The organism is Phormidium sp. FACHB-592, from assembly GCF_014695795.1.
Classification (GTDB): domain Bacteria; phylum Cyanobacteriota; class Cyanobacteriia; order Leptolyngbyales; family Leptolyngbyaceae; genus Stenomitos.
The window spans coordinates 1-57,671 of record NZ_JACJOZ010000011.1 but is presented as its reverse complement, the minus strand read 5'-3'; the positions used below and the strand labels follow the sequence as shown (position 1 = coordinate 57,671).

49 protein-coding genes (1 of these 49 running past the window's edge) are annotated in these 57,671 nt (G+C 50.5%); 25 read left to right on the top strand and 24 right to left on the bottom strand.

Features of this window, described 5'->3' with window-relative positions:
- From H6F86_RS01690 to murD, 4 genes are all read left to right on the top strand, one after another.
- Window positions 1-2,467 carry the 3' portion of a protein phosphatase 2C domain-containing protein gene (locus H6F86_RS01690; protein WP_190446370.1) on the top strand. It extends 35 nt beyond the left edge of the window, so only the last 2,467 of its 2,502 coding nucleotides appear in the window; its start codon lies beyond the left edge, outside the window; its stop codon occupies window positions 2,465-2,467.
- A 98-nt stretch (window positions 2,468-2,565) separates the two neighbouring features.
- Window positions 2,566-4,725 carry a glycine--tRNA ligase subunit beta gene (gene glyS / locus H6F86_RS01685; RefSeq protein ID WP_190446369.1) on the top strand — a complete coding sequence of 720 codons (2,160 nt, stop codon included), beginning with the start codon at window positions 2,566-2,568 and terminating at the stop codon, window positions 4,723-4,725.
- A gap of 282 nt (window positions 4,726-5,007) precedes the next feature.
- On the top strand, window positions 5,008-5,373 hold the full coding sequence (locus H6F86_RS01680; protein WP_190446368.1) for a BON domain-containing protein: 366 nt from the start codon (window positions 5,008-5,010) through the stop codon (window positions 5,371-5,373).
- A 191-nt stretch (window positions 5,374-5,564) separates the two neighbouring features.
- Window positions 5,565-6,947 (top strand): UDP-N-acetylmuramoyl-L-alanine--D-glutamate ligase, encoded by a 1,383-nt coding sequence (gene murD / locus H6F86_RS01675; protein ID WP_190446427.1) that lies wholly within the window; start codon window positions 5,565-5,567, stop codon window positions 6,945-6,947.
- A 79-nt stretch (window positions 6,948-7,026) separates the two neighbouring features.
- Here the strand turns inward: murD and queA are convergent, their stop codons facing one another.
- The gene (gene queA, locus H6F86_RS01670) at window positions 7,027-8,154 is read right to left on the bottom strand and encodes a tRNA preQ1(34) S-adenosylmethionine ribosyltransferase-isomerase QueA (protein WP_190446367.1); all 1,128 of its coding nucleotides are present in this window, start codon (window positions 8,152-8,154) and stop codon (window positions 7,027-7,029) included.
- A gap of 316 nt (window positions 8,155-8,470) precedes the next feature.
- Between queA and H6F86_RS01665 the strand changes: the two genes are divergently transcribed.
- Entirely contained in the window at window positions 8,471-8,860 is a 390-nt protein-coding gene (locus H6F86_RS01665; protein WP_190446426.1) for a hypothetical protein, read from the top strand.
- A 64-nt stretch (window positions 8,861-8,924) separates the two neighbouring features.
- Here the strand turns inward: H6F86_RS01665 and H6F86_RS01660 are convergent, their stop codons facing one another.
- Window positions 8,925-9,425, bottom strand: coding sequence for a YraN family protein (locus H6F86_RS01660; protein WP_190446366.1), 501 nt, complete (start codon window positions 9,423-9,425; stop codon window positions 8,925-8,927).
- 413 nt (window positions 9,426-9,838) lie between these two features.
- On the opposite strand from H6F86_RS01660, the gene H6F86_RS01655 reads away from it, so the two are divergent.
- Window positions 9,839-10,258 (top strand): pentapeptide repeat-containing protein, encoded by a 420-nt coding sequence (locus H6F86_RS01655; protein ID WP_206755998.1) that lies wholly within the window; start codon window positions 9,839-9,841, stop codon window positions 10,256-10,258.
- 176 nt (window positions 10,259-10,434) lie between these two features.
- Here the strand turns inward: H6F86_RS01655 and H6F86_RS01650 are convergent, their stop codons facing one another.
- Complete coding sequence (locus H6F86_RS01650; protein WP_347240063.1) at window positions 10,435-11,316, bottom strand: cyanophycinase; 882 nt, start codon at window positions 11,314-11,316, stop codon at window positions 10,435-10,437.
- Between the two features lie 387 nt (window positions 11,317-11,703).
- Complete coding sequence (locus tag H6F86_RS01645; RefSeq protein ID WP_190446364.1) at window positions 11,704-11,916, bottom strand: hypothetical protein; 213 nt, start codon at window positions 11,914-11,916, stop codon at window positions 11,704-11,706.
- Window positions 11,917-12,124: 208 nt separating this feature from the next.
- On the opposite strand from H6F86_RS01645, the gene H6F86_RS01640 reads away from it, so the two are divergent.
- Window positions 12,125-14,035, top strand: coding sequence for an acetate--CoA ligase family protein (locus H6F86_RS01640; protein WP_190446363.1), 1,911 nt, complete (start codon window positions 12,125-12,127; stop codon window positions 14,033-14,035).
- A gap of 243 nt (window positions 14,036-14,278) precedes the next feature.
- The gene (locus tag H6F86_RS01635) at window positions 14,279-15,616 is read left to right on the top strand and encodes a homoserine dehydrogenase (protein WP_190446362.1); all 1,338 of its coding nucleotides are present in this window, start codon (window positions 14,279-14,281) and stop codon (window positions 15,614-15,616) included.
- A gap of 51 nt (window positions 15,617-15,667) precedes the next feature.
- Here the strand turns inward: H6F86_RS01635 and H6F86_RS01630 are convergent, their stop codons facing one another.
- Window positions 15,668-16,069 (bottom strand): hypothetical protein, encoded by a 402-nt coding sequence (locus tag H6F86_RS01630; protein WP_190446361.1) that lies wholly within the window; start codon window positions 16,067-16,069, stop codon window positions 15,668-15,670.
- A gap of 267 nt (window positions 16,070-16,336) precedes the next feature.
- On the opposite strand from H6F86_RS01630, the gene H6F86_RS01625 reads away from it, so the two are divergent.
- Window positions 16,337-16,879, top strand: a complete 543-nt coding sequence (locus H6F86_RS01625) for a Uma2 family endonuclease (protein WP_347240066.1) — start codon at window positions 16,337-16,339, stop codon at window positions 16,877-16,879.
- Here H6F86_RS01625 and H6F86_RS01620 read toward each other — a convergent pair.
- Together H6F86_RS01620 and H6F86_RS01615 are read right to left on the bottom strand one after the other, a co-directional pair.
- Window positions 16,825-18,285: a heterodisulfide reductase-related iron-sulfur binding cluster gene (locus tag H6F86_RS01620; RefSeq protein ID WP_190446360.1), complete on the bottom strand. Its 1,461-nt coding sequence runs from the start codon at window positions 18,283-18,285 to the stop codon at window positions 16,825-16,827. The two genes, H6F86_RS01625 and H6F86_RS01620, sit on opposite strands and share 55 nt — an antisense overlap.
- Before the next feature lie 3 nt (window positions 18,286-18,288).
- Window positions 18,289-19,713: an FAD-binding oxidoreductase gene (locus H6F86_RS01615; RefSeq protein ID WP_242033313.1), complete on the bottom strand. Its 1,425-nt coding sequence runs from the start codon at window positions 19,711-19,713 to the stop codon at window positions 18,289-18,291.
- Between the two features lie 275 nt (window positions 19,714-19,988).
- Between H6F86_RS01615 and H6F86_RS01610 the strand changes: the two genes are divergently transcribed.
- Complete coding sequence (locus tag H6F86_RS01610) at window positions 19,989-21,086, top strand: response regulator (RefSeq protein WP_190446359.1); 1,098 nt, start codon at window positions 19,989-19,991, stop codon at window positions 21,084-21,086.
- A gap of 333 nt (window positions 21,087-21,419) precedes the next feature.
- On the opposite strand, the gene H6F86_RS01605 is transcribed toward H6F86_RS01610, so the two are convergent.
- A complete protein-coding gene (locus H6F86_RS01605) occupies window positions 21,420-21,764 on the bottom strand; it encodes a hypothetical protein (protein ID WP_190446358.1) in 345 nt (114 codons plus the stop codon).
- 14 nt (window positions 21,765-21,778) lie between these two features.
- Between H6F86_RS01605 and H6F86_RS01600 the strand changes: the two genes are divergently transcribed.
- Both H6F86_RS01600 and dnaK read left to right on the top strand, forming a co-directional pair.
- Complete coding sequence (locus H6F86_RS01600) at window positions 21,779-22,321, top strand: Hsp20/alpha crystallin family protein (protein ID WP_190446357.1); 543 nt, start codon at window positions 21,779-21,781, stop codon at window positions 22,319-22,321.
- A 293-nt stretch (window positions 22,322-22,614) separates the two neighbouring features.
- A complete protein-coding gene (gene dnaK, locus H6F86_RS01595) occupies window positions 22,615-24,528 on the top strand; it encodes a molecular chaperone DnaK (RefSeq protein ID WP_190446356.1) in 1,914 nt (637 codons plus the stop codon).
- A gap of 154 nt (window positions 24,529-24,682) precedes the next feature.
- Here dnaK and H6F86_RS01590 read toward each other — a convergent pair whose 3' ends face one another.
- Together H6F86_RS01590 and fghA are read right to left on the bottom strand one after the other, a co-directional pair.
- Window positions 24,683-25,093 carry an ester cyclase gene (locus tag H6F86_RS01590; RefSeq protein WP_190446355.1) on the bottom strand — a complete coding sequence of 137 codons (411 nt, stop codon included), beginning with the start codon at window positions 25,091-25,093 and terminating at the stop codon, window positions 24,683-24,685.
- Between the two features lie 84 nt (window positions 25,094-25,177).
- Entirely contained in the window at window positions 25,178-26,029 is an 852-nt protein-coding gene (gene fghA, locus H6F86_RS01585; RefSeq protein WP_190446354.1) for an S-formylglutathione hydrolase, read from the bottom strand.
- A 153-nt stretch (window positions 26,030-26,182) separates the two neighbouring features.
- Between fghA and H6F86_RS01580 the strand changes: the two genes are divergently transcribed.
- From H6F86_RS01580 to H6F86_RS01555, 6 genes are all read left to right on the top strand, one after another.
- Window positions 26,183-26,680 (top strand): HNH endonuclease, encoded by a 498-nt coding sequence (locus tag H6F86_RS01580; protein WP_190446353.1) that lies wholly within the window; start codon window positions 26,183-26,185, stop codon window positions 26,678-26,680.
- A 292-nt stretch (window positions 26,681-26,972) separates the two neighbouring features.
- Window positions 26,973-28,289 carry a bifunctional oligoribonuclease/PAP phosphatase NrnA gene (locus H6F86_RS01575; protein ID WP_206755997.1) on the top strand — a complete coding sequence of 439 codons (1,317 nt, stop codon included), beginning with the start codon at window positions 26,973-26,975 and terminating at the stop codon, window positions 28,287-28,289.
- A 155-nt stretch (window positions 28,290-28,444) separates the two neighbouring features.
- Window positions 28,445-28,942: a phosphohistidine phosphatase SixA gene (gene sixA, locus H6F86_RS01570; protein WP_190446352.1), complete on the top strand. Its 498-nt coding sequence runs from the start codon at window positions 28,445-28,447 to the stop codon at window positions 28,940-28,942.
- A gap of 96 nt (window positions 28,943-29,038) precedes the next feature.
- Window positions 29,039-29,506: a MarR family winged helix-turn-helix transcriptional regulator gene (locus H6F86_RS01565; protein ID WP_190446351.1), complete on the top strand. Its 468-nt coding sequence runs from the start codon at window positions 29,039-29,041 to the stop codon at window positions 29,504-29,506.
- 302 nt (window positions 29,507-29,808) lie between these two features.
- The gene (locus tag H6F86_RS01560) at window positions 29,809-31,092 is read left to right on the top strand and encodes an MFS transporter (RefSeq protein WP_190446350.1); all 1,284 of its coding nucleotides are present in this window, start codon (window positions 29,809-29,811) and stop codon (window positions 31,090-31,092) included.
- Window positions 31,093-31,229: 137 nt separating this feature from the next.
- Entirely contained in the window at window positions 31,230-32,822 is a 1,593-nt protein-coding gene (locus H6F86_RS01555) for a HAMP domain-containing histidine kinase (protein WP_190446349.1), read from the top strand.
- 222 nt (window positions 32,823-33,044) lie between these two features.
- Here H6F86_RS01555 and H6F86_RS01550 read toward each other — a convergent pair whose 3' ends face one another.
- The 4 genes from H6F86_RS01550 to menH form a co-directional block, all read right to left on the bottom strand.
- A complete protein-coding gene (locus H6F86_RS01550; RefSeq protein WP_190446348.1) occupies window positions 33,045-33,227 on the bottom strand; it encodes a CsbD family protein in 183 nt (60 codons plus the stop codon).
- Between the two features lie 518 nt (window positions 33,228-33,745).
- The gene (locus H6F86_RS01545; RefSeq protein WP_190446347.1) at window positions 33,746-34,417 is read right to left on the bottom strand and encodes a hypothetical protein; all 672 of its coding nucleotides are present in this window, start codon (window positions 34,415-34,417) and stop codon (window positions 33,746-33,748) included.
- Window positions 34,418-34,695: 278 nt separating this feature from the next.
- Complete coding sequence (locus H6F86_RS01540; protein ID WP_190446422.1) at window positions 34,696-35,238, bottom strand: cyclic nucleotide-binding domain-containing protein; 543 nt, start codon at window positions 35,236-35,238, stop codon at window positions 34,696-34,698.
- A gap of 180 nt (window positions 35,239-35,418) precedes the next feature.
- Entirely contained in the window at window positions 35,419-36,204 is a 786-nt protein-coding gene (gene menH / locus H6F86_RS01535; RefSeq protein WP_190446346.1) for a 2-succinyl-6-hydroxy-2,4-cyclohexadiene-1-carboxylate synthase, read from the bottom strand.
- A gap of 38 nt (window positions 36,205-36,242) precedes the next feature.
- Between menH and H6F86_RS01530 the strand changes: the two genes are divergently transcribed.
- Window positions 36,243-37,628: a cytochrome P450 gene (locus H6F86_RS01530; RefSeq protein WP_190446345.1), complete on the top strand. Its 1,386-nt coding sequence runs from the start codon at window positions 36,243-36,245 to the stop codon at window positions 37,626-37,628.
- A 42-nt stretch (window positions 37,629-37,670) separates the two neighbouring features.
- Here the strand turns inward: H6F86_RS01530 and H6F86_RS01525 are convergent, their stop codons facing one another.
- The 5 genes from H6F86_RS01525 to H6F86_RS01505 all read right to left on the bottom strand — a co-directional run bounded on the left by H6F86_RS01525 (window position 37,671) and on the right by H6F86_RS01505 (window position 44,775).
- The gene (locus H6F86_RS01525) at window positions 37,671-38,093 is read right to left on the bottom strand and encodes an FHA domain-containing protein (RefSeq protein WP_190446344.1); all 423 of its coding nucleotides are present in this window, start codon (window positions 38,091-38,093) and stop codon (window positions 37,671-37,673) included.
- Between the two features lie 400 nt (window positions 38,094-38,493).
- Window positions 38,494-39,015, bottom strand: coding sequence for an FHA domain-containing protein (locus H6F86_RS01520; protein ID WP_190446343.1), 522 nt, complete (start codon window positions 39,013-39,015; stop codon window positions 38,494-38,496).
- 86 nt (window positions 39,016-39,101) lie between these two features.
- Window positions 39,102-41,807, bottom strand: a complete 2,706-nt coding sequence (locus H6F86_RS01515) for a heavy metal translocating P-type ATPase (protein ID WP_347240065.1) — start codon at window positions 41,805-41,807, stop codon at window positions 39,102-39,104.
- Between the two features lie 189 nt (window positions 41,808-41,996).
- Entirely contained in the window at window positions 41,997-42,653 is a 657-nt protein-coding gene (locus H6F86_RS01510; RefSeq protein WP_190446342.1) for a hypothetical protein, read from the bottom strand.
- A 607-nt stretch (window positions 42,654-43,260) separates the two neighbouring features.
- On the bottom strand, window positions 43,261-44,775 hold the full coding sequence (locus H6F86_RS01505; protein ID WP_190446341.1) for a type II CAAX endopeptidase family protein: 1,515 nt from the start codon (window positions 44,773-44,775) through the stop codon (window positions 43,261-43,263).
- A gap of 305 nt (window positions 44,776-45,080) precedes the next feature.
- On the opposite strand from H6F86_RS01505, the gene H6F86_RS01500 reads away from it, so the two are divergent.
- Both H6F86_RS01500 and H6F86_RS01495 read left to right on the top strand, forming a co-directional pair.
- Window positions 45,081-46,433: a histidine phosphatase family protein gene (locus tag H6F86_RS01500; RefSeq protein WP_190446420.1), complete on the top strand. Its 1,353-nt coding sequence runs from the start codon at window positions 45,081-45,083 to the stop codon at window positions 46,431-46,433.
- A gap of 163 nt (window positions 46,434-46,596) precedes the next feature.
- Window positions 46,597-47,943: a dihydroorotase gene (locus H6F86_RS01495; protein ID WP_190446340.1), complete on the top strand. Its 1,347-nt coding sequence runs from the start codon at window positions 46,597-46,599 to the stop codon at window positions 47,941-47,943.
- A 65-nt stretch (window positions 47,944-48,008) separates the two neighbouring features.
- On the opposite strand, the gene lepB is transcribed toward H6F86_RS01495, so the two are convergent.
- Window positions 48,009-48,599, bottom strand: coding sequence for a signal peptidase I (gene lepB, locus H6F86_RS01490; RefSeq protein WP_190446339.1), 591 nt, complete (start codon window positions 48,597-48,599; stop codon window positions 48,009-48,011).
- Between the two features lie 218 nt (window positions 48,600-48,817).
- Between lepB and H6F86_RS01485 the strand changes: the two genes are divergently transcribed.
- Window positions 48,818-50,164: a dihydroorotase gene (locus H6F86_RS01485; RefSeq protein ID WP_190446338.1), complete on the top strand. Its 1,347-nt coding sequence runs from the start codon at window positions 48,818-48,820 to the stop codon at window positions 50,162-50,164.
- Between the two features lie 242 nt (window positions 50,165-50,406).
- Window positions 50,407-51,168 carry a GAF domain-containing protein gene (locus tag H6F86_RS01480; RefSeq protein WP_190446337.1) on the top strand — a complete coding sequence of 254 codons (762 nt, stop codon included), beginning with the start codon at window positions 50,407-50,409 and terminating at the stop codon, window positions 51,166-51,168.
- A 170-nt stretch (window positions 51,169-51,338) separates the two neighbouring features.
- Here H6F86_RS01480 and H6F86_RS01475 read toward each other — a convergent pair whose 3' ends face one another.
- The gene (locus H6F86_RS01475; RefSeq protein WP_190446336.1) at window positions 51,339-54,239 is read right to left on the bottom strand and encodes a tetratricopeptide repeat protein; all 2,901 of its coding nucleotides are present in this window, start codon (window positions 54,237-54,239) and stop codon (window positions 51,339-51,341) included.
- 168 nt (window positions 54,240-54,407) lie between these two features.
- Window positions 54,408-54,530 (bottom strand): hypothetical protein, encoded by a 123-nt coding sequence (locus H6F86_RS32685; protein ID WP_277881630.1) that lies wholly within the window; start codon window positions 54,528-54,530, stop codon window positions 54,408-54,410.
- Between the two features lie 124 nt (window positions 54,531-54,654).
- On the opposite strand from H6F86_RS32685, the gene H6F86_RS01470 reads away from it, so the two are divergent.
- On the top strand, window positions 54,655-55,026 hold the full coding sequence (locus tag H6F86_RS01470) for a hypothetical protein (RefSeq protein ID WP_190446335.1): 372 nt from the start codon (window positions 54,655-54,657) through the stop codon (window positions 55,024-55,026).
- On the opposite strand, the gene H6F86_RS01465 is transcribed toward H6F86_RS01470, so the two are convergent.
- Window positions 55,019-55,204, bottom strand: a complete 186-nt coding sequence (locus H6F86_RS01465; protein ID WP_190446334.1) for a hypothetical protein — start codon at window positions 55,202-55,204, stop codon at window positions 55,019-55,021. The two genes, H6F86_RS01470 and H6F86_RS01465, sit on opposite strands and share 8 nt — an antisense overlap.
- Window positions 55,205-55,395: 191 nt before the next feature.
- On the opposite strand from H6F86_RS01465, the gene H6F86_RS01460 reads away from it, so the two are divergent.
- Complete coding sequence (locus tag H6F86_RS01460) at window positions 55,396-56,580, top strand: DUF2235 domain-containing protein (protein WP_190446333.1); 1,185 nt, start codon at window positions 55,396-55,398, stop codon at window positions 56,578-56,580.
- Window positions 56,581-56,832: 252 nt separating this feature from the next.
- Here H6F86_RS01460 and H6F86_RS01455 read toward each other — a convergent pair whose 3' ends face one another.
- On the bottom strand, window positions 56,833-57,459 hold the full coding sequence (locus H6F86_RS01455) for an HPF/RaiA family ribosome-associated protein (RefSeq protein WP_190446332.1): 627 nt from the start codon (window positions 57,457-57,459) through the stop codon (window positions 56,833-56,835).
- Between the last annotated feature and the right edge of the window lie 212 nt (window positions 57,460-57,671).

The window sequence follows — 57,671 nt, the reverse complement described above, 5'->3', positions numbered from 1 at the left end:
TCACGCCTGTCAGGCTCCAAATGCGGAGCGCCAACGGTCTTGCCAACAGTGCCATACTTTTCTGCCCAAGCGTTATTTGTGGGCGATCGGTAAAGGCATAGAGTCCTGTCGATTGGGTGAACTGTTGGCGGAACGCTACAGCGTCAAACAGCCTCGTATTGTGCTGGATACAAAACCTGGGCTATTACCAGAGGCACCGACTGAAATTTCACCTGACCTCGAACCCTACCTGCGGTTAGTGTCGTATCAACTGCATGTGCCGCAGGTTTATGGGGTAGTGACCTTACCGCAAAAACGCAATAGTGACATTTGGCTGCTGGAGCAAGCGCCACTTTACCCAGAGGGGGTTATGAGTGCGTCGTCAGAGCCGCTTGAAGGACAACTGATGCCCGAGCTAACGGCTGTTTGGCAGCAGGCTAGCGCCCTGCGTCAGCTTCACTGGCTCTGGCAAATCGCACAGCTTTGGGAACCGCTAGAAGGCGAAGGCGTGGCAGCGTCGCTGTTGCAGCCAACACTGCTACGAGTAGAGGGATCGTTAGTACGGCTCTTATCATTGCAACCTGAGGGTCGAACACCAGCCACATTAGCGGCATTAGGGCAACTCTGGCAGCGGTGGCAACCTACGGCAAAACCAGACATTGCGGCATTCGTGGGCAAGCTCTGCCAGTTGATGCAGCAGGGAGACATACGGAATGCAGAACAGCTTGTAGCACTGCTCGATCGCGCCCTAGCTGACCGAGGGCGATCGCAGTCTCGTCATCTGAACATCGCCACTGTGACCGACCAAGGACCCAGCCGACAACGCAATGAGGATGCTTGTTATCCGTCCAGTGGAACGCTTTGGACAGATGTTGATCCAACGCAAACGCAGCCGTTAGTAGTGGTTTGCGATGGTATTGGTGGGCATGAAGGTGGCAATGTTGCCTCTAACCTGGCGATCGACACCGTACAACACCAGTTACAGTCTGTACTACAAGGCAGCACAACAGCACCGACAGTCTTAATGGTGCAATTGGAGCGGGTCGCACTGCAAGCCAACGATATCATCAGCCAGCGCAACGACAGCGAACAGCGGCAAGAACGACAGCGCATGGGCACAACATTGGTGGCAGCCCTGGCTCGTGACCACGAACTGTATCTCACCCACGTTGGCGATAGCCGTATCTACCGTATAAGCCGTTCTGGCTGCCATCAAGTCACACTGGATGATGATTTGGCATCGCGGGAGGTACGGTTGGGCTATGCGTTGTACCGTCAAGCGCTCCAGCAGCCGGGATCTGGATCGTTAGTGCAGGCGTTGGGGATGAATGCCTCAACTCTGCTGCACCCGACTGTGCAGCGCTTTGTGCTGGATGAGGACTGCGTGTTTTTGTTGTGCTCTGATGGCTTGAGTGACTATGATCGCGTCGATGAATACTGGCAGAGCGAATTGCTACCGCTGCTAGACGGCAAGGTCAATGTCGCTACAGCAAGTCAGCGCTTGCTAGCGATCGCCAATCATGTGAATGGACATGACAACGTCACGATTGGGCTGTTGCACTGCCAGGTCAGCCCTAGCAAACTTGCTGGTACCAACGCGCCGCTCAATCTAGCTATGGATGTGCCTGACTTAGGTGCCAATGGGGACGGAAACATAGACCCCTCCATAAATACAACAACAGGTAGAACACAGAAGGTTTCTGCTGCTGCCCAAACGCAAGCCAGAACGCAAATTTTACCAACCCGCAAGCCAAGAACCAACCCCTTTTTAGCCTTGCTGTCTTTGTTAGTGGTGCTGGGGATAGGAGGCGCGATCGCTTATGCTGCTTTTCCAGGCTTGCGACTGTGGGCAGAGGTGCTACTGGGATCACGATCGCGCCCCTCACCAGAGCCGATCGCTACAACACCAACGCCTACAAGTTCACCAGAAAGTCCAGCACCTAACATAGAGACGCTAACAGTTGGGGCACTGATTCAGGTACAGCGCAATACAGTTGAAGCAACACCCACGGCTGAGGCAACACCCACGGCTGAGACAACACCCACGACTGCCGAAACACTTACACTTACAGCGACCGAAACACCGCTGACGCTGTGGAGCCAGCCAGGACAATCGACATTACCAAAGAGTGCCAGTGTGCGCTTAGGAACGCTTCCCGTTGGAGCTGTGCTGCAAATCTCAAGCCGCCAGGCAGTACCAGATCGCGGCTATTGGCTCAAGCTCAAAGTTTGCTCTTTGCCTTCCCCCCCCGCATCCGCTTCTGCACCTACATCCGTTTCACCTGCGCCTACCAGTGTAAATACGCCAGCTACAGCCCCAGTTGCCGCCACACTCAAGCCAGGGGTCAGCGGCTGGATTGAGCAAGACACGATCGCGCCGCTTGTGACCTCAAACCTTGGTCTCAAAGCCTCGCAGCTAGGAGCATGCGCCACATTGGCACCTGGAGCAACAGCATCGCCCCTGCCAACGGTGCAGCCGACAAAGTAGTAAGCGGTCAAGTCGTGTCGGTCAACAAACCGCCCAGCCGTCTCCTAGCACGGTAAACTGATGAAATTAAAAGCTGTCTGGTGCTAGGTTCGGGAGTTATGGCAACGTTTTTGCTTGAGGTTGGAACTGAAGAATTGCCCGCCAGTTTTGTAGATGAAGCGCTAGCGCAGTGGCGATCACGCCTGCCGCAAACGCTGCAAGACCATTACCTGACTCCAACGGCGATCGAGTTTTATGGCACCCCGCGACGGCTGGCAGTGCTGATTAAAGGGTTGCCCTTACAGCAGCCCGATCAAGAAGAAGAAGTCAAAGGTCCCCCGGCGCAAGCTGCTTTCAAAGACGGTCAGCCCACGAAAGCTGCTATCGGTTTCGCCCAGAAGCAGGGCGTGCCGCTCTCATCCCTGGAAATTCGCCCCACGGAAAAAGGGGAGTTTACCTTTGTGCGTAAAACGATCGCCGGGCAACCCACCGCCGACATTTTGCAACAGCTTGTACCCGCATGGATTACCGCACTTCAGGGCAAGCGGTTTATGGTTTGGGGCGATGGCGACCTACGGTTTTCGCGCCCAATCCGTTGGCTAGTGGCACTGCTAGATGATGCCGTATTGCCGATCGCCCTAGTCAGTGGTTCCGAAACTTGCACCAGCGATCGACAGTCCTGGGGGCATCGCGTGCTCCATCCCCAACCGATCGCCCTCTCCCATGCTGATACCTATGTAGCTGCCCTTGCGTCTGCGTTTGTTACGGTAGACCTAGCCCAACGGCAAGAAACAATTCAACACCAGGTACAAGCTGCCGCTGCCGAAATTGGTGGGACTGCCGTTATCACTCCTGGGCTGCTGCGCGAAGTCACCAATCTAGTGGAGTGGCCCAGCGCTGTCGTTGGCACCTTCGAGCCAGACTTTCTAGAGTTGCCGCCCGAAGTTATCACGACCGAGATGGAGAGCCATCAGCGCTACTTCCCAGTGCTTAAGCAAGCAGGAGCCAGCGAGTTGCTGCCCTACTTCATCACCATTTCTAATGGCGATCCCGCCAAAGCTGACATCATTGCGGCTGGCAATGAGCGCGTCATCCGTGCCCGTCTGTCGGATGGGAAATTCTTTTTTGATGCCGATCGCGCCATTCCCCTCGAAAACTATCTGCCAAAGCTTGAAACCGTTACCTTTCAGGAAAGCTTGGGATCGGTACGGGCAAAGGTCGATCGCCTTAGCAAAAACGCTGCTTTAATTACCGACCAGCTTCGCTTGCAGCAGGATACGCAACAACAGCAAGATATCCAGCGTGCAGCCTTGCTCTGTAAAGCGGATTTGGTAACGCAAATGGTGGGCGAATTCCCCGAACTGCAAGGCGTGATGGGGCAAAAATACGCGATCGCCAGTGGTGAGACAGAAGCGGTTGCCACTGCCATCTTCGAGCATTACCTGCCCAAAGGTGCTGGAGACACACTGCCTCAAACCCTGACAGGACAAGTCGTTGGGCTTGCCGATCGCGTTGATACATTAGTCAGCATTTTTGGGCTGGGTTTGGTGCCAACTGGTTCCTCTGATCCCTTTGCGCTGCGCCGTGCCGCTAACGCGATCGTCAAAATTATTTGGGATGCCAAGCTGCCCCTCAATTTGTACACTCTGGTCGAAGCCGTCACTGAGGCATTCAAGACCTCGTTTGCTGCAGTCATGAAGCCAAGTCTGGACGAGCTGAGGCAGCAGTTGCGAGATTTCTTGCTTCAGCGCACCCGCACATTGCTACAAGAAGACGAACACATAGACTATGACTTAGTAAGTGCAGTGCTGGGCGAAAACGATGCTGAATACACGGAGCGGGCGCTGCAAGATTTGCTGGACGTGCGCGATCGTGCCCTCTTCCTACAAGCTCGTCGGCAAGATGGCACCCTGGCAACGATCTACGAAGTGGTCAACCGAGCCTCTCGCCTCGCTGCCCAAAGCGACCTAGCAACCCATCACCTTGACCCCACTGCCGTCATTCAGCCAAAGCTATTTCAAAAGCAGTCTGAGCAAGCATTTTACGATGCCTTGTGCCAACTACACACCGCTATGGCAGCGCAACCGCAAGACTACCAAACCCTGGTCGCAACCCTTAGCAAGACCACACCCACGCTGAGTCGCTTCTTTGACGGTGCTGATAGCGTTCTGGTGATGGATAGTGACCCAGCCATCAAGCAAAATCGGCTGTACTTGCTGGGTGTACTCCGCAATCATGCAAGAGTCCTGGCAGACTTTGGGGCGATCGTCAAAAGCTGAAGACAGCCCTATCACTGCCAACTTTTGTGCCCCGTCTTGACAGGTTCTCCCTCGAAATTCCGTCTCTCACCTTGATTAAGCGACTGGTCATTCGTCTATTTAGAGAAAATCCTTTCTTCAGCAAGACACACTCATAGTGGGCTTAGAGCGGGATCGCTATAGATCACTCGCTGGGTAGGGGCGTATCAACGCTGTACACCGACAGAATGTGTGTGTTCTCAACTTAAATTGGTATCAATTAGTTACCTGCGGTTGAGAAGGAATTCTTTTGGGAGGAAAACTATGGGTTGGTTACAACGAATTTTTGGTAAGGAAAAGCCTGCGGGCGCTCAAGTCAATCCAGCTCCGGCTCCTGTAACGCCAGAGGTGCCAGCAGCAGAACAAACCGCAACTGGTACGATCGCACCTGAGCGCGTGGGGTTAAACGGCGAATATGACCAGAGCGGTCTTGCCAAGCGGGTTGCCCTCGCCTTTGATGAAGATTCTACGCTAGACGACGTGGAAACACTCTGGGTCGCGCAACTTGGTACAAATGTTGTGTTGAAGGGGAAAGTGCCCAGTCAGGATGTCCTTAACAAAGCAGTCCAGATTGCCAGAAGCGTGAGTGGCGCAACTGATGTCACTACGGCTGAAGTAACTGTGGGCTAACGATCGTTCGTAGCAGTTAACGATCGCACTGCTCATGGTAAGTATGAATGTATCGTTAGCTCGTACGTTAGTAAAGGTGAGCGATCGCGAGTGATGTGTTGCTATCGATCGCTTGCCTTCACTCCTAACCGGCGGCTTGCTGCCCGTTAAGCGGTACCATGAGGGATGCAAACGCAGGAACACCGCAAGCTATGCCCAAAGCCTATGTGATCGGTCTGGGAAAATCGGGACTCGCAGCCGCCCGACTACTCAAGCGTGAGGGGTGGCAGGTAGCGGTCAGTGATTCCGGCAGTTCCGATGGGTTACAGCAGCAGCAGCAGGTATTGACCGCTGAAGGCATCACGGTACAGTTGGGCGAATCTCTCACTCCGGCACGTGTGGAAGTATTGCACACAGAATCTGTCCAGCGGCTTGTCGTTAGTCCTGGTGTGCCCTGGGATCTATTAGGGCTGATACGCGCTAGAGAGCTAGGCATTGAAACGATCGGCGAAACAGAGCTAGCGTGGCAACATCTGAAGCCTTGCCCCTGGATTGGCATTACAGGCACTAATGGCAAAACAACCACAACCGCACTCATTGCCGCTATTTTTCAAACCGCAGGATTAGCTGCTCCGGCTTTTGGCAATATTGGGCTTGCCGCCTGTGAAGTGGCGCTCAGTGACAAAAAGCCAGACTGGGCGATCGCCGAACTCAGTAGCTATCAGATCGAATCATCGCCATCGATCGCACCCCGCATCGGTGTATGGACAACCTTCACACCCGACCATCTAAGTCGCCACAAAACGCTGGAACGCTACTGCGCTATTAAAGCCCAGTTACTCAACCAGTCTCACCATCAGGTCTTCAACGGCGATGATCCGTACTTGCGGAACTTAGGTAAACAAGCGTCTTATCCAGTGCGCGAAACTGCCTGCTGGACAAGCGTTAACAGCAAGGCTGCATTAATTGGCAACTCCCCTCACAGCGTCTACATTGAAGACGCCTGGGTACGAACGGCTACCGAACTAATTTTGCCGATCAGTCTGCTACGAATGCCGGGAGCGCACAATCGACAGAACCTTTTGATGGCAGTCGCCGCCGCAAAACTGGCAGGCATTGATAAAAGCGCGATCGCCCATGCTATTGCCAACTTCTCTGGCGTACCCCATCGCCTGGAACATATTCGCACCTGGCACGGCATTGACTTTATCAATGACAGCAAAGCGACTAATTACGATGCCGCCGAAGTGGGACTCTCTGCCGTCAAGCACCCCACTATCCTCATTGCAGGCGGCGAAGCAAAACAGGGCGACGATGCTGCCTGGATCGCTGCCATTCAAGCCAACGCGACTGCGGTACTTTTGATTGGTAACGCTGCCCCTGACTTTGCCGAACGCTTACAGCAGGCAAATTACTCCAGCGTTGAGATCGTGGAAACAATGGAACGAGCCGTCGAGCGATCAGCCGCACTTGCCAAACAGCACCAGACACCCGTTGTACTCCTCTCTCCCGCCTGCGCGAGCTTTGACCAGTACCCAAACTTTGAACAACGCGGTGAACACTTCCGTCAGCTTTGTCATGCGTTGCCAGAGTGAAAGAGTGAAGAGGTGAAAGAGTGAAAGGGTGAAGAGTCAGTGGAACTCAAAACTCAAAACTCTCCCTAATCCCCATCCCCTATTCCCTACTCCCTACTCCTGCCTCTGGCAAAATTAACATTGCATCCCCAAAGGAGTAAAAGCGATACTGCTCTGCGATCGCCACCTGGTACAGATCCAACAACCGCTGTCGTCCAATCAGGGCGCTAACCAGCATCAGCAAGCTCGACTTGGGTAGGTGAAAATTTGTCATTAACCCATCAACGACTCGCCATTTGTAACCGGGGTAAATGAACAAATTAGTCTTGCCGCAAAAGGTCTGTATCGTGCCGCTTTGTGCTGCTGCTTCGAGCGATCGCACAACGGTTGTCCCAACTGCAATGATGCGTCCACCGCTTGCTTTGGTTTCCTGAATCTTCGCTACTGTTTCTGGCGGCACGTCTACCCATTCGGCGTGCATTGTATGGTCAGTGATTGCCGCTGCCTCCACTGGACGAAAGGTGCCTACGCCAACGTGCAACGTCACAAAAGCCTGCTTAATACCGTGTGCTTGCAAGCGTTCTAGTAAAGCAGGCGTAAAGTGTAACCCTGCGGTCGGTGCCGCGATCGCACCAGGGCGATCGGCATAGACCGTCTGATACTGCTCTGGCTGTGCCTCAGACTCAGTGATGTAGGGTGGTAGCGGTACTTGCCCAAGCCGCTCAATCCACTCGTCGAGCGTGGTTTCCGGTGGCACGTTAAATTGCAAAAGGCGTCCACCCGTAGCCGCATCAATCGACAGAACCGTGGCACTTAAGCTGCCTGCCTCTTGCTGTTGGTCTGCTGGCTCCTGCCCCCTAAACACGATCGTCGCACCCGGTTTGAGCCGCCGACCCGGTTTTACCAGTGCCAACCAGCGATCGCTCGTACCGTGCACAGTGCCCTCGGATGGGTCGACAGCCTGTGGCTCTAGCAGCAGCACCTCTACAGGCATCCCGCTTGTTTTGTGCCCGTGCAGCCGAGCTGGAATCACGCGAGTGTTATTCAACACCAACAAATCGCCCGATCGCAACCAATCTGGCAACGTCTGCACGATCGTATGGCAGTGCTGCACGGTATCCTGTACCACCAGCAACCGTGACTGATCACGAGGAATGCACGGCGTTTGAGCAATCAATCCTTCAGGCAACGTATAGTCGTAAGCAGTCAGCAGGCGGTCAGAACTCATTACAAGCAGGTTAGTTTTAGTAGAAGTAGTCAGCAGCAACGCTTAATACACTCACATCTCGGCTACACCCGCAAAGTCTGCTTACGTAGACTGGGAGATGGTTTGGTGTAATCCACCTACGTAGATTTTTTAGTTTGTAGACGTGGTTTTAACCGTTAGTTGAGCCTTCAGCCTTAATCCTTTAGCCCTAACTCCCTACCCCTCCTCCTTTCGGATTGGGTGATAACACGCTCCACTTCGGGGGGTTCTCCCCTGGTATTTACTGATACGTTTAGCGACTATAGATGGTGTAAGCGGTTGCTGGTCAAAAACTGTGGTGGACTATCTGTATTATCTTGCAAATGCGTCCCTTACATTAAGGGTTGTAGAGTATCTACACTGCTCGAGTCGGCTTCCAGTCAGCTTTATGACCGTGATCCACCAAATTGACGGGTGGATTGTAAAGGTGAAAATGAGCCGTTGCCTGGAGCCTCATGAGCATGGCGACTTCCGAGCTTTGATGCATGAACTGGGCATTCCATGTGACCCAGGTATTCGTGTCCAAATGGCACTGTGGGGTTTGGAAACGGGGCAGTCACCAGTTGAGGTGATGCATCGTTATCAGGTTGCAGTCGTCTCGCATGGCACACCAGAGCGTGAGGAGATTGAAGCGTTTCGTCAGCAGTTTGTGCAGGGGTTAGGCTACTGCCCAGAAACGTTGGCGTAATGCGTAGAGAAGCGGACGTATCGTTAGAGATTGTACTGTCTTGATACGTCCTATTTGATACATCCTAATCGAGAGTGAAGGCAGCAGGAATATAGTCTTGAAGCGTCAGGCTATAATCAGCGATTGCCCTCCTCGCTTGGCTTACATCATCTGACAGCACGGTTGGTTGAGGCTGATACTGACAGCAGACCAGCGCCACATCAAATTGACAAGGTAATTCTGCCCAGTCGGGATGATCTGCTAAAAAGAGTTGTGCTGTTTTCCAAAGCTTTGACCGCTTCTGAGCGGTGATTGCCAGCGCACCATCACTGTCCCAGTTGCCTCGACTGCGGGTTTTAACCTCCACAAACGCCAAGGAGATCGGCTGTGTTGGTAGTTGTGCTGAGGGCTGACCAACGACTAAATCGAGTTCGCCCCATCGACAGTGCCAGCGTTTCTGTAACAGAAGCCAGCCACGATCGCATAGCCATTGAGCTACCAGGGCTTCTCCTAAGGAGCCAATATCTGGAGCCTCTTCTTTGGTATGACGCTTGCGGCTTGTTTGAAGCTTTGGCTTTTGGGGCATGAGCAGCGGCACAGAACGAGATAGTAAGTCTTTCTTCAATATTTTAATATCGACAATCCCGGCGCTAAACTCACGTTGCTGAAGCGCTCTACTGTTTCGGTTTAATGCTGCCAGACTAGAAGCGCAACGGATTCAGGTAGGATCGAAGGAGTAGCGATCGTATTCACTCACCCAGTAACGAAGCGTCTGCTTAGGGCGGTGAGCAAAGATGAAGGCGCTACTGCGATCGCAGTTGGGTTCGGTAGTAAGCAGCAACAATGAGCATCAAACGATTGGGCACGGCAATCGGTCAGCACTTTAAACGATGGCTTGCAGCACTGGTTAAGCAACAGATATGGCAGCAGCGACGGACAATTACGGTAAGCCTCATCTGTTGGAGCGCGATCGTGACTAGTCTTTGGCTCGTTAGCCCTATGGCTGCGTTGGCAGATGACTACAACCGAGATTTTCTGGTCGGCGCTGATTTTTCTGGCAAAGATTTAACCGACTCTAGCTTTACGAAAGCAAATCTCCGGGGCAGTAACTTTAGCCATAGCGACCTGCATGGCGTGAGTTTTTTTGGTGCCAACTTGGAGGACGTAAACTTTGAGGGTGCCGACCTGCGAAACGCTACCTTAGATGCCGCACGGTTTACAGGCGCTAACCTAACCAATGCCAATTTAGAGGGGGCGTTTGCCTTCAATGCCAAATTTGGCGGGGCGATCGTAGACGGTGCTGACTTCACTGATGTTGATGTGCGGCAGGATGCTCAAACTCTCCTATGCCAATCAGCAAAAGGGAAAAACCCCGTCACTGGACGCAATACGCGCGACACGCTGAACTGCAAAACGTAGGATGGATTGCCTTAGCCTCTGTATTGATACCTTGACCAAAAACTTGTAATAAGGCAAAGCTTAGCCAAGTAGCTTTCGCGCTTGGGTGGCGCTATGACTGACGGCATTTGGTGTTCTTGGTCAAACCAGATGCCGTCAGAATCACTTACTTGGACGATCGCATTTCAGCTAGCAGCTTATTTAAGCTCCATCGGCGAGCGCGTTTCTAGATCAAACTTGTACCCGTGGGGAAGAATGTGCAGCGTTGCATTGCATAAAGCCAAGGGTTCGTCGCGCAAGAGTTCTTCCACATTATTGTGGGTAAGGTTTGCCACATCCACAATGGTGATCGCGCCTGCACCAATCACTTCCAGCTCTTTACCATTGATCGCGATCGCGGTGTTTTCATCAATGCCAAAACCCAGATTAACAGGCTGCTGGGCGATCGCAGATAGCAACCGTCCTAAGCGACCACGCTGGGCAAAATGCTGATCGATTACAACACCCGGTAAGAAGCCCATACCCCGATCCATGCTGACCACTTCCATCCGTGGGTTCGTTTCAGACTCGCCTTCCACAATCATCATGTCGGGCATCATTGCTGCACCAGCACTCGTCCCAGCAATGACAACACCATCAGCAAACCGTTTGTGCAACATTGAATCCAGTTGTGTGTCCTTCAGACATTCTGTAATGCGAGCCTGGTTGCCACCTGTAAAGAAGACGCCTGTCGCCTGCTGAATCAACTCTAGACCTTTGGGATCATCAGCATCTTCTCGTCTGGCAGTGTCAACCACCCGGACTGATTCCACACCTAGACGCTCAAAGACATTAAGGTACGTTTCTCCAACCTCTCCGGGTAACCCTGTAGCAACGGTCATCACAACAATACGTGCCTGTAACCCACCAGACCGACGTACAAATTCGCGCAGAATAGTGCAATCGCCTTCTTTATCTTCTGCTCCACCAATAATGACTAGTTGCCCATGCGTTTCTGGAAGTGCAACACTCTCCTGCGCTTCGGCAGCATCTTCCTGAGACGCCATCACCGCCGATCCTTGAGCCTCGTGTCCTGTCATAGTGTCTCCGCGTTGTGTTGAGGTGGTCTTTTAATAAAACACAGCGCTCTGCACAGTTGCCTTCACCGTTCGGTAGATTTTGATACTTTTTCGATGGAAAATCGCTCTAGCGACCTAACTTTATCTCTCTGATATTTCTAGAGGCAGTAGGTTTACGAGTTGATCGTCAACATTAAGTTTAATCGAGAAAAAAGTAAACAATAAAAAACCGGCTCAGTGAATGAACCGGAAGCACGTAGGAGCTAAATTAAGCACTACTTAGAGACCAATTTTCGACTGCGCTCAACCTACTTACACACAAGACTGAGAGCATGAGACTTCGGCGTAAGCACTCAGTCGAGCACGAAGTCGAAATGCAGCTTCTAAACAATTACACTCAGCTACTTATTAGACGGGTTGCTGCATTAAGCGAGATAGAAAAGCACGCGCCTGATTGAGGGTTAAATGCTTGGGCTTTCCTTCATACACAATCTGATACGAATCAGGATATTCGCTGTCACCATATCCTGAAATTAAGTGTCGATGGAAGGCAGCCTCAGCAAGATTATGCACTTCCATTCTTAGATTCAACACTGTTTCGCTCGTGGCTGTCTTGTTCATAAAATCATGACTGAATAACAAAGCGATCCTTCTGTTCTATACATTGAGCGCTATTGTTTCACCCTTCAAAAGTGGTATTTCCTAAGATGTACTTTCAAATGGATTGCTGTTAATGCTTTACAAAATTGCTACAGATCGTAACCTGCGATAGAAGAACGTGCGAGAACGATAGGACTAGGGTAGTAACGGTCTACAGGAGATACTTATTATGGTTGTGGATCAAAGTGTTGATCTGGTTCGCGTGAATGCCCGTACGACAGATGCCTTTGACATCTTCAATCTCAGGCACTACATCGGTCCTAATCCCGATCTTGGCACAGCAGCAGCAGCGTTCGATTTTGCTCTGGTAGAAGCAAACCCACCTCGATCGCTGGAAGAATATGTTGCAGTGATTGGCGATCGTTATCCCCTTTTACTTAAAGAAACACACAAATCTTACGCGCATCTGTTTGCCCGCACGGTTGCTGAAGTTAGCAAGCTAGAGATGGATCTGCACATAACTCAGTGGGCTGTTAAGCAGCAGGGCAGTCGTACCCGGATTGCGGTACAGGCAGTACACGCACGGACGAGTCGGGCGATCGTTTACTGCGTGTGGGACTGGTTTGAAGCGATTACACGCGATCGACGTTTTTGGATCGAAGACCAAATTGAGGTACTGCAAGAGACCTTCCGCGACTCCGTTTTTGGTGGTCCTACTGTTTATGCACTGCTTCAAACTGCCTATGATCTCGGCATTCCGACCTTTTATCTGTGGGATGAGCGGTTAATGCAGTACGGCTATGGCAGAAAGCAGGTGCGAGGCATTGCTACGACCTTTGACCATGACAGCCACATTGATTCAGATTTCACCACAGGCAAGGATGACTGCAAAGCCTTCCTGCATACGCTAGGCTTTCCTGTACCTCACGGCAGCATCGTCTACACTGAGGCAGAAGCGTTGACCGCCGCTGAGCGCATTGGCTATCCCGTTGCAGTGAAGCCAGTCGTTGGGCACAAGGGCATTGGTGTCACGGCGGGCATTATGGACGAAACGGAGCTAGTGCAAGCGTTCGATCGAGCTGTTGCAGCCGTTCCCGAAGATCAGTCCATTCGCATCATTGTTGAAAAAAGCATTGCAGGTAAAGATTTTCGCTTGCTTTGTGTCGCTGGTAAATTTGTAGCCGCAACTGAGCGCCGTCCTGCATCAGTAACAGGGGATGGCAAGTCAACCATCAACGAACTGATCGACCGCGAAAACCGTACACCAGCCAGAGTTGATACACCCACCTCACCACTGGGCAAAATTAAGTGCGATGAGGCAATGGAGCGCTATCTAGACGAGCAAGGTTTGTCGCTCAATTCGGTTTTGGAAGCCGATCGCACCATTTATCTTCGCAAAGTTGCTAACCTTTCGGCAGGTGGCTTAAGCATTGATGCTACCCGTCAGATGCATCCCGATACCATCATTCTGGCGCAAGATATTGCTCAACATTTTCGCCTGACCTGCTTGGGTATTGACGTGATTGCTCAAGACCTTTCGGAGTCGTGGAAGAAAGGCAACTTTGGCATTATCGAGATTAATGCGGCTCCTGGCATCAATATGCACCTGAAACCTGCGATCGGCGAAAGTGTTGATGTTCCCGCTTACCTTCTCAAAACCTTTTTTGAAACAGGCAAAGCGGCTCGCATCCCGATCATTAGCTGCAACCGCATTTCCGTGCCAGAACTGCAAGAGATCGCGGATTACATTCTGCGTCACCAGCCTGATTGGACGATCGGTGCCGTCTGTGCCAAAGGTGTTTTCATCAATCGCTCTGAGAAACACCAGCATATAGACTACAACACTAACGTCCAAAACTTGCTACGCAATCCCCGGCTCGATTTGCTCATTGCCGAATACCGCGAAGATGTCCTTGAGCGCGATGGAATGTTTTACTACGGCAGCAACATCGTTGTTTTAGACGAGCCCACTGAGGTAGAAAAGATGCTAGCACGCGATGTCTTTGAGGACTCTGTCGTTGTGATCAAACAAGAGGACACTGTTTCCATCCATCGCAATGGATTGATTGAGCAGTATCAATTAGGCGAAGACGAGCCGTTTAGCCGAGTTTACTTGAAAGAAATCGCAACGCTGTTGTAGGGCAAGTGAGGAGAGAGGGGGAAGGAGTGAGGGGTGTGAAGGCAAAAGGCAAAAGGCAGAAAGCAAAAGGCAAAGGGCAAAGGGCAAAGGGCAAAAGGCTGTGGTTGGAATCAACTTAAAACTCTGCCTCCTCTGCGCCCCTGCTTCGTCTACTCCCCTGCCTCCGCCTACTCCCCTTACACCTCACTCCTCTCCCCTCTCCTCTACAATTAAGTGTGAACTCTTGCACGGCAGGTTGAGACTGTGGGCTTCAAAATTGGTCTATTGGGTTTGGGGACAGTGGGAACGGGAACGGTGCAGATTTTGCTTAACCCGTCACAGCGTCATCCCTTAGTGCAAGAGCTGGAACTGTATCGGGTGGGAGTTCGATCGCTCGAAAAGTCTCGCGCTATTGATCTGCCGCCAAGTATCATCACCACTGATCTAGATGCGATCGTCACTGACCCAGATATAGATATTGTGGTCGAGGTCATGGGTGGACTGGAACCAGCTCGATTGCTCATCCTGAAAGCGATCGCCCACGGCAAGCATGTAGTTACGGCAAACAAGGCAGCGATCGCGCGGTATGGAGCCGAAATCTTTACAGCAGCAGAAAAAGCAGGCGTATATGTGCTGCTAGAAGCCGCAGTCGGCGGTGGTATTCCGGTCATTGAGCCGCTCAAACAGTCGCTTTGCGCCAATCGCCTGCACACCGTCACTGGCATCATCAACGGCACAACGAACTACATCCTGACGCGGATGCAGACTGAGGGAGGCGATTTTGCCAGCATTCTAGCCGATGCTCAACGGCTGGGGTATGCCGAAGCTGACCCAACTGCCGATGTCGATGGTTTAGATGCAGCCGACAAAATTGCAATTCTGGCATCCCTGGCGTTTGGTGGTCGCATTAAGTTACCGGACGTGCATTGCGAGGGTATCCGGCAAGTGAGCGCTGCTGATATTGCCTATGCAGAGAAACTAGGCTTCGTGATCAAGCTGTTGGCAGTGGCAAAGCGGGAGGATCTTACGACTGAAACCCCAACCACAGAAACGGCGACCCTACAGGTACGAGTGCATCCAACATTAGTACACACCAGCCATCCGCTTGCAAGTGTTAACGGTGTTTACAATGCGATCGTGATTGAGGGCGAGCCGATCGGACAGGTAATGTTCTTTGGTCCTGGTGCAGGAGCGGGTCCAACTGCCAGTGCAGTGGTTGCCGACATCTTAAATATTGCTGCCATTCTCAAAGTAGAGCGGGGCGCTGCTACGCGATCAAACGGGCAGCCCTTGCTCGATCCCTTACTTGCCTGTTCGCATCAAGACTATTGCACGATCGCCCCTATGTCAGACCTGGTGACGCGCTTCTATGTCCGCTTTCTCACGCGAGACTTCCCTGGTGTGATTGGCAAACTGGGCACTTGCTTTGGCAACCACAATGTCAGCCTGGAGTCGATCGTGCAAACAGGCTTGCGCGATGACCTGGCAGAAATTGTCGTCGTCACTCACCATGTCCGCGAGGGCAACTTCCGCACGGCGCTAGACGAAATTCGGGTCATGGAAGCAGTCAGTAGCATTGCCAGTACGTTGCGGGTGCTTTAGCAAGTACCCTGATGATTGCGCCAGATCATTGCGCTCTTAAAATTGAAGCTATTAGAAACCAAATCGTTGTCTAATTTTTTCGACAAGGGCACTTTCTTCTACCGCTATAGTTGAGTCCACTTGTATCAGTTCTTGAACAACCTCCAAAGCTAGATTCCGCAAATTGTGGTGTTTGAGGCGATCGCTTATATCAAGGAGTAGTGCTTCAGTTTTTTCCTGACTTTGAAGCGCAGTACGAACTTTTGGCAGCGCCGCATTGATATAAAACTCCCAAGAATGTTTGGAAGGTAGATCGAGCGATGAAACGTAATCTGTCACGAAGTCTTGTTCACTCAGCTTAATTGCTTTATCACTCAGCATAACAAGATATAGCAGGTCAATAATTGCTTCATCCTGCGCTTGCTCATTTTCAGAATGATGTAGTAGTTCTTTAGCTTTTTCAAACAGCAACATGGTTAATTTTCCTCTTCAGGACATAAAGGTTCTGGCCGTATCCTGACCTACTTCTGTCTACATACTGAACAGCGATCGTTCCTGAATCTCTCACTTGCTATAGACGCTTTCCTCTGTAAGGTAGGTCTGCTACAACTGTTTCATCCTGGTCTGCTGCTGAGATTTAGCAGTACTTCCAATTTCAATTAACCCACAGTGGTAACGACCATGATTGCTCAAACCAAGTCGTACCAGATGACACCCGAAGAATAGCTGGAGTGAGAACCTATACAGGAAGAGCGGTACGAGTATGTGGATGGGGAAGTCTTTGTGCTGCCAGGAGGCTCGAAGCCTCATAATCGGATTGCGCTTAACCTGGCAACGGCATTAGATGGCTATCTGCAAGACAAGGGCTGTGAGCTTTACATGGCGGATGTCAAAGTGCAGGCATCGCAAACCAGCACCTACCATTACCCAGATTTGGTAGTGACGTGCGATCGCCGCGATCAGAACTCCAATCAATTCGTGCAACATTCGTGCTTGATCATCGAGGTGCTGTCGCCGTCCACCGAAGCGTATGACCGGGGCAGCAAGTTTGCCTGCTACCGCAAGCTAGAAACCCTGCAAGAATATGTGCTGATTGAGTCAACGGCGATCAACGTAGAGTGTTTTCAGCGTAATGCTGAAGGCTTTTGGGTACTGCATCCCTATGAAGCAGGCGTCACTATAACCCTAGAAAGCATTGGCTTCTCGCTGGCGATCGACACGCTCTATCGTCAAGTGCGGTTTGACGAAACGGCGATCGCTTCGGATGGGGAAGCCGTCAATTGAATGCCCCGAATCGAGTAATCTAGCAATTGCATCGGATGCAGCACAGGCACCGTTTTGCCCTGAAGCTGTAGGTGTCTGCTAATTTGTACAAAGCAGCCAATGTTGGCTGAAGCTATAAGCGAGGCACCTGTCTGAAGCAAATTTTCGACTTTTTGCCGACCGAGTTCTGCTGCCACCTCTGGCTGTAAGATATTGTAAACACCGGCACTGCCGCAGCATAGAGCAGCATCCACTGGTTCTCGTAGCCGCACGCCTGGAATTTGCTTGAGCAGTTGGCGCGGCTGGACGCTAATCTTTTGCCCATGCAGCATATGGCAGGCATCTTGATAGACCAACGTTAGCGGCTCGTCCTGCAACGGCGAGAGGTGGGCAGTCAACCCGACATCAGCAAGAAATTCCTGCACATCCTTCACTTTCGCAGCAAAGTCTTTAGCTCGCTCTCGGTACTCAGGGTCATCCTGCAAAATGCTGCCGTACTCCTTAAGCGTATGCCCACAACCAGACGCATTGATGATAATGGCATCTAGGTTTGTACCGGCAAAGCTGTCAATGAGCTGACGTGCCAGCGTTTTAGTCTGGTCTTCTTGCCCCTGGTGATGGGTGAGCGCACCGCAACAGCCTTGGGTCGGTGGCACAATCACTTCGCAACCGTTAGCAGTGAGCACGCGCACAGTCGCGTCATTCACTTCGGGGTTGAAGAGGCGTTGGACACAGCCAAGCAGCAAGCCTACTCGATAGCGCTGCTTGCCCTGCGCTGGAATCACCTCCGGTAGTAGATCTTGAAACGCCTGGGCAGAAATGGGTGGCAACATAGATTCCATCGCTGCCAGTTGGGGTGAAAGCGACTTCAGAAAGCCTAGCGATCGCACCAAGCGCTGCAAGCCTGTTTTCTGATATAGACCGAGGGGACGCAGCATGAGCCGTAGCCGATCGGGATACGGAAAGGTAGAGAAGATGAGACGACGCAAGAGAGTTTCAGGGAGCGATCGTGTCTGGTTGCGTTCGACCTGCGATCGAGTCGACTCAATGAGCTTGTCGTAGCGCACCCCAGAAGGGCAGGTGGTCACACAGGCAAGACAGCCCAGGCAGGAATCAAAATGCTGCGTCGTTGCAGTAGACAGGGGAATTTGTCCCTCATTGACCCCATCCATGAGGTAAATCCGTCCTCTCGGCGAATCCATCTCTTTGCCAAGCACCCGATAGCTAGGGCACGTAGAGAGGCAAAATCCACAGTGAACGCAAGCGTCAATCAGGGTAGGATCGGGAGGATTGTGCGCGTCAAAGGCTAATAGAGAAGGGCTAAAGTCTAAATTCGAGCCTAGCTCATCCCCTTTCAACCTTGATCCTTTATCTGTTCCCTCAGCGTCCTTAGTCTCAGACTCAAACTTTTCGTAACTAGCACTCATGACTTAAATTCCGCCTACAAATCGGTGGGGACTCAAACGGTTGTATGGATCAAATTGCTGTTTTAGTTGGCGCATCAGGTACAGTGCATTACCGTTGTAACCCCAGACATCGATCGCCTGTTTAAGCGACACTGGAGCCTGGAGGATAGAGAGAAAGCCGCCATTTTCCTGACAAAATGAGCGAATGTTTAAAAGGGTTTCGGGGGGAGTAGCGGCATCTAGCAGCAGCCGACCCAGCCCGCTAGCAGCATGGATCTGTACAGAAGGAAGCAGCCCAGACGGCGGTGCGATCGCTAGCTCATTGTGATGCTTGGTAAGAATGGCTAACAATGCCACCGTTGCGGAGGGGCGTATCCCTATTTTGCAGGTTATGGCATCGATCGGGGGAGCCGCAGTCATCCGTTCTCGTAAGCGTTGCCATAAAGCCGTGTCATCAGTACCCGAAAGAGGGGCGATCGTCAGACCCAATGCCTTGCTGACTTCAACCATCCGATTGGTTTGTTCCTGTACGCTCGGCAGCATACTTTGAAAGCGGACGGCAAGCGCAGTGCCCTTTCCCACATCCATTGCAGCGACGAGCGATTCAGACAAGAGATCAGCGCTGGCAGGCGTTAAAGATGAACTGAGTAACAGTTGGGTGGCGTGCGCGATCGCAGCAGCCTCTCCACTTAGCACAACCGTTTGCGATGCTTCGGGCAAGGGATACACCCGCAACGTCGCCTGAGTGATGATGCCTAACGTACCGTAAGAGCCAGTAAAAAGCTTCATCAAGTCGTAGCCGGCAACATTTTTCACGACACGTCCACCCGCTTTAGCAACCTGCCCATCCGCTCGGACGATCGACACGCCCAGCAACAGATCGCGCACGCCGTTGTAGCGTTGACGGAGCGAACCTGTATCGGCTGTCGCAATGATACCGCCGATCGTAGCGTGGTCTGGATAGGCAGGGTCGATTGGTAAGTACTGTCCTGCGGTTGCCAGTGTTGCTTGCACATCTGCAAAGCGCATTCCTGCTTCTACCGTTACGGTTAAGTCGCCGATCGCGTGGTCAATCAGTCGCTTTAACCGCTCTGTACTCACCAGCAGCAGCGGTACCCTCTTCTCTTCAGCCTTCAGCCCTCTGCCCTCTGCCCTCTGCCCTCCTATTAAACCGCCCCATGCCAATTTGCTACCCGTACCACAGGGTAAAAGCGGCTGGCGATCATCTGCCTGCACCAGAGTAGCCAGAGCTGCTGGCGTATCAGGATAAGCAATACCACTTAAAGTAACGTCAGGAGCAACTGCCTGCGCGAGCGACGCCTGTTGAGCCGCAGGCAATGTCTCCCAAGCCTGCACCTCTACCGCTTCAGTCAGGCTCTCAAAGGTTTGGCGATCGGTGCGATTTTCTGCGGAATGTATCCCCATGCGTTGCATCAACTGAAGGCTCATAGCCTACTCTAACAGTCACACGGATGACAATTGTGAATCAGCTAAATACACGGACGACGAAGCATTCAAAATCAACACACAATAGAAGATAGAACCGCTGATAGTGGTTGAATAGGCAAAACCAGATCGCGCACGCGGTTAAACATGGCTGAACAGTTTGCTGTCGATCGCTCAATCACTAAGTACGGTTGACAAATTATTTAAGTACAGGAATATTGCAGCAATGTCGGATTTTGGTATGCCCCCTACATGAATCGTGACATTGAGAGCAAGCGATGAAAAGAATTCTAGTCATTGAAGATGATCGCTTCATTCGGGAACCGCTTCTAGAGTTACTGGAGATTGAAGGCTTCAGCGTCCTGGGTGCTGAGAACGGCAAAATTGGTGTTGAACAGGCACAGGAGCATTTGCCCGATTTGATTCTGTGTGATGTGACCATGCCACAACTTGATGGCTATGAGGTACTGAAAGCTTTGCGGCAGGACACTGCTACGGCTGCCATTCCATTCATTTTTCTGACAGCACGAGGCGCAAAGACCGATTTTCGTCACGGTATGGCATTGGGTGCAGATGACTATTTAACCAAGCCTTGTGATGCAAAAGAATTGCTGACTGCGATCAACAGCCGCTTTACTAAACAGGCAGTGTTAGTTGAACAGTCTCAGCAACAGCTCGAAAGTTTGAGAAGCAGTATTGCGCTGTCATTGCCCCACGAACTACGAACGCCTCTAAACGGCATTTTGGGGCTTGCCGAGGTGATTATTGACGATTACAAAAACATTGAGCGGCAGGAAATACTCGAACTAACGCAAGGTATCCATAGCGCTGCCGAGCGGCTCTATCGGCTCATCCAAAACTTTTTGCTCTACTCTGAGCTGGAAATTACCGCCCGTGATGACGAGCGCCTCGCGTTGCTACGTAGTGGTGAGACGCGCATTCCTGCGGCGCTGATCATGGCTGTGGCGACGGCGATCGCCAAACAAGAAGGACGCGAAGCCGATTTGCATTTAGATTTGCAAGATACCAAAATCCAGATCTCGGATCTAAAGCTCAAAAAAGTGCTGGAAGAGCTAATTGGCAATGCTTTTAAGTTTTCGGCGGCAGGTACTCCCATTCATCTGTCAGCCAGAATCGTTGACGAAGGTTTGAGGCTGACAATTACCGATCGTGGGCGGGGCATGACTGCAGAGCAGCTTGCTAGCCTGGGTGCCTATATGCAGTTTGAACGCAAGTTTTACGAGCAGCAAGGGTCGGGGTTGGGCTTTGCTATTGCCAAACGCCTGATCGAGTTGCACGGCGGCGACATTACGATCGACAGTATCCCAGAGCAGCAAACCACAGTACAGATAACGTTTCCAGGCTGCCAGAGCTAATACCGTTAGAGAACGCTACAAAAGAGCACAGATTAAAGGACTAAATCAAGTCAAATTTTTCATTTGAAGGCACGGCATTGCCTTAGCATAGCCATGCCAAAGACGATTGCTCCTACAGATTGTTCGGCTTTCATCATTCTGGTTACTAGCTACTACCGAACTTGAACTGTCTTTGCCCTTCAATGAAGAGATTGTTTGAAAAATGTCTGGCGGTTAAAACCGCGATTACATAGATAAAGCCCACCGACACGGACTACGGAAAGTTAAGGGTTTTAGAACCTCGTTTCTTGCATGCTGTCAGGCTATGGGAAGTTTCTAGCCTTTTGGGCATGGCTACGCTAGTGTCCGTGTAACTGCGACTTCGATCGCTAAAGCTACTCTAAGAAAAGCGACGGAAAACCCAACTGAAAAGACGGTTCTCCGCTGTATGAAAAGGTTCGAGAATAAGTCTTTATCGGTAACTACAACTGTGCTTTGACGGTTTACCCCAATGTTGTAACGCCCTTGCTGCCCTACATTAGATTCATTGGCGCTATTAGTAAAGCTGACTGCTAAAGACATCGTTTTACTAACAACATTGCCAGCCTTTCTCACTATCTCAACGATTAATGTTGCAACGTTATAGATTTTCGCCTCGCTTACCGCAGCGCACTCTTTCTCAAGTCCCATCGCTTTCAAGAGGTCCTTCCACCATGTTACTCATTCGCTGGCAACCTTGGCAAGAAATCGAAACCTTGAGTCGTCAACTCGATCGACTGTTTGACGATTTCACTCCAGCTAATCGCACGGCTGCTCCTGCTGCTCACACTTGGACACCCGCGATCGAACTCAAAGCGACTGATGCAGCGTTTGTGCTTCGTGCTGAACTTCCCGGCATTGCTGCCAAAGATCTAGATATTCAGGTGACTCGCGCAGACGTTTCTATCACTGGTGAGTATCGCTCTGAAACTAAGAATGAAGACGGCAAGTTTTTCCGGTCTGAGTTCCGCTACGGTAGTTTCCGCCGTGTAGTGCCCCTACCAGTTGCCATCCAAAACGATCAGGTTAAAGCTGACTTTACTGATGGCATTCTGACCCTGACGCTACCCAAAGTAGTGAGCGATCGCCCCAAAGTTGTGAAGGTTAACTTGGCTGACGCGATCGCCGAACCCAAGCTAGAAGCCGACAGCAATCATATGCCTGCTGAAACGCAAGCGACACATACTGATGACGTTTGGGCTGAGAAAGCTGCATAGGAAAGGCTAAAGGATAAGGGATGAAGTATAAAAAGCAATTAAGCCTTTAGCCTTCATCTTTTATCCCTTCTTCTCAACCGTCCAACCGTAGGTTCGGTAAATACGCCTTCATCAGAGCATCAATCGCAATCAGTATAGAGAGAGTAGAAGGCGCGTTGTGTGCCTCTTAGTAATATCAAGAGCGTTCTTGCTGACCGCCTGACTTTAACTGATGGCGCTTACCTGCTCTGGCTTGATTGGCTAGCTGCCACCCCCGTAATTGTTTTTGTAAATTTGATGGAGCCGAAGCACTCATGGCAAAAGTTGTTGGAATTGACTTAGGTACAACCAACTCATGCGTCGCAGTGATGGAGGGTGGTAAGCCCACTGTCATTGCCAACGCTGAAGGGTTCCGTACTACTCCTTCTGTAGTCGCCTTTGCGAAAAACGGCGATCGTCTCGTTGGGCAAATCGCCAAGCGTCAGGCGGTCATGAACCCCGAAAACACGTTCTATTCAGTCAAGCGTTTCATCGGTCGTCGCTACGACGAGATTACGCATGAAGCGACCGAGGTTGCTTACAAAGTTCTCAACGTTAACAACAACGTGAAGCTGGACTGTCCCGCTGCTAGCAAGCAGTTTGCACCCGAAGAAATCTCTGCACAGGTGTTGCGGAAGCTGGTCGAAGATGCAAGCAAGTACCTCGGCGAAACGGTGACTCAAGCAGTCATTACGGTTCCCGCTTACTTCAACGACTCGCAGCGTCAAGCAACAAAAGACGCAGGTAAGATTGCAGGTGTTGAAGTGCTACGGATTATCAACGAGCCGACTGCTGCTTCGCTGGCATATGGCTTGGATAAGAAGAGCAACGAAACCATCATCGTCTTTGACTTGGGCGGCGGGACATTTGACGTATCGATCCTGGAAGTCGGCGATGGCGTGTTTGAAGTGTTGTCAACCTCTGGTGATACCCACTTAGGTGGCGACGACTTTGACAAGAAAATTGTGGACTATCTTGCAGAAGAGTTCCGCAAAGCAGAAGGTATTGACCTTCGCAAAGACAAGCAAGCGCTGCAACGTCTGACTGAAGCAGCAGAGAAAGCCAAGATTGAACTCTCTAGCGTGACGCAGGCAGAAGTCAACCTTCCCTTCATCACCGCGACTCAGGACGGACCCAAGCATTTGGATACAACCCTGACTCGTCAGAAGTTTGAAGAACTCTGCGCTGACCTGATCGATCGCTGCCGTATCCCTGTTGAAAATGCACTCCGTGATGCCAAGCTCGATAAGAGCAGCATTGAAGAAGTGGTATTGGTCGGTGGTTCCACCCGGATTCCGGCTGTACAAGAATTGGTGAAGCGGGTTCTAGGCAAAGACCCTAACCAAACTGTAAACCCTGATGAAGTGGTTGCTGTTGGTGCGGCTGTGCAAGCAGGTGTCCTGTCAGGCGAAGTCAAAGACATTCTGCTGCTGGATGTCACCCCACTGTCTCTTGGTGTCGAAACCTTGGGCGGCGTGATGACCAAGATTATTCCTCGCAACACCACTATCCCCACCAAGAAGTCAGAAGTCTTCTCAACGGCGGTCGATGGTCAAAGCAATGTGGAAATCCACATTCTCCAGGGTGAGCGCGAAATGGCGAACGACAACAAAGACTTGGGTGTCTTTCGTCTTGATGGCATTCCCTCTGCACCACGTGGCGTACCGCAAATCGAAGTCACCTTTGACATCGACGCAAACGGTATTCTAAACGTCACCGCTAAGGACAAGGGCACTGGCAAAGAACAGTCCATCAGTATCACGGGTGCCTCGACCCTGCCGAAGGACGATGTGGAACGCATGGTGCGCGAAGCCGAGCAAAATGCCACTGCTGATAAAGAGCGACGTGAAAAGATCGACTTGAAGAACCAGGCGGATTCGTTGACCTACCAAGCTGAGAAGCAAATCAACGAACTGGGTGATAAGGTGCCTGCGGCGGATAAGACTAAAGTTGAAGGTCTAATTAAGGATCTGCGCGACGCGATCGCTAAAGAAGACTTTGACCAAATCAAAACGCTGACTGGCGAACTGCAACAATCGCTTTACAGCATCAGCAGCAACCTCTATCAGCAAGCCGGTGGTGATGCAGGTTCGCCTCCTCCAGGTGGTCCTGACATGGGTGGTCCTACCCCTCCCTCTGGTGGCGCTGACGATGATGTGATCGACGCTGACTTTACTGAATCCAAATAGTCTTAGTGACTATTGCTAAGTTGACCGCTCCTTAACTTCTAGGCTGATCGAGATAGCAAACGCTAATCGATCAGCCTTTTTTGTAGGCATCAGAGCCCCGACTTCCTCAAGTAGGGAGCTTCATCCTAAGATCGTCAGTGCAACCGTTGCACGTTTATGAAACCGGTAGCCCAATTTGAGTAAACCAGGTGTATTTGTCGATGTACCCACGCTGAAAATGAATTTTGCCATCAAGAATATGAAAGAAGCCACAGCCTTGCAGGGTATATCGCTTACCAGTAGGTGGGCAGCCATCAAGTTCGCCCAGGAAGGTACCCCCACCACTCCACTCGACCATTCCCCACTCATCATCTGCAAAGAGATTTTCGACATGAGTGTAATTATCAGGAAAGGCACCAAAGAAAGCGACAAAACTCTCAAGTAGTGCTTCGCGTCCTTTAAGAGGATCGCCGAAAGCAACCTGATGGTTCACCGCGTCTTCGTGATAAAGCTCAATCAGGGCATAAGGGTCGCGAGCATTGTAAGCAGCAACCCAGTCTTGAAGCACTTGTTTTGGCGTTTTCATGTTGCTTTCTGTGGGCTAGATGTCTCAAACTTGCAGCACTTCTAATATTTCTCTAAGCTCTCTACTGTCGCAAAACACGAGCTTTCATTCACTCCAAAGAATCTCGGCATGATAGCGAATGTGGTCTTCGATAAAGGTGGAAATGAAGTAATAGCTGTGGTCGTAGCCGTCTTGCATTCGTAGCGTTAGTGGCTGTCCTGCCTTCGCGCACGCTTGCTCAAACACCTGTGGCATTAACTGTTTTTCTAAAAACGTATCAGCCGTACCCTGGTCAATCAAAATTGAGTGTTTGAGTTGAGTTGTTAGCACAAGTTCGCTGGCATCGTACGATCGCCACGTTTCCTCATCGGCTCCGAGATAGTTAGTAAAGGCTTTTTGTCCCCAGGGCACACGCATAGGAGCAACGATCGGCGCGAAGGCAGACACTGATCGATACTGCTCCGGGTTTCGCAACGCACAGACTAATGCCCCATGCCCGCCCATAGAATGACCAAAGATGCCTTGACGGTCTATCTTTACAGGGAAATGAGCAGCAATGATTGCAGGTAGTTCTTGGGTCACGTAGCTGTACATCTGGTAGTGCGATCGCCACGGTTCTTGCGTAGCATCAACGTAAAAGCCAGCGCCAGTGCCAAAATCCCAGTCGTCCTCTTCACCAGGAATGTTTGCACCACGTGGGCTGGTATCGGGTGCCACCAGAATTACGCCATTTTTTGCTGCAAATTGCTGCGCTCCCGCCTTCACCATAAAGTTTTCTTCAGTACAGGTCAGTCCTGACAAAAAGTACAGTACGGGCAAAGGTTCAGACTGCGATCGTGGCGGCAAATAAACTGTAAACTTCATCTCTCCCTTGCAAGTAGTGGATGGATGGCTATAAAAACTAACGGTGCCGTTAAAGCAGGCATAGGTGTTCAAGGGCGTGAGTAGTTGAGACATAAACTGAGAGAGCTTGATATGGGGCTGGTTGCTTAATCGCAATCTACACTAAACGCGCACCTGCTGACCGATCACCTGCTCCTAGCGGAACTGCTACGCTCCTCTATCACATGTGTTACCATTTGTGAAACTCTTGTTTCAACAGAATTATCAATGGGCAAGGTTCTGGTGCTGAATGCGTCTTACGAACCGCTCAACATTACGAGCTGGCGTAGGGCAGTGGTTTTGCTCATTAAAGGCAAAGCCGAGCAGGTTGAACACAACGGCAAGTACATTTATTCTGGCTTTCCACTGCCAACGGTAATCCGGCTGCGCCACTACGTCCGCGTGCCCTATAAAGAAATTCCGCTAACCCGCCGCAACCTCCTTCACCGAGACAGCCATTCCTGCCAATACTGTGGCTATATTGGCGATGATCTAACGCTTGATCATGTGATTCCGCGATCGCGAGGCGGCGGCGATTCTTGGGAAAACATCGTTACGGCGTGCGTGCGTTGCAACGTTAGAAAGGGCAATCGTACTCCCAAAGAAGCTAATATGTTGCTCGATGTGGCACCACGCAAACCTTACAGCGGTTTATATTTTGAAGTAACCAAGCATCTCAAGAACGGAGTCAATCAAGAGTGGCGCAAGTACGTAATCGGTATCTAACGAGCGACCCTTCAAGAGTGTGCTCTTGTGGAAGCAAATCGTTAGAAGTAGCGCCGTAGCAGTAGACTCAGAAAACGGCATCAAAACGCTTAATGTTATCCCAGCCACAATCTAGCTCATAGGGCTGACCTGGGATCAGGTTGACTAGTCGAGAGATATAGCATTTGGCTTATGACGTTTCACCTTTTTTTTGCGAAGATCGAAACAGTACCCATAGTTTGACCCTTGCCAATCTCTGTAAGGGTAGTAGAGTACGCGCCGAAGCAAAGCTTCACTCACCTTTTAACCCCATATGCACGATTCGTCTCCCTCCCTCGACAGTCTGTTATTGCTCACGGAAACACATCCCTTGAGCGTCCAGGTGGCTCCAAATACTGTCGAGCAGACAGACCAGTTTGCTGCAAGACCGCTTCAGCCATCTCTACGCAGTCAATCATCTAACCATTCAGGAGCGAACCAAATAGTTCAGCCGTTTGCCTATGACGTGCCTCGGTCTTCAGAGCAAAGTCAGAAGGTAGAAGAACTTCACCAAACTTTAGAGCGGCATCGGGGCGATCGTCAACTCCTGATTCTTCAAGATTTTCCTGATCCAGATGCGCTCTCATCTGCCTGGACTTACAAGCTGATTGCTCAGAAATACGACATTCAGTGCGAGATGGTTTATGCGGGCACCCTTAGCCACCAGGAAAATGTTGCTCTCGTCAAGCTGACCAATTTACCGGTGCAGCGCCTCACGCCGCAAGTTTTAAAGAGCCGAGATTTATCGAAATATCAAGGCTGTGCTTTGCTCGACAACCAGGGAACCACCAGCCAACTGTTGCCGTCTGTGCAGCAAGCGGGCATTCCCATTACGGTTGTGATTGATCACCACAGTATGCAAGGAGACCTTAACGCTGAGTTTGTCGATATTCGTCCCTACACCCGTGCCACAGCCACCATCCTGACGCAATACCTCCAGGCAGGACTGCTCAAGCTGGATAGCAATACTAGTGAACACGTTAAATGTGCAACGGCACTGATGCATGGGTTGCGGTCTGATACTAATGCGCTACGGCAGGCAGGCGAAGAAGACTTTTTGGCAGCCGCATACTTGAGCCGCTTTTACGACGCTCAACTGCTGAATGCCGTCCTGCAATCGTCTCGATCGCGCCAGGTGATGGATGTGATCGAGCGCGCGTTGAAGAACCGCATCGTGCAGAACAACTTTTCGATCGCGGGGGTTGGCTATCTCCGCTATGACGATCGTGATGCCATTCCCCAGGCAGCAGACTTTCTCGTTACTGAAGAAAACGTTCACACGGCGGTTGTCTATGGCATTGTCCATGATGAGGATGAAGAGTTAGAGGTCGTCGTTGGCTCACTTCGTACTGACAAACTGACGCTTGACCCAGACGAATTTATCAAAGAAGCCTTTGGTCAAGATGCACAAGGACGTTTCTTTGGCGGCGGACGATCGCAGGCAGGTGGGTTTGAAATCCCCCTTGGCTTTCTGTCTGGTTTTACCGAAAGCTCTGAATACGCCAAGATGAAATGGGGTGTCTTTGATGCCCAGGTGAAGCAAAAGCTACTGCGGTTAGTCAACCCCGATCAGCACTATCCCAATAGCTAAGTGAGGCAGAGGAGAAGGCTAAACATTCTCTAGAGCTTTGCTTTGTTAGTCATAGCCCTCCCCTCTCCAGCCTTTAGGATAGGCTTTCACCGCAAGCAACGAGCGTGTCCTTCATCCCTTAGCCTTCATCCCTCACCCCTAGCCTCCCGCCTTCTATGCCAGCACTCGATCTTTACCTTATCCGTCACGGTCTTGCTGGAGAGCACGGAACCTATGCTAATGACGATGAGCGACCCCTAACTGACGAAGGGTTCCGGAAGACACGACAGGTAGCAAAGCGGCTTCATGCGCTGTCACTCCAGTTTGATATCATCCTGACTAGCCCACTGGTGCGAGCGCGACAAACGGCAGACCTTTTGCTAGAGGCAAAGCTGGCTCCGGCCTTGCAAGTAACACCTGCACTAGCACCGGATGGTAGTTTGCATGAGTGGTTAGCCTGGTTAGAGAGCTGGCGATCGCTCGAAACCAAAGCGCTGGCATTAGTAGGGCACGAACCAAACCTGAGTCTTTGGGCAGAAACACTGCTCTGGGGAAAAACGAATAGCGTGTTAACACTCAAAAAAGCGGGTGTGCTGGGGCTAACCTTGCCGGAACAAACACCGATCGGTAATAGTACTCTCTTTTGGCTAACCCCACCTCGATTTTTACTGTAATGGCATAGGGCGAACAGCGCCAGTAGGTCATTGCTAGTGCCATGCAGACGCAGTATGCTAAATAGTAAGCACGCTAAGTAAATAAGGTGCAGCCAGATGGTCTTGCCATCAACGGAACCACCCACGTCAGAGCCGTTCCATGCAGTCCTAGCACCACACGGCATTGGCTACCGGATCAAGCTCTTGTCGCAGCTTTTGGCACGTCGCTTTCAAGAGCGATTGGACCAGTTTGATCTGACCATCTTTCACTGGGTCGTGCTGTGCTGCCTCTGGAAAGAAGATGGTTTAGCTATTTCTAGCCTCGGCGAAAAGCTACAGCAAGTCGGTGGCACGCTTACGGGGGTACTCGATCGGATGGAAAGCCGAGGCTTGATTCGGCGAGAACGCGACCCCCGCGATCGACGCATCTGGCGCATCTGGCTAACTGAAGACGGTCGCAAGTTTGAAACCATTTTGCCGCCGATCGCAATGGAATTGTGTGAACAAGCGATGCAAGATATGTCTCACAGCGAACGTGAACACTTTTCTGAGTTGCTGAACCGCGCGATCGCCAATCTCTCATAGCCAATAGCCAGTACTTATGCTGTTGTCTAAACGCGTCTCTACTTAGGTAAGGAGTCTATTGTGAAAGCCCAGCGAATGGACTTCCTCTGACTAGAAAAGTGCGTTGAAGGTAAACGCCTCAATTCATCCTCAAGTGTTACAAACCCTTAATCAAAGTTTGCTAATTTATTTGTAAGCAGAAACTACGCATACGAAATAACGGTGATGGAGAAATTGAAAGGATTGATCAAGCATGAGCGTTCAACTCAAAACGTGCTCTCGTCCTTCCTCATTTCTTACTTCCTTCTATTAAATGAAACGCAATGAATTTCGGAATTGAACGTTTAAAGCCGATGTTACGCGCCCTACGATCGCGCAATTATCGGCTTTTTTTCTTAGGACAGGGTGCATCGCTTATTGGCACCTGGATGACGCAAACTGCCACGATCTGGCTGGTTTATCATTTAACAGGTTCGGCACTAATGCTGGGATTGGTTGGTTTTGCCAATCAGTTTCCCAACTTTGTGTTGACTCCCTTTGCAGGCGTGTGGGTCGATCGGTGGGATCGTCGTCGGACGATCATCATCACACAAGTTCTTGCCATGATGCAGTCGCTATCGCTGGCGTTTCTGGCTTTAACCGGCACGATCGAAGTCTGGCAGATTGTGGTGTTGGCGGCATTTCAGGGCAGCATCAATGCGTTTGATATGCCAGCGCGCCAGTCGTTTGTTGTGAAGATGGTTGATCGGCGAGACGACTTAAGCAATGCGATCGCCCTTAATTCGTCCATGTTTAGCAGTGCACGGTTGGTGGGTCCTGCGATCGCGGGTTTAATCATCGCTGCAACAAATACAGGCGTTTGCTTTTTGATTGATGGCGTGAGCTACATTGCCGTGATTGCTGGCTTGTTAGCTATGCGCCTGCCGCCCGAACCACCAGTAGCGAGCAAACCAGCAGAAACCATCTGGTACAGCTTGAAAGAAGGGTTCGATTACGCCTTCGGGTTACAGCCAATTCGTTCCATTCTCCTGCTGATTGCCTTGGTAAGTTTGGTGGGAATGCCCTACATGACGCTGGCACCCATTTTTGCCTCCGAAATACTCCACGGCGGACCCGAAACGCTGGGCTTTTTGATGGCATCGTCTGGGCTAGGGGCGCTGATGGCTGCTGTTTATCTGAGTGCTCGACCGAATGCGTTGGGGTTAAGTAAGCTGATTGCGATTGCCCCAGCCATTTTTGGCAGTGCGCTGATTGTCTTTGCCCTTTCTCGCGTGCTGTGGTTGTCTATGCTGGCAGTGTTGCTCATTGGTATGGGTCTCGTCTTGCAACACACCTCCGGTAATACCGTGCTGCAAACGATCGTTGATGATGATAAGCGCGGCAGAGTGATGAGCTTCTACATGATGGCGTTTACCAGCACCGTCACCTTCGGTAATTTAGTAGCAGGCAGTCTTGCCACACACATTGGCGCGCCTAACACGCTCCTGCTTGGCGGCATCCTCTGCATTAGTGGCTCCCTTCTGTTTACCAAACAGCTACCGGAAATGCGGCGCTCAATGCGACTCATTTATCGACGTATAGGGCTGCTGCCTCAACCTGACTCTTAACGCTCACTCACCGGACATCGCCACCTCATTGTTCGGTTCCACGACTCCTCTTTGATCAATAATCCAGATATGGTCATAGTAGGAGTTATGCAGAAGGATATTCCAACGACGGGTATCTCTAAGTAGAAGTGAACATTGTGCCTAAATGGTTACTACCAACTTTAAGTGAAATTCTGGCGTTGAACGATCCAACCTGGATGGACTATTCAGCGCCAGCAGTAACAATGGAGTCGATCGCACCATTTCGATCGCACCGTTCGGCGCTACAGCGTGTGCGAGCAGAGCGCGAATGGTCTGGGGCGATCGCCGCTTTAAGTCTACTGCTGCAAAACGTGGTGGCAACAGCTGAAGCGAGTGACACGGAACCAACGACGCAAGGTTTTGTGCTGTCGGGACCGCTCCCAGTCATTAGCCATCCCGCCTTAGTCTGCAATTTTTCTACCTGGTCGCTAACGGCAAATCCGCTTCATGTTGCAGCTTGGTTGCCGTTGCAACTGCTTCCGGCAAGCGATCAAACGCTCGTCGCTTCCCAACCAGAAACAACGTCTGCCTTACCTTTGTTACCTGGCGATCCACTGGCAGCCGAGCAATTTTGCCTAGTCTTAACGTCCCGCTTCAGCCTGGTTGTGGTTTTAGGCGAATCGTTGCTGGGCGAACCAGCGTTCATGTTTTCGTTTATGCCAACGGTTGTGGAACAAGCATGGAATGCGATTCGCCCGCGCATTTTGCTCATGAATTCTGAGCAGATCGAACAGTTAGATGCCTTAGCAGCGCAATTTGCTCCTGTAGCGCCAGACTATGCAACTGTAATGCGGTTTAGCCGCTTGATGTTGGCGCATTTACCAGAGCCGCTAGAAGAAACACGCAGCGAAAAAACTGAGGGGCAGTCCGTTGCACAGCGCCAAGAAGCAACTAGCAAGCGTCAAGGCGATCGTCAAAACGTTCGTAAACACCCTGCGCCATCGCATTACCAGACGATGCCGTTGCCTGATGCTGCCAGTCTGGATGTTGAATTGCTGCAAGCCCTGGCTCATGAAATTCGTACACCTCTTACAACCATTCGCACCCTCACGCGATCGCTGCTAAAGCGAATTGATCTTCCTCCTGATGTAGTGAAGCGTCTGGGCATTATCGATCGTGAATGTAGCGAACAAATCGATCGCTTTGGCTTAATCTTTCGTGCCGTTGAGCTGCAAACCTCATCGTCGCGCCCCAGCAAGATGTCGCTCACGCGGACACCCTTAGCCGAAATGTTTAAGCAAAGCATTCCGCGTTGGCAGCAACAGGCAAGTCAACGACAGCTTACCCTCGACATTGTGCTGCCTCAGAAGATGCCGACCGTTGTGAGCGATCCAATGATGTTAGACCAGGCACTAACTAGCTTAATCGAACGCTTTACGCGCAGCCTGCCCGTGGGTAGTCATATTCAAGTAGAGGTGGTACCCGCAGGCAATCAGCTTAAGGTGCAGCTTCAGTCTGAAACAGACTCAGCGATGGCAGCTCAAAAGCAGCATCGACCCTTGTTGCGATCGCTTGGGCAACTACTAATGTTTCAACCAGAAACGGGCACTCTTAGCCTTAATCTGGCGGTGACAAAAAGCTTATTTCAAGCACTAGGTGGCAAGCTTATCGTGCGCGATCGACCACAACAGGGCGAAGTAATGACCGTCTTTTTGCCGTTAGAAATGAGCAGTATGGAAATACTGGATGCAGAGCCAAAATTGCTTTAAAGCAAAACTCCTAATTTCTTTACGAAGTCAGGAATTTGAAGCACTATCTACTAAACCTTAATTAGTTAAGTAAAGGAAGATGTCTTGAATCTTCTCTTTCACATTTTTGTCTAGGTTGGATTCTAATGAACGGTGTCTGTAGATAGAAACATAAAAGCGTAGGCAGCAAATTTGCTGCCTACGCTTTTAAATGTCATACCTGAGTAGCGACCAGGTTATAGACTAGTCAATCATCCTTTTGACGTTATCTTTCACATCTTCAACTGTGTGACGACCCTCGGCTTCAGCTTGTTTTGCTTGACCTTCAGCCTTAGTCTGGGGATCGCCAGTCACATTACCAACGCCTTCTTGAATTTTCCCTTCAACATTTTTGGCAGTTGCCTTAACTCTATCTTCTAAGCTCATAATGATCTCCGTATTTTGTGTTAAAAAATGTACTTTCCATCTCAGTGAATGTATTGATTCGTTCACTTCAAAACTTTGAGTACAGTTACTAATCTACAGGGATCAACCTGTTTTTCTATCTCCCTCTAGATGTAACTCAACACACTCCACAAAACCTAAAGATACAGAGAAAACAAGCTTTCTTACCGTTCACACCTAGAATTACAAAGTCTCGTCTTCTACAATTAATGTCTGGGACTTCTAAGTAGCTAGGCAGAATTCTTCGCAAGAGGCACTGAGTGAAGTCGAAGTGCCCTCAGCCCTAGGTGTCAGTGGGTTAAGCACAGCTGAAACCCGGTCTCTAAATGGTGCTTAATTTAGCCCTCCTACTTAAAAGTCAATTAATTTTTCTTCAATAGCTGTAGGGGTGATAGCAGAGTATTTTTTGAAAGATTAAAGCCGCTCAAAAAACACTGCTTTATTCAGGTCTAACGTCCTCTCGGTGACTGGGGTTGCAACCTATTTTGAGGACAGTAGTGCTAGCGCAGCACCAGCGAATCATTCAAGATCAGCGTAAGGTCAGTGTTCGGTTCAACCACAATGACATCAGCTCGTTTTTTGCCGAAGACTAAGCCACCCAAAGCGCCAGCACCCGCGCCAACAAGGATTTTGCCAAGGGTGATACGTCGTCTGCCAGTGACGCCAGAGATGATGGTAGCGGCACCAGCACCGATAGCGGCTCCCTTAAGTACAGCGCCGGTATTTGTTCCTGGCACAATTTCTTGAGTTCTGGTGACGACTTCAGAGGTTGCGTTGATCGGCAATACCGTACCATCCGTCAAGGTGATCTGCTGGGCGTAAAACTGAGAACCACCGTCAGCAGGTCTTAATTCACCTTTAATTTGACTACCCGATCGCACCAGAATTTCGCCAGAAGAGGAGCGAATATTTCTATCAAGCACCAATGTGAGAGGCGTAGTTTCGTTGGGTGACACGACAACTTTTTCAGCGCCATCATACCGAATCGGCAGCCGTGTTCCAACCGGAATCGCGACTCGACGGGGAGCTTGCTGCGAGGGAAAAAGCTGCGCCACTGTATAAGGAGCAGGAGGTGCGGTTGCGGCGATCGCCAGCGGCGCGATCGCCGGTGCTGTCATTCCTAAAGCAATTACAAACGCCGTTTTAGACTGCCATCGACTGAAATTAAACATAAGTCGCCACCTAAACATATGCATTAGATGGTTTAAAGACTTGGCAAAAGATTGAAAGGTTCCAGTGGCAAAGGGAGTCTAGAGTTACAGCAACCTTTAAAGGGGCTGCTGATGGATAACAGAGTGAAGGGGTGGGAGAATAAAGGATTAGAAGAATGAAAGGGTGATGGCATGGGAGAGTGAGGGTGGGGAAAAGCCTGGCTTCTGAGAGCGGCAATGCTGTAGAGCCAGGAGAAAACGTTTTAAGTTTCTCATGCCCGTTTATAGCCTTCAGCCTTTCACCGTCCCTTCAATCGTCTCAGTAGCCAATCAAGCCGAGTTTCTGCTAGCGCTACATTGTCTTTTGCGTCTCGTGCCAGCTCATCATTGGGTAGGTCAGTGACTTCAGACTGATTATTGCTGCCATAGCCAAGTTGATTGACGGTGACACGCAGCCGATTGGAAAGAAAAATGGCAAGAGCGCGGTAAAACCGTGATGCAAAACCAATGTCTTGACGCAGTTTGGTTGCAAGCTGTTCTCTAGGAATAGAGAGAACAAGAGAATTTTTGGCAGCGGTGACGGTTGCAGACGGGGGACGGGTATCAATGAAGGACATTTCTCCCACCACTTCGCCGCTGGACAGGATAGCAATTTCTCGATCGTCCATAGCGGCTACCGAAACGCTAAGTTCGCCTTCAAGCAAGATATAAAGGGTGTCGATCGGCTGCCCTTCATGAATTAGCACCGTTCCAGCAACGACTTCTTGCCGGACGGCAGTTTCTAGCACCCAATCAATATCATCGTCGTCCAGCTCGCCTAGAATGAACAGAACTTTCTTCATGCGTTTGTGCGGTGTCTCATGATTACCAGGATAATCGTTCCAACTGCCTGACACATCCTGACTTTGTACTGTTTTATCCAAAGCGCACCGAACCAGACAGACATTTAGACAAAATTCTGATAGCACTTACAGGCAGGAGCAAAGCGACAAGAGGGAACCTTAAACGTCTGCCATCATGCGTTAGCTGAAAAATGTTTGCAGGGCATCTGTAAATGCGTTGGGTTGTTCGAGGTGAGGGACGTGACCACAAGCAGGAAGCATCCGTAGTTGAGCAGTAAGGCAGCAGTTAGCCATCGCTTGATTGATTGTACAAAATTTGCGATCGTCCTCCCCAGTTAGCAACAGCAGGGGCTGTGTATGGTGCTGCAAGCGTTCCCATAAGGATGGTTGTGACCCTGTACTGAGATAGCGTAGCGATGTTGCCAATAAAGCGGGATGATTGTGCGATCGCCGCTCTTGCACCTGCATAAACACAGGATGATGACGCAGGGCATGAAACAAGGGCTGACCGTACCAGTAGGATAGAAAGGAGGGAAACGCGGCTTCGATCTGGTCTGCTAAGGCACGATCGTGTTTCAACCGTGCTGCCCGTTCGGCTTTTGTTCTGAGTCCAGGGGAGGCTGACTCTAGCACCACTTTTGGAAAACGCTGGGGGAAGTGAAGCGCTAAGTACAGCGCCAACCGACCACCCATTGAGTAGCCAACCAAAAAACATTGAGGAACATTGAGATGATCGAGCCAGGAGACGATCGCGTTAGCCGTCTGCGGCATGGTGTAAAGAGTATCTTCACCCTCAACGATCGTGTTGCCGTGACCAGGCAAGTCAACCGCGAGGCAGCAAAACTGGTTGGCTAGACAAGTCATTACTGTGTCAAAATCGGCGCTGTTGCCCATAAAACCATGTAGAAACAACACGACTGGCAGTTCACGCTGCCCATGTACCGTGTAGTGAAACCGATAGCCCATTGATTGATTAACCTTTTGCCTTCTACCTTTAATTCGCGATGAGTGTAAGCACTTTGCCCGATGGATTGACCACCCCCTCACTGCTGCAAACGCTAGCGTTAGTCGCCCAACCAATTGGCTTTCTAGAGCAGTGCGCCCAACGTTATGGTGATACGTTCACAACGCGCGTGTTGGGTTGGCAGTCGCCGCCTGTCGTATTTTTTGGCGATCCAGGGGCGATCGCCCAAATCTTCACAGCTCCAGCCGGTCAGTTTGAGTTGGGTAAAGTAACCCATGTCTTCCGACCGCTGACGGGCGATCGTTCTCTTATCATGCTAGATGGCGAGCGGCACCAGCGACAGCGACAGCTTTTGATGCCACCGCTCCATGGCGATCGTATGCGAACCTATGGTCAACTCATTTGCGATCTGACCCGTCAAGTGATTGCAGACTGGACTTTAGCTAAACCCTTCTCGATTCGAGAATCTACGTCTGAAATTTCGCTTCAGATCATTTTGCGGGTCGTCTTTGGCATGACGCCAGGACCGCGCTACTACCAGCTCAAACATTTGTTAAACGCACTGTTGGAAGCGGTTACATCGCCGCTGTATTCCAGCCAATTTTTCTTCCCAATGCTGCAACGAGATTTAGGGCGCTGGAGTCCGTGGGGTGCGTTCCTCAAACAGCAGTATCAGATTGACAAGCTCATCTACGCTGAAATTCGGCAGCGTCGCGCTCAGTTTGACCCCGATCGCGCCGATGTCTTGACGCTACTGCTATCAGCTCAAGATGAAGCGGGTCAATCAATGAGCGACGAAGAATTACGCGATCAATTAATGACTCTTTTGCTGCTGGGGCATGAAACGACTGCATCAGCTCTCTCCTGGGCGTTTTACTGGGTGCATGAAAAGCCATCAGTATTAGCAAAACTACAGCAAGAGCTTGAGTCATTGGGCAACGCACCAGACCCCGATCGCCTCGCTCAGTTACCCTACTTAACCGCTGTCTGCAAAGAGTCGCTGCGAATCTACCCGATCGCGCTCATCTCCCAGCCGCGCAAGGTCAAAGAACCCGTGCAGATTGGAGACTATACGTTTGACCCAGGAGCCATTCTAATTCCTTGCATTTACCTGGCGCATCGTCGCTCACAGACCTATCCTGCCCCAGAGCAATTTCAGCCAGACCGCTTTTTGCAGCAAAAGTTTTCGCCCTATGAGTTTCTGCCCTTTGGCGGCGGTTCACGAAGCTGCATTGGCGCAGCCTTTTCGCTGTACGAAATGAAGCTGGTGCTGGCAACTGTCCTCTCTTGCTATACCTTGACTGCTACCACGCAGGGGACCGTCAAGCCAGAACGCCGTGGCATTACATTCGTGCCCTCTAGCAATTTTCGGCTGACTGCGATCACCCGCCGCACTAACACCAGCGCTGTAAACTCTAGCGTTTAAGGCAATGACTGATGGAATTAGGCAAACACCGCGGTTGATGCACTAATCTTCTGGGTCGCCGATCATATTTGGGCTAATCAGCGTAATGTCAAACTCGTCGGGTGGCACCGTCATGATGGCATCGCGCTTAAGAGAATAATAGATAGCGCGTACTTGTGGTCCAAAGACAACTTCATCTTCATTTTGCAAATCGTGTGCCTGAAGCTTGCGCCCGTTAATCATCAGACCATTGGCACTTGTTCTGCCTTTAAGATTGCCATCCACAATGCGGTAATAATAGGTGCCATTATCGTTGAGGAGCTGCACTAAGGTCGCGTGACGGCGCGAGACAAACTGCGAAACGAGCCGCACATCACATTTTGGATCTCGCCCGATCGAATAGACAGGACCATCAAGGACAAATTCTCGCCGTCCTTTGTCATCCTCAATAATCAGCAAATGGTTTTGATGCGGTTCTGAAGGCATTGAACAATACGTGACGTGGTGAGGTAAGCGCTGGCTAGACCGATTTCCTGAAGCTTTCTAAACTGGCTCACTACACTTCTAGCCTAGCTTAAGTAATGGAAGCCAACAGCACTACTTCGCCATCATAGCGCCTGTTGCAGAACACAGCCTAGATTTAGCGCTGATCAAAATATTCCAAGCCGGATACCTAAACGCACTGCCTCTGAATCAAAGAGCAACACAGCCCCAGGTGCTTACAAAGCTTAGATAAGCCCGTAGCAAAGTAATGCAGTTTGAACGGGACGCTGAGTGTAGATAGCGCATATCATTCTGAGCAATAATCAGTAAAAGCTCTGGTTAGGGGTAACGCCCCCAGCCCCCGTTCATGCTCCGTGCCTTAGACTGCTAATGGCGACTGAAATTACTGCTCCGATCGCTTGCGCTTAAGCTTTAAGACTGATCGTCGTGGCTGCTTTTGCCAAGCGTTAAGGAGGCTCAACACCTGACGTTTACGTTTAGACATACCACCATCATCGTCCATCATCCCTGGGCTAATCAGCGTAATGTCAAACTCATCGACTGGCATCGTCACTACGCTATCGCGCTGACACAAATAGTAAATGATGCGCACCCGCGGTCCGAACACAACCTCGTCTTCGTTTTGCAGGTTGTGCGTACGGAGACGATAGCCGTTGACCAAAAACCCATTGGAACTTGGTCTGCCTTCAAGGTCGCCATCAACAATGCGATAGCTAACGGTGCCATCACCATTTGGAAGGCGCAGCAGCGTTGCATGACGGCGAGAAACAAAGAGCGAATCAAGGCAGATATTGCAGGATGGATCTCTGCCAATAGAGTATTCGGAGCCGTCCAGCGCAATACTGCGCCGTCCGTTATCATCTTCAACAATCAGCAAATGACTTTGGTAAGATTCTGAAGACATGAGACCTAAGAGACTGTTGGTTTACTTGACACGGGCAGTCTTGATACAAGTAGTGCAAAAGCAAGTCTGACCGAAACTACAGCGAATCATCTGGCGTTTCCAGCGCGGCTCGATGTAGGGAAGGTGAGGTACAGCAACAGGGAGTTAGACACAACACTAACGGAACTAAGAGCCATCATAGCGCCTGCGGCGGCAGGGCTTAATAAAAGACCAGCAGTTGGCACCAGTAATCCAGCTGCTAGAGGGATCCCTAAAACATTATAAGCAAACGCCCAGAAGAGGTTTTGACGGATCTTATTAAAGGTTGCGTGACTTAACCGTATAGACTCGACAACATCGGTTAGACGATCGCGCATCAGAACAATGCCTGCTGTTTCTACCGCAACATCAGTACCAGAGTGCAAGGCAATACCGACATCAGCCTGAGTAAGGGCAGGCGAATCGTTAATGCCATCACCGACCATCGCAATTTTGTGCCCCTGTGCCTGAAGCGCCGCGATCGCCTGAGCTTTGCCCTCTGGCAGCACGCTAGCCAAAATGTGATCTGGGTTAAGCGCGAGTGGTTGGGCGATCGCGCGTGCCGAATCTAGCTGATCGCCCGTTAGTAGCATGACCGTTAGCCCCATTGCCTTAAGTGCTGCGACTGTTTCAATTGCATCCGGTCTCAGTGTATCGGTGACAGCAATGAGTCCTGCTAATGCGCCATCTACAGCCACATAAACAACTGTCTTTCCAGCCTGTAGCAAGCTCCGAGCTGCTGTTGTAGCAGCCTCGTTAACGGTAACACCGTGCTGCGCTAACCACGCTTGAGTACCGATCGCCACAGACACATCTACCGTTGTTTCTGTTAGCGTAACGATCGCAGCGACACCCAGCCCCGGCGCAGTGAGGAAAGCTCTTGCTGCCAAAAGCTCCAATGACTCCTGCTGAGCCTGTTGCTGGATGGCGATCGCTAAAGGATGGCGTGTGCCGCTTTCTACACTGGCAGCTAGTTGGAGGAGAGTATGAGGGGTGAAGGGGTGAAGGGGTGAAAAGGGATCAGTGGAAGCAGGGGAGGAGGCAGAGGAAGCAAGTGTGAGGGATGGGGCTTGCGTTGGAAAACCAATGTGAGGGGCACCACTACTGGAATCTGTCTGCTGACCGCTGACCGCCGACGGCTGATAGTTACATTCTCGCTGCTGATCGCTGACCGCTGACCGCTGACCGCTTTCCAGCACAATACAGTCTGTGATAATCGGTTTACCAGTAGTAAGCGTACCTGTTTTGTCGAAGATTACGGTGTCCAGTTGATGCACGCGCTCCAGCACATCGCCCCCACGAATGAGGAGACCTCGTTCAGCCCCAATGCCAGACCCAACAAGGATAGCGGTCGGTGTGGCAAGCCCCAAAGCGCAGGGGCAAGCGATCACAAGGACGGCGATCGCCAGTTTGAGGCTGAGAACGAAGGGTGAAGAGTGAGGGGTAGAGAGTGAGGAGTGCGACATCGTATGTCCAGCACTCATGGCGTGTTGCCCGATTTGCATCAGAGCGTCGCCCCAGAGTTGGCTGCCAACGAGATACCAGAACAAGAACGTGAGGAAGGCGATCGTCATCACGCCGTAGGTAAAATAGCCCGCGATCGTATCTGCCAGATTCTGGATCGGGGCTTTACGAGCCTGGGCTGCTTCCACCAGCGCAATAATATGTGCCAAAGTCGTTTCTTTGCCTGTACGAGTTGCACGCAGCGCGATCGTGCCCGTTTGATTGAGTGTTCCTGCTGCCACTAAGTCTCCAGGCTGTTTTATAACAGGGATTGCCTCACCCGTCAGCATCGACTCATCCACAGTGGTCTGCCCAATCACCACTTCACCATCCACAGGCACTTTATCTCCTGGTATCACTTGCAGCCATTCACCGAGACGAACACGATCGGCAGGAATTTCGATGAAATCTGAGGTGAGGAGTGTGGAGCGATCAGGGTAAGAGTTTTGATTGCATGGCTCCCCCTGCTCCTTTTGCTTCCCCCTTTCCTCTCGCTGCTCTCCCTTCTCTTGCTCACTCCTCCCCTTCATCAACCGTGCCACCTTTGGCTGGAGGGCAAGTAAGGATTGAAAAGCACTGGCAGCACGATTCCTTGCTTGTTGTTCAAGTGTGCGACCCAGCAAGATAAAGCCAACTAGCATGACAGGCTCATCAAAAAAGCACTCCCAGCCTAGTTGGGGCACTAGTAGCGCTACTAAGCTAGTGATATAGGCAGTCAGCGTGCCCATGCTGACGAGTGTATTCATGTTGGGAGCGTTGCGGCGTAGTCCACGCCAACCGTCGATTAGCATCGATCGCCCTGGTATAAGCAGCGCAACAGTTGCCAGCCCACAATGGAACCAAATATTAGTGAAGCCGAGGTTTGACAAAACAGGTAGATTCAACTGACCCAATTGGTCAAGATGTCCAATGCCTGACAGCAGCAACAGAGCGATCGCCATCGCTAATCGCCAAAGCTGTCGCTGCGACTCTATCTGCCGCTGTGCCTGAAAATCAAGGCGATCGCTGTTTTGGGGATCGGCAGGATCAAGCGTACTGTCAGACACCCGAAGGTGAGACGGGAACCCCGCCTCAGTTAACGTTGTCGCCAAAGTAGAGGGCTGGAGCGCACCGCTCTCGTATTCAACCGTTGCCACTTCGATCGCCAGGTTGACTGTTGCTGTCGCCACACCCTGACATTGTTTCAGTTCGTTCTCAACGGCTCGAACACAGCCAGCACACTTCATCCCAGTCACATCCAGGATGGCAATTTCTAGAGATGGTGCCGCGATCGCCTCAGTTGTGCGATCGCCCTGCGGCAGCGTGAGTTTTGTTGCGTCTAAAACCAAAGGAAAAACCTTCCACAAGCATCTACGGGGTTCTCTCTTGAGCGTAGATGAAGTAGAAGGCGATTGGTCAAAAACTATCCACTTTCTTTAAGCAAATCTGACTAGTAGAGGCGCTTCTACTGTAAGCCGTCACTAAAAATCAGAGGTGGAAGAGGGTAAACCTATGATGTCTGCATAGGCGGCAGCAATAGCGCAAACACTGAGCGGAATCGTCACTAGCAGACCTATACCCAGCAGCAAAGCACCCGCCAGATTTAGTAATACCAACACAAAAGCAAAGCCAAAGAAGGAGAACCAATTCTTGGAAATCAGCTTGCGGCTAAACTCCATTCCATCCCAGAAGTTCATCTTCTTTTCAAGCACTAAAGGCAGCGCAAAGGTGTATGCGACTGCCAGGTAAATACCAGGAATGATAATCAGCAAAAATCCAATGCCAATCATCACGCTAGAAATAAGGCTAACCAGAAAAAGCGGCAGGAAGTTATTAAAACCCCTAAAGAAATCACCAAACGTTGTAGCGCGATTTCTCAAAAGCTTGAATGCCACAATGAAAAAGCCTGCATTTAAAGGACCAGAAATCAAAAGGCTAATCAATGTACCGACAGGAGAGGCAGATTGGTTAATTTTGGCGATCGCAATGTTAATCAAGAAAACTACAAGTGTAAAGCCAACAAACCCACCTAGATTTTTCTTGAGTGTTGCCCAGCCGCTGCCAATGTACTCGCTAATCTTCACTGTGTAGCTTTTATGAAGTAAGCCTTCAAGCCCTGTCGACCCGTAACTTTCCATAGTCGTTCTCTCCAAAATGCAAAAATTGATGCTCTCGTCTCAGACCATACCAAAAACCAACTTCAGCACTTTGTAAGGCTGATTTCCGATCGACTTAATCACGTCCGGATCAAAGTCATATTTAATCTACTCCCCCGAATTATTGGAATAAAGTATTCCCTAGAAAACTTAACTCATTAAGGCTAGCTGGAAAGAAAATTTAGAACACAGCTAATTAAGCAACATCAATGCAGCAATCTAAAGTGGCTCAAATGATGGATCTAAAGCCATCTCAATCAAGGCATACATAATGTGTGCTTCTGCAAAAAAGCCTAATGTAAGGCTTGCTTCGTACTCAGTTCCTACGTCTTATCATTCCTGCTGACCGCGATCGCACCGTCATAAACTGCACCCATCATTGAGTGCTGCAATGAGCCATCAGAGTTATGCAAACTTGCAAAAGCAAGCTTAATTAGCTTCTGACAGACAAACGAAACTAAGCGGCACAATTCGTTTGCCGTAATGCTCTGCTCTATTCATCCCCCAGACTCCCTACAAACGACATCAGGAAGATTTTAAGTAACAAAAGTTTATCTTCGCTTTAGTCTTCCACAGATGGGCCTCATCGCTATTGCGTGCTGCTGCCCAAGACAAACAGGCTGAGAAGTGTGCCGCTATTCCAGAGACTATGCAGCAGCATAGAGGCGAGGAGGTTGCGCGATCGCGAGTAGACAAAGCCCAGCACAATCCCTAATGTCATTAGCGGCAGCACTTCCGAGAGGCTGAGGTGCGCGAGAGCAAAGATGAAGCTACTTAGGACGATCGCACCCCAAACGGGCATATAACGAGTAAGGGACGGCAGCAAGAAACCCCGAAACAAGATTTCTTCAAAAATGGGAGCGGCGATCGCAGCGGTGATGCAAAAGAGCACAAAGGCACCCTGGTCTTTGCCTTCCAGGGCGATCGGCAAAATAGGATTACTGCCGCCCTGCCCCTGCCAAATTTTTTGGTTGACCAGCGAGATGAGAATCACCAGTGGTAGCGCTGCGAAATAACCACCAAGCCCCCAAAGGAACCATCGGCTCCGTAGCTTGACCTGAAACCAACCGTCGGGTAGCGGCAAGAATGTCTTAATCGAGAAATACAGTACTGCTAAGCCGCCAGCCGCTAACAGTAGGTAATTCACCAGGATGTAAAGCGCTCTGGCGCGTTCGCTCAATGTCGCCGGATTGAAGCCTGCTGCTTGCTGAAACACGCCAAGCCCTAGCGGTAGCAGGATTTGCCCCACCAGAAAGAAGCCAAAGATCAATACCTGCCAGACAATTTCGCCATCCCACGGCACTGTCCACGCGGCGATTCCTTCTGGTGCAAGTAGAGATTGCTTGCGTCGCACGACCCACTGCCCCAGCAAAAAGAGCAGAATAACGGTGCCAAGCAAACCGCTGATGGTGGGGATGCCGCCGACGATCGCCAAATTAGTGAGCGCCCGTTCTGCTGTTGCCTGTTGCGCTGCTTGAAGATCTGTCAGTGCGTCCTGTCGTTGCTGTAGTTTATACAGTTGGGCGAGCGACCGATAGCGAAACCAGCTATCCAGATTTTGCTTCAGCGTTTGTTCAGCATCAGGGAACAACCGGGGTGGATCGCTCCAAAGCCCTGCCAGGACGCCAGCCGTTTTGCTCAGTGTCTCAAGGTTAGCTTTCCCGTCTGTTTGCTGAATTACGCCTGCCCAGGTTTTTTGTGCTGTCGCAGTCTGTCCTTGCTGCACCTGAAGGACACCCAGCCTGAGATCGAGTTCGGTAATCAGGCGTTCTAGTTTGGGTGTCGATACCTTTAAGGATGGATCGGCAGTCGGAGAAGCCAGCAAAAGCTGAGTTCGTTCCAGGTTTTTCTGGGCAGATTGGCGTAGCTCTTGGTATTGCTTTGTGGCTCCCTGTACGGGTTCAGCACCAATGATGCCCTTGCGAACCGACACTAAGCCTGGATCGTCGCCCTGCCACTCGGTCGCCTGTAGCACCAGGTTGGTTTGGTACAGTTCCAACCGACTTTGGAACTGGGGTTGACTCCAGCTTGCCAGCAGATCTTGACCAATGAGGGCGATCGCCAGCACTGTCAAGATCACCAGAACGATCCGCTTAATTGTCATGCATTCTCCAACGTAACGATTAGCCGTTCGCCGTTAGCTATCAACTAAAAACGGCTAGAACCTTTGCACTGCACTTTTGCATTGTGAATGAGGATCACAGATCCTGTAGAACGATTGTCGCCTAGATAGGCAAAGGCTGTACGCTAGACGGGGTAAAATTCTTCAGGAGAGAGGAGAGAGGAAGGTAAAAGTAAAAAGGTAAAAGGTAAAAACAAGTCTTCATTTTCTGCCCTCCGTCCTCTGCCTTCTGCCTCCCCTGCTCCCGCAAACAACTAATAACTAACAATTTACTGGAGGACAAACTTCTGACTACCCGCATCATCCTCGTTCGTCACGGCGAGAGTAGCTTTAACGTTGAACGACGTGTTCAGGGTCATGGTGATAAATCGACCCTTACAGAGGCAGGGCAGCGATCGGCTGATCAAGTCGGTGTAGCCCTCAGTGCTCTGTCTTTTGATGCGGTGTACAGCAGCCCTCTGCGACGAGCAAAGGATACCGCTGATCGCATTTTGTCTCGTCTTAAAACGCCGCCTGTTGCATTACTGCAAACCACTGATAAGTTGAAGGAAATCAACCTGACCGATTGGGAAGGCAAGCTGTTTAGCGAGATTGCCGAGCAAGACCCCGAGGGCTACCGCAACTGGCAACTGCGACCACACAAGTTAAAGATGGCTGCACCCGATACGGATGGTGCAACAGACTATTACCCAGTGCCAGCACTGTTTGAGCAAGCCGAAGCGTTCTGGCGGGAGCTATTACCGCGCCACGAAGGGCAAACTGTTCTCGTGGTGGCACATAGCGGCATCAATCGGGCGTTAATTTCTACCGCGATCGGGCTGCCGAGCGATCGCTATCAGTCGGTGCATCAATCTAACTGCGGCATCAGCGTTTTGAACTTTACAGGCGGGTTCGGAGACGCAGTGCAAATCGAGTCGCTTAACTTAACGGCTCATCTGGGCGAACCGTTGCCAAAACCTAAATCTGGGCAGCAGGGAGCGCGCTTTTTGCTGGTGCGTCACGGCGAGACAGATTGGAACCGCCAAAAACGGTTCCAGGGTCACATCGACGTACCGCTGAACGAGAATGGACGGGCACAATCGCATCGGGCGGCGGCATTTCTTAAAGCGATCCCCATTCACCATGCCGTCAGTAGCCCAATGCTGCGCCCCAAAGAAACTGCTGAGGTCATTCTCCAACACCATCCGGATGTGTCGCTGGAACTGGAAGTTAACCTGAAAGAAATCAGCCACGGGCTATGGGAAGGAAAGCTAGAAGCAGAAATCGAGGCGGGCTATCCCGGTACGTTGCACCAATGGCAACGATCGCCCGAAACGGTGCAGATGCCGGAAGGCGAGAACCTCCAGCAAGTGTGGGAGCGGACGATCGCAGCCTGGGATCAAATTGTGCAAACCGCTGCCAGTAGACCTGAACCCGGCACCACCCTCGTCGTTGCCCACGATGCCGTAAACAAAGCGATTCTCTGCTACGTTTTGGGTCTTGGTCCAGAGCATTTCTGGAACTTTAAGCAAGGCAACGGTGCGGTCAGCGTTATCGATTATGCCGCCACAACCGACATTCAACCTGTTCTGATGGCAATGAATATTACCGTTCATCTGTCGGATGGCATTTTGGATCAAACAGCGGCAGGAGCGTTGTAGGGGCAGAAGGCAGAAAGCAGAGGGTAGGAGGCAGAAGGGGGAGTCGGGAGTCAGGCTAAAAGCCAAAGGCTAAAGGCTGACCGCCGACTGCTCAATTAACTCAAGACTCTTCACTTTTCACTCAAAACTCTTCTCACTCATCCTCACCCCTCTCCTCTCACCCATGCCTACTGAACTACTTCAACAAGTACGAGTAATTGATCCCATTTCAAATACCGATCGCGTTACGAATGTGCTCATTGCAGACGGCATTGTGCAGGCGATTGGTGATGCGATCGCGGACAGCTCGGACGCAACTGAAGTGCAGGATTGTCGTGGTTTGGTGCTGGGCACTGGTTTAGTTGACCTTTACAGTCACTCTGGCGAACCCGGTTTTGAGGAACGTGAGACGCTGCAATCACTCTTGCAAGCTGCCAGTGCGGGTGGTTTTACCCGCATCGCCATCCTGCCAGATACCAAACCCGCGATCGATCATCCAGGTAGCGTTGCCTGGGTGCAGAACCGCTGGCAGGAACTGAAGGGAGAGGGCAGAGGGGGAGCTGATGGAGCAGGGGAAGCATGGATGCAAGCGTCAGACCCAACTCCCAACTCCCGACTCCCCATTCCCCACCTCTACTGCTGGGGCGCGCTGACCCTGGCTGTACAAGGACAACAAATGACCGAGTTGGGTGAACTGGCTGCGACCGGGATTGTTGGCTTTGCAGATGGTCGATCGCTCACGAGTTTATTGCTGGTTCGTCGCCTGCTGGAATATTTGCACCCGATCGCTAAACCGATCGCGCTTTGGGCATCTGACCTAGCCTTGAGCGGTAACGGGGTCATGCGCGAAGGACAGGCAGCGCTACGCTTTGGCTTGCCAGGGATTCCCGCGATCGCCGAAACAACTGCCTTGTCAGCCCTTCTGGAATGCGTTGAAACGACTGGCACGCCTCTTCACCTGATGCGCCTTTCGACAGCCCGTGGTGTGGCGCTCGTCCAGGCAGCGAAGGCGCGGGGATTGCCCATCACTGCTAGTACTACCTGGATGCATCTGCTGCTGAACAGTGAAGCGATCGGCAGCTATGACCCGAATTTGCACCTTGCACCACCGTTAGGCAACCCTGACGATCAGGACGCGCTGATTCAAGGCGTACAAAGCGGCACTATCGACGCGATCGCCATCGATCACACGCCTTACACCTACGAAGAAAAAACCGTTGCCTTTGCCGAAGCGCCTCCTGGCACGATCGGTTTAGAGCTGGCATTGCCATTGCTCTGGCAAGCGTTAGTTGCTACAGGCAAATGGACAGCACTGGATCTGTGGCGTAGTCTTAGCAGCCATCCAGCCCTATGCTTACAGCAAAAAGCTGCCACGATCGCCCCCGGTCAGCCTGCCGAACTAACGCTCTTCGACCCGCAGCAGGTCTGGACAGTAGACGCACGATCGCTCCAATCACTTTCTGTAAATACACCCTGGTTCCAGCAAGATATTACTGGACGGGTGGTGAGAACCTGGGTAGGAAAAGGCTAAAGGCTATTGGAAAGTCTAAAGTCTAAAGGATGAAGGCTAAATTTTTTATCCTTTAGCCCTTAGCCTTACTGATAGTTAGGTTCGGGTGTGATTTCGCCCAAACGGTTCATGGGCCAAAAGCGAACGATCGCTCGCCCGATGATACGATCACGTGGGACAAAGCCCCAATAATGACTGTCATAGCTATTGTTGCGGTTGTCGCCCAGCACCAGATAAGCATCCTGGGGCACCGTTACAGGACCATATTGATACTGAGGGTCTTCGGCGATATAGCTTTCTCTGAGAGCCTGGTCGTTGATGAACACCCGTCCACCCTTGACCTCGACCTTATCGCCTGGCAAGCCAATGACACGCTTAATAAACGCATCGTGAAAATTTTGTTTTTCTAGCGTATCAGTGGGTGAAAACACCACAACATCGCCGCGCTCGGGATTTTTGAAGTGATAGCCCAGCTTATCGACAATGAGGCGATCGTTGATTTGCAGCGTCGGCAACATCGAGCCAGAGGGAATATACCGCGCCTCTGCTACAAACGTCCGAATGCCAAACGCCAGCACAGCGCTTAGTCCGATCGTTTTGAGTCCCTCTAACCAGGGGTTCTCAGTGGTTTTCTGAGGTGGCTTTTCATCTGATACCTTGCTTTGTACGCGTGTCATAGAGAGTCAAATGTAAAAAAATCAAAAATCTGAGCAAAAAAGTAGCTAACTTGTTATGGCATCTAATACTTGCCGTGCAGTAGAGGCAGTGTCGTTAATCCATCACAATATAAATGCAACTGTAAACCATCTCATCGCTTATTTTGGCATCTAGCTCATTATGGCGGTGATTTTTCTGTCTTGAACGATTCCGCTCTAAACAAATCACTGTGACTAGCATGGTAGCTAATTCTTCGCTTCTGATCCGAAACGCTCACATCTTGCTGCCTGATGGCGACTTTATAAATGGCGATGTGCAAATACAAGAAGGCACGATCGTCCAAGTTATCGATGCCCACAATGCAGCCACACAGCCACCTGTCTCTACTAATGAGGCAGTTAGAGAGATTGACGCACAGGGCTTGACTTTGTTGCCAGGAGTTATCGATCCGCAGGTACACTTCCGCGAACCAGGGCTGGAACACAAAGAAGATTTGTTTACCGCTAGCAGTGCTTGCGCGAAAGGTGGCGTGACCTCCTTTTTGGAAATGCCGAATACGAAGCCACTGACCACCACACAGGCAACGCTGGACAGCAAACTGCAACTCGCGGCTCAGAAAGCGTTGGTGAACTACGGCTTTTTTATTGGTGCAACGCCAGAGGTACTGCCCGATTTGCTTGAGGCAAACCCCACTCCAGGCATCAAGATCTTTATGGGGTCGATGCATGGTCCGTTGCTGAACGATCAAGAGGAAGGGCTAGAAAAGATCTTTGCCTATGGCGATCGCTTGATTGCCGTCCATGCCGAAAACCAAGCGCGGATTACAGAACGGCGACAGCAGTTTGCAGGCATCACTGATCCAGCCGTTCATTCGCAAATTCAAGACAATCTGGCAGCACTCCAAGCGACGCAGCTTGCGCTGAAGCTTTCTAAAAAATATCAGCGACGGCTGCATATCCTACATATGTCTACAGCCGAAGAAGCGGATCTGTTGCGACAGGAGAAACCCGCCTGGGTAACGGCAGAAGTTACGCCGCAGCATTTGTTGCTGAACACTAGCGCTTACGAGACGATCGGCACGTTGGCACAAATGAACCCACCGTTACGATCGCCCCATGACAACGAAGTTCTCTGGCAAGCGCTCCTGGATGGCGTGATTGACTTCATTGCGACCGATCATGCGCCCCATACGTTAGAGGAAAAAGCCCAGACTTACCCAAACTCGCCGTCTGGAATGCCTGGTGTAGAAACATCGTTGCCGTTGATGCTAACCCAGGCAAAGCAGGGACGCTGCACGGTTGCCCAAGTTGTCAACTGGATGTCTACTGCGGTCGCCAAAGCGTATCGGATTCCGAAGAAGGGCGCGATCGCCCCTGGCTACGATGCCGACTTGGTGCTAGTTGATCTAGATACTTACCGCCCCGTATTGCGCGAGGAGTTGCAAACTAAGTGCAAGTGGAGTCCATTTGAAGGTTGGAGTCTGACGGGTTTTCCAGTGGTGACCATTGTGGGTGGTCAGGTTGTTTACGATCGCGGCACCGTTAACACTGAAGTACGTGGAAAAGCTCTACGCTTTGACGCTTGATGATGAACCTTAAGAAGTGATAACTCTAGATTGATCACTCTATCTTGCCTAAGGGGGACTCCATTTTCTAGTTGTTATCTTTAAGGTTATGTGTGCTTAGTCATCAGTCATGCTGGCGTTTCTTAGTGCCTATTATTACTCGGCAAGCCTAATATTAAGTGCTGTCAATTCTTTCTTTCCCCAACAACTTTGCTTCGGGTTGCTCTCTAGAATAGTGTTAAGCATTCCAGTATGGTCATGCCATGAAAGCAAGAACCCCTAACCAAGAAGTTGAAAGGCTCGAAGCACTCAGGGCATACAACATTCTGGATACTCCTTCTGAGCAAGTCTATGATGACATCACGACGCTAGCTGCTTTTATCTGTGATGTACCGATCGCCCTGATTAGTTTAGTCGATGTCGATCGCCAGTGGTTTAAGTCTAAAGTTGGGCTAAGTGTTGACGAAACCCCTCGTGATGTTTCGTTCTGTGCCCACGCGATTTTAAGCAAAGATACGATGGTTGTGAACGATGCGCTTAAAGATGAGCGTTTCGCTACTAATCCATTGGTTAGCTGTGCGCCAAACGTACGTTTTTACGCTGGCGTACCGCTTACTACGCCAGATGAGCAAGAGATCGGTACGTTGTGTGTGATTGACCATAAGCCCAGAGAGCTATCGGAGGCTCAGAAGAAAACGCTAGAAGCGCTTGCCCGTCAAGTAGTGATGCAGTTAGAGCTACGGCGCGTCTCTTCACAACTGGCAAAAGCGTTGGACACGATCGAACTGATGGAAGGGTTGATTCCCATTTGTTCTTACTGTAAGGGTATTCGTGACGATCAGGGCTATTGGTCTAGTGTCGAGAAGTTCATCGAAAAGTATTCAGATGTGGAGTTTACTCACGGTGTTTGTAATAGCTGTATGCGAAGCCATTTCCCAGAAGTAGCTGACGTTTTGCTAGCTGGAAGTGATGCTAAAAACAACTCAGAAAATGGTTCTGAATCCCAGGATGAGTTGTTAGGTTAATCTGGATACTAAGCCGAGATTCATACGTTTTTGCCACACGCTTAAAGCGGCTTTTCGACTAGCAGCGATCGCGCTGGCTTCATTTTACAAGTAGCGAGAATCAACGTGATTGTCCCTTTGTCCAGCCACAATCACACCTCACCCATTCATGCTTGCTTAAATCCCACACCTTACACCCCATTTGTCTCTAACTTAGAACGCAACAACGTCACCATCTGCTGCGCTTGAGCATGGTCGGGAAAGAGGGTGAGAAACTCTTGCAGGTCATCAATTCCCATGCGGAGCCATTCACTAGGAGCAATTAGGGATTGGCGATAGAAATCATCAGCGGTATTCAGATGGTCAGCAACAAGGTGATAGAGAGCGAGGTTGAAGGTGTTTTGCCAATCGGTAGGGGTTTGATCGTATTTGGGCTGGGCAAGTTGAATGGCAGTGGCAAGATCGGTTTGGGCAAGTTGAAACTGATTAAGTTTAAGATGCGCGAGCGCATGAAGGTAGGGAGTCCAATCATCTTTTGGATCAAGAGTGATTGCTTGTGTCAAATCTTGTAATGCGTTCTCAAATTGCCCTTTCAGTAAGTAAGCTGTTCCACGCCCTCTAAGCGTCCAGTCTGAATTAGGATCAAGTTCAATTGCTCGATTAAAATCTAGGATTGCTTTGTCGTATTGCTTGAGTGCTCTATAGGTTTGCCCACGCCTCGCAATTGTCCAAGCGTCCTTAGCATCGAGTGCAATGGCATAGTTGAAGTCAATAAGTGCCTCCTCGTAACGCTTCATCAAGCGACAGGTTCCACCACGATTCGCGATTGCCCAAGCGTCCTTAGCATCGAGTGCAATAGCGTGGTTGAAGTCAGTGAGTGCCTCCTCGTAACGCTTCATCAAGCGATAGGTCATACCGCGAAGAGTCATCACCCCTTTGTAACTAGCATCGAGTGCAATAGCGTGGTTGAAGTCAGTGAGTGCCTCCTCGTAACGCTTCATCAAGCGATAGGTCTCGCCGCGAAGAGTGATCGCCCCTTTGTAACTAGCATCGAGTGCAATAGCGTGGTTGAAGTCAGTGAGCGCCTCCTCGTAACGCTTCATCAAGCGATAGGTTCCACCACGATTCGCGATCACCCATTGGTTACTAGCATCAAGTGCAATGGCACAGTTGAAGTCAGTGAGTGCCTCCTCGTAACGCTTCATCTTGCGATAGGTTGCACCACGATTTGCGATCGCCCATTGGTTACTAGCATCGAGTGCAATAGCACGGTTGAAGTCAGTGAGTGCCTCCTCGTAACACTTCATCCAATGATAAGTTTTACCGCGATCCAGCCAATACTTTGCCTCTTCGGGCGCGAGATTAATTGCCTCTGTTAAATCTTGAAGTGATGACTCATACTCATCAAGTCGCCAATAAATTGAACCACGCCAATCTAGCGCAACGGGTCGCCATCTTGCGTCTAGTTGGGGTGCTTGTAGCAGGGCAGAAAACAGGTCGAGCGCAGCTTTGTAATCCTTATCCTTATAGGCTTGCAGCCCATCTCGCAGTTGCTCACCCCAATCCTTCAAGGCAGTATATGTTGTGACTTCTCCTGCGATCGCCATCACGCTTGCCCAGCCCCGCGCCAATTTCTGTGAATGCTTTAACGCTGCCAAGCAACCATTCAACGCCATGCCAAGCTGTGCCTGCGGTGCGATACATAGACTGTGATATAGCCACTCCAGCGTATATTTTTGCCAGGTTTCATCTTTCATCACGTCAGCGACTGTCTTCAGTCCTAGTTGCTGACGTAACTGGTCATAATAGGTTGCCAACTTGCCATGCAGGGTTTCCCAACCCTGACGTGACACCTTGCGCTGATAGCGCAACATCGGCTCTCGCACTACGCTATGGTACTGCCAGCCTTCGGGATGCTCAATTACAAAGGAACGACTCTTCAGCCATTCAAACAGCGCTTTTACATCTGCCTCTGCTACCAGCAGCGCCAGCACATCCCGGTTCAACACACGCGGGAGGGCAGCATCCATTGCAGTTTGTCGTTTAACAGGGTCAGTTTCCCACTTCAAAAACCGTTCCACCGCATCTTCACAGTGATCCGTAAGGGCATTGAGACTGGTAGGAGCTGCCTGTGCCATCATGCCAATCAGCAACGGTAGTCCATTTGATGACAACCGCCAGATTTCCTGAATCACTGCCTCATGAGTAATACCTTTACTGGTGAGGTACTGCCGCGCCTCTTCCTGCGTGAATGGTTCCAGTTCCGATCGCAGTATGCACTCCTCTAACGCTGTCCAGTCATTGCGGTTCAGCGGGTCTCGTCCTGCAATTGCTAGCAGAAAATTGGGAGTTACATCCCCATATCGATCGTCCAATAGCGATCGCACCCAATCATCCCAAAAGACCGTCGTTTGCTCGTAGGTATCCAGTAGCAACACCATTGTCTGCTTTTCGGCAAGGCGGTTAAAGTCTACCAAAAACAGCGGTGTTAACACCTCTAGCGGTTCGTTGACAAGCTGTACTTCATCTTTGTTGGTTATCTTACGGGCAACAAAAGCGGCAATCTCCCCAGTCTTATCTGCCATCGCGTTGGTATCCACAAAGTCCAGCACCGCACCACTACCAGGAATGGATTTCGCTGCACCTAGACTGGCTTTCGCTACAACGCGACCTAACCCTGCTACAAAACCCTGAGGCGCGTCTGGGTCTGCTTCTAGCTCCTGTCGCTTTTGTCGGTAGACTTTATACCGCTCCCGAAAGCGAGTAAAGGCGTGACCCTGTGCTTCAAAATCTGCTGCGAGTCGATCGAGCGCTTCTGGCACACTATCAACCTGGTTACTTTGTGCGCCCTCATCAACATAGGCAACTACCTGCTTTGAGTCTTCGACAATCTTACGAAATTGCTTTAGCAGCGTTGTTTTGCCAATGCCCCCCTGCCCAGAGACGTTGAAAATAAATTTAGTGCGTTGCTCATACGGTGTGTTGAGCGTGCTACGGAAGGACTGAAGCTGCGCCTCTCGACCAACAAATGAGTTTGCGCTGGGGCGATTGCGGAGTTCCTTCCAAGTACGCGGACGATGGTTTGGCAACATAGCAACGCAGAACGCAGGAGAGCAGTTATTCTTCTTTTATCAGTATGTCCTGCAATCTTCTCAATGCCCAACTAACTCATTGTGCTCAACCAAGTAGTGCGATCACATAACAGCAATAACGCTCAAGCCTTTCTGCTTCAGAGTCGATCGTAGCTGTACTGCATTCCCCTACATTGCCAATGTCACTGCATCGATCACAACTGCATCCCTATGCATTGCCAATGTCATTGGATCGATCAGCAATGGATCGCGAGCAATCACAACTGTATTCCCACACATTGCCAATGTCACCGCATCGATCTCAAAGCGATCGTCTTATATGCATCTTGCAGCTACAAACATTCCTTCTGTAAGCGTTAAACGTCGTGTTGTTAGGGGCACATTAAAGCCATCAACTCTTACTTAGGAGTCCATCATGCCACCACAAGATACCAGCCGTCGCCTCTCACCTCAAGTCCTTGGTCAAGATACCGATGCGCTGAACGGCTTTAATACGATCGAGGGCTACAGTACCCAACGGCAGGGGGCTACCCCAGAAGCTTTACAGCAGGCGTATCAAGAGATGCTGGCAAAACAGCAAAATGAAACGGAAAAACAAGCGCTATTCCGTGCTGCGTCTGATGCGGCTCGTTTAGCTGAATGGGAATTTCACAACACTATTCTGACGATGAAAGAAGTTGTGCGCGGGCAGTTCGGAGCCGATAGCAATGAAGCACAAGCCGTAGGATTGAAAAAGAAATCCGATCGCAAGCGTCCTACCCGTACCAAAGCTGCCGTTGCTAGTTAAGCGCTTCAATAATGCGAACCTTGTTATGCGATCGTACTAGCAACGAACCGATAACGGGGCGATCGCTTCTACTTTTTGCGTGATTTATCAGTAGATTGAACGCACGATCGCCTTGAATCATTGTGGTATTAGCGTAAAGGTTGGTAAAGACCCCAGTTCTGAGAGCTTTACTGGACAAACTTTTATACAGAGTGATTATTCTCGATTCTGTTAGTGAATGTAGTTTTCGCCATTATCCTTAGCATCATCGCTTAACCAAGCACCAAGCCAAGAGTACGCTTAGGCTACCGCATTGGTATAAATTCTGATGGCACTTAACCGCTAAAATTCCTTTTTCCAGCCCTAGCTACAGATCTAAGAGGTAGAACGATGAAGCCTAACAAGCGATTGGTTGTGTGCTGCGATGGCACTTGGCAAGATCTAGACTGCAAATACCCAACGAACGTAGTCAAAATCGCCCAAGCCGTTAAAGCAGTCGCTAGTGATGGCGTTCCTCAAATCGTGCATTACAGTGAAGGCATTGGCACAGGACCAGAAAAATTCGATCGGTGGCTAGGAGGTGCTTTTGGCTGGGGCATCGATCGACGGATTCAAAACGCCTATCGCTTCCTCTGTTTCAACTATGAAGCAGGTGATGAAATTTATCTCTTTGGCTTCAGTCGGGGAGCTTACACCGCTAGAAGCCTCGCCGGATTCATCTATAAATGCGGGTTGCTCGCACGTCCCTACATTCGTAAAACCAAAGAAGCCTACGCACTTTACCGTAACCGAGATCTTTCGCCTTCAAAGCCAGAGGCAGAAGACTTTCGCATGCGGTATGCAGTTTACCCACAAGGTTCAGCGCCCGGAACACAGATCCCCATTACACTGCTTGGCTGTTGGGATACCGTCGGTAAGTTAGGCGTTCCCAAAACTATTCCCCTCATAAGCGGTCGGGTCAACGAGAAATATCAATTTCACGATTCCAAACTGAACCCCAAAATTCAACAGGCACTCCATGCGGTTGCCATTGATGAACATCGTAGTGCCTTCGAGGTGACTCACATGTTGCCGAACAGCGTGAGCAACGACGCTTTAACCCACAAAAAGCAAGTCTCTGAAATCTGGTTTACAGGCACTCATGGTTGTGTCGGTGGCGGTACAAAAGAGAACCGGGGGCTGTCTGACATTACCCTCAAGTGGATGATGGATCAGATCACAGCATTAGGGTTGGGTTTGGAATTTGTTGGCAATCCGAATGAACATTTAACCACGTATGGAAGAAACGGAGAGCAGCAACAAACCTATGTCATCGAAGAAGGTATCGAGGTCGATCCATCGATCCAATTTGCCGACAATGTTAAAGGAATTTTTGCACTGGCAGGCAGAATCGATCGCAGTTTGATTGACAAAGAAGACCGATCGACACAACTTGACCAGCACTTCTTTAAAGACAGAATCCATGACAGTGTGAAGAAACGCTGGCAGTTGGCAACCCTTGACCCACAGTACCGCCCAAAACACATCATGGTTTTCAAGCAATGGTTTGATGAAATCGTCAAAAAAGAGTCCTAGTCCGCTTTGCACAATTGGCAAGTGAATTGCACGCGCGATCGCCCTTGGGAATGGGAATTAAATAAGTTCGATCTTTGGTAGGGGCGGGTTTTGCTGTGAAATCCATTGCAGGATGTAGTTGGGTCTGCTAAACCCGCCCGTACAGTTTGCGGATTGATTAAATTCACGAACCTTAGTAACCGTGAGTGCGTTATCGGGCGATCGTGGTTACATATTAGGCAAGGCTTTCAAGCCAGTGCTATATGCAGGTTTTTATTGCCAGCCTAAAGGTGGTTCAATCAACGCTTCATCAGCCTTGCCAGCACGCACACCTGGCTTATCAACGATCTTTACAGTTGTTGCCTGCAAGCCTTGCTCACCTTCAACCGCTTCAAAATGCACACCTGTACCTAAGCTCAGCCGATCGAAATCTCCATGAATCACACTGTTGCGATGGAAGTAAATATCTTCACCGCCCAACGTTTTGAGAAAGCCATAGCCTTGTTCAGGAAAGAGCTTCGTAACGAGTGCTGCTGTATCCTCCGCTCCGTCATTTGTTAGGGCAGTGTCGTGTTCACGTTGCTGTCTGCTCAGGTCTCTAAGCTGCCGCCATGCTTTATCAAAGGCATCTCGAACCACCGTATCCAGACCCACATATTGTTTAGCAATCGCAAGATTGCTTTGTGCCACAACTTCATGGTTAGGAGGAACCGTAATATCAAGGCGCACCCGATAAGGCGATTTGTTGCGCGGACGATCCTGATCTTTTTCAACTGCAATATGACAACTGCTGATGTGATCACAAACCTTTTCGAGCTTAGCGATTTTTTCATGAATCAAGTTATCGATCGCTTCGCTCTTATCAATACCTCGGTAGGTAATTTCCGGTGAAATTTTCATGATCAATTTCCTTTCGCCAAAGCTGTAGATCGAATTAAATTAATCATCGCTATCCCTTTTCAAGATCTCTTCTACTTGGAGAGTGAGGTTTAGAAAGTGTTTGTAAATGCTGGTTAAGCAGGTTTCAAGTTCCTCGTTCGTCGGTTGTTTGTTAACCGCCTCAGCATCAACCGAATCATGACCACATAAACCATGCCTTCATGATTTTCAGG

Excerpts from the sequence above, each read along its gene's own strand:
- H6F86_RS01660 (WP_190446366.1), bottom strand. The coding sequence starts at position 9,425 with ATGCCCCAAAAGCCAAAGCTTCAAACAAGCCGCAAGCGTCATACCAAA.
- H6F86_RS01505 (WP_190446341.1), bottom strand. The coding sequence starts at position 44,775 with ATGACAATTAAGCGGATCGTTCTGGTGATCTTGACAGTGCTGGCGATC.
- H6F86_RS01560 (WP_190446350.1), top strand. The coding sequence starts at position 29,809 with ATGAATTTCGGAATTGAACGTTTAAAGCCGATGTTACGCGCCCTACGA.
- queA (WP_190446367.1), bottom strand. The coding sequence starts at position 8,154 with ATGAGTTCTGACCGCCTGCTGACTGCTTACGACTATACGTTGCCTGAA.
- H6F86_RS01630 (WP_190446361.1), bottom strand. The coding sequence starts at position 16,069 with ATGTTGCTGTTTGAAAAAGCTAAAGAACTACTACATCATTCTGAAAAT.
- H6F86_RS01480 (WP_190446337.1), top strand. The coding sequence starts at position 50,407 with ATGAAAGCAAGAACCCCTAACCAAGAAGTTGAAAGGCTCGAAGCACTC.
- H6F86_RS01580 (WP_190446353.1), top strand. The coding sequence starts at position 26,183 with ATGGGCAAGGTTCTGGTGCTGAATGCGTCTTACGAACCGCTCAACATT.
- sixA (WP_190446352.1), top strand. The coding sequence starts at position 28,445 with ATGCCAGCACTCGATCTTTACCTTATCCGTCACGGTCTTGCTGGAGAG.
- lepB (WP_190446339.1), bottom strand. The coding sequence starts at position 48,599 with ATGACACGCGTACAAAGCAAGGTATCAGATGAAAAGCCACCTCAGAAA.
- H6F86_RS01650 (WP_347240063.1), bottom strand. The coding sequence starts at position 11,316 with ATGACAGGACACGAGGCTCAAGGATCGGCGGTGATGGCGTCTCAGGAA.
- H6F86_RS01495 (WP_190446340.1), top strand. The coding sequence starts at position 46,597 with ATGCCTACTGAACTACTTCAACAAGTACGAGTAATTGATCCCATTTCA.
- H6F86_RS01645 (WP_190446364.1), bottom strand. The coding sequence starts at position 11,916 with ATGAACAAGACAGCCACGAGCGAAACAGTGTTGAATCTAAGAATGGAA.
- H6F86_RS01540 (WP_190446422.1), bottom strand. The coding sequence starts at position 35,238 with ATGAAGAAAGTTCTGTTCATTCTAGGCGAGCTGGACGACGATGATATT.
- H6F86_RS01655 (WP_206755998.1), top strand. The coding sequence starts at position 9,839 with ATGGCTGCGTTGGCAGATGACTACAACCGAGATTTTCTGGTCGGCGCT.
- H6F86_RS01510 (WP_190446342.1), bottom strand. The coding sequence starts at position 42,653 with ATGGAAAGTTACGGGTCGACAGGGCTTGAAGGCTTACTTCATAAAAGC.
- fghA (WP_190446354.1), bottom strand. The coding sequence starts at position 26,029 with ATGTCTCAACTACTCACGCCCTTGAACACCTATGCCTGCTTTAACGGC.
- H6F86_RS01550 (WP_190446348.1), bottom strand. The coding sequence starts at position 33,227 with ATGAGCTTAGAAGATAGAGTTAAGGCAACTGCCAAAAATGTTGAAGGG.
- H6F86_RS01460 (WP_190446333.1), top strand. The coding sequence starts at position 55,396 with ATGAAGCCTAACAAGCGATTGGTTGTGTGCTGCGATGGCACTTGGCAA.
- glyS (WP_190446369.1), top strand. The coding sequence starts at position 2,566 with ATGGCAACGTTTTTGCTTGAGGTTGGAACTGAAGAATTGCCCGCCAGT.
- dnaK (WP_190446356.1), top strand. The coding sequence starts at position 22,615 with ATGGCAAAAGTTGTTGGAATTGACTTAGGTACAACCAACTCATGCGTC.
- menH (WP_190446346.1), bottom strand. The coding sequence starts at position 36,204 with ATGGGCTATCGGTTTCACTACACGGTACATGGGCAGCGTGAACTGCCA.
- H6F86_RS01575 (WP_206755997.1), top strand. The coding sequence starts at position 26,973 with ATGCACGATTCGTCTCCCTCCCTCGACAGTCTGTTATTGCTCACGGAA.
- H6F86_RS01525 (WP_190446344.1), bottom strand. The coding sequence starts at position 38,093 with ATGCCTTCAGAACCGCATCAAAACCATTTGCTGATTATTGAGGATGAC.
- H6F86_RS01455 (WP_190446332.1), bottom strand. The coding sequence starts at position 57,459 with ATGAAAATTTCACCGGAAATTACCTACCGAGGTATTGATAAGAGCGAA.
- H6F86_RS01565 (WP_190446351.1), top strand. The coding sequence starts at position 29,039 with ATGGTCTTGCCATCAACGGAACCACCCACGTCAGAGCCGTTCCATGCA.
- H6F86_RS01590 (WP_190446355.1), bottom strand. The coding sequence starts at position 25,093 with ATGAAAACGCCAAAACAAGTGCTTCAAGACTGGGTTGCTGCTTACAAT.
- H6F86_RS01640 (WP_190446363.1), top strand. The coding sequence starts at position 12,125 with ATGGTTGTGGATCAAAGTGTTGATCTGGTTCGCGTGAATGCCCGTACG.
- H6F86_RS01680 (WP_190446368.1), top strand. The coding sequence starts at position 5,008 with ATGGGTTGGTTACAACGAATTTTTGGTAAGGAAAAGCCTGCGGGCGCT.
- H6F86_RS01530 (WP_190446345.1), top strand. The coding sequence starts at position 36,243 with ATGAGTGTAAGCACTTTGCCCGATGGATTGACCACCCCCTCACTGCTG.
- H6F86_RS01600 (WP_190446357.1), top strand. The coding sequence starts at position 21,779 with ATGTTACTCATTCGCTGGCAACCTTGGCAAGAAATCGAAACCTTGAGT.
- H6F86_RS01610 (WP_190446359.1), top strand. The coding sequence starts at position 19,989 with ATGAAAAGAATTCTAGTCATTGAAGATGATCGCTTCATTCGGGAACCG.
- H6F86_RS01475 (WP_190446336.1), bottom strand. The coding sequence starts at position 54,239 with ATGTTGCCAAACCATCGTCCGCGTACTTGGAAGGAACTCCGCAATCGC.
- murD (WP_190446427.1), top strand. The coding sequence starts at position 5,565 with ATGCCCAAAGCCTATGTGATCGGTCTGGGAAAATCGGGACTCGCAGCC.
- H6F86_RS01620 (WP_190446360.1), bottom strand. The coding sequence starts at position 18,285 with ATGAGTGCTAGTTACGAAAAGTTTGAGTCTGAGACTAAGGACGCTGAG.
- H6F86_RS01545 (WP_190446347.1), bottom strand. The coding sequence starts at position 34,417 with ATGTTTAATTTCAGTCGATGGCAGTCTAAAACGGCGTTTGTAATTGCT.
- H6F86_RS01615 (WP_242033313.1), bottom strand. The coding sequence starts at position 19,713 with ATGAGCCTTCAGTTGATGCAACGCATGGGGATACATTCCGCAGAAAAT.
- H6F86_RS01485 (WP_190446338.1), top strand. The coding sequence starts at position 48,818 with ATGGTAGCTAATTCTTCGCTTCTGATCCGAAACGCTCACATCTTGCTG.
- H6F86_RS01520 (WP_190446343.1), bottom strand. The coding sequence starts at position 39,015 with ATGTCTTCAGAATCTTACCAAAGTCATTTGCTGATTGTTGAAGATGAT.
- H6F86_RS01470 (WP_190446335.1), top strand. The coding sequence starts at position 54,655 with ATGCCACCACAAGATACCAGCCGTCGCCTCTCACCTCAAGTCCTTGGT.